The organism is Rhodococcus mengyinensis, from assembly GCF_048381435.1.
GTDB classification, from domain to species: domain Bacteria; phylum Actinomycetota; class Actinomycetes; order Mycobacteriales; family Mycobacteriaceae; genus Rhodococcus_F; species Rhodococcus_F opacus_D.
On the sequence record NZ_JBLWIT010000146.1, the window covers coordinates 1 to 46279 of the forward strand.

At 65.1% G+C, this 46279-nt stretch carries 48 protein-coding genes and 3 pseudogenes; 23 read left to right on the plus strand and 28 right to left on the minus strand.

The genetic code is table 11. The features are described from left to right. A partial coding sequence (locus tag ACNJ7E_RS37905; RefSeq protein WP_418342128.1) for a helix-turn-helix transcriptional regulator occupies positions 1 to 1095 on the minus strand: 1095 nt, incomplete at its 3' end. Between the two features lie 107 nt (positions 1096 to 1202). Between ACNJ7E_RS37905 and ACNJ7E_RS37910 the strand changes: the two genes are divergently transcribed. From ACNJ7E_RS37910 to ACNJ7E_RS37930, 5 genes are all read left to right on the plus strand, one after another. Beyond that, positions 1203 to 2222 (plus strand): methyltransferase, encoded by a 1020-nt coding sequence (locus tag ACNJ7E_RS37910; protein ID WP_418342127.1) that lies wholly within the window; start codon positions 1203 to 1205, stop codon positions 2220 to 2222. Between the two features lie 27 nt (positions 2223 to 2249). Then, positions 2250 to 3377, plus strand: a complete 1128-nt coding sequence (locus ACNJ7E_RS37915) for a flavin-containing monooxygenase (protein ID WP_072950264.1) — start codon at positions 2250 to 2252, stop codon at positions 3375 to 3377. Positions 3378 to 3670: 293 nt separating this feature from the next. Further along, positions 3671 to 3865, plus strand: coding sequence for a site-specific integrase (locus tag ACNJ7E_RS37920; RefSeq protein WP_307718331.1), 195 nt, complete (start codon positions 3671 to 3673; stop codon positions 3863 to 3865). A gap of 147 nt (positions 3866 to 4012) precedes the next feature. After that, positions 4013 to 4474, plus strand: coding sequence for a hypothetical protein (locus tag ACNJ7E_RS37925; protein WP_418342266.1), 462 nt, complete (start codon positions 4013 to 4015; stop codon positions 4472 to 4474). Continuing rightward, positions 4471 to 4824, plus strand: a complete 354-nt coding sequence (locus ACNJ7E_RS37930; protein ID WP_072950270.1) for a hypothetical protein — start codon at positions 4471 to 4473, stop codon at positions 4822 to 4824. The genes ACNJ7E_RS37925 and ACNJ7E_RS37930 overlap by 4 nt, the downstream gene beginning before the upstream one ends. A gap of 186 nt (positions 4825 to 5010) precedes the next feature. Here ACNJ7E_RS37930 and ACNJ7E_RS37935 read toward each other — a convergent pair. Both ACNJ7E_RS37935 and ACNJ7E_RS37940 read right to left on the minus strand, forming a co-directional pair. Further along, a pseudogene (locus ACNJ7E_RS37935) lies at positions 5011 to 5484 on the minus strand (calcium:cation antiporter); the annotation flags it as partial. 319 nt (positions 5485 to 5803) lie between these two features. Continuing rightward, positions 5804 to 6226 carry a pyridoxamine 5'-phosphate oxidase family protein gene (locus ACNJ7E_RS37940; protein WP_072950274.1) on the minus strand — a complete coding sequence of 141 codons (423 nt, stop codon included), beginning with the start codon at positions 6224 to 6226 and terminating at the stop codon, positions 5804 to 5806. Positions 6227 to 6823: 597 nt separating this feature from the next. On the opposite strand from ACNJ7E_RS37940, the gene ACNJ7E_RS37945 reads away from it, so the two are divergent. Continuing rightward, positions 6824 to 7354, plus strand: coding sequence for a universal stress protein (locus tag ACNJ7E_RS37945; protein WP_072950278.1), 531 nt, complete (start codon positions 6824 to 6826; stop codon positions 7352 to 7354). Positions 7355 to 7434: 80 nt separating this feature from the next. Here ACNJ7E_RS37945 and ACNJ7E_RS37950 read toward each other — a convergent pair whose 3' ends face one another. The 7 genes from ACNJ7E_RS37950 to ACNJ7E_RS37980 all read right to left on the minus strand — a co-directional run bounded on the left by ACNJ7E_RS37950 (position 7435) and on the right by ACNJ7E_RS37980 (position 14107). Then, entirely contained in the window at positions 7435 to 7692 is a 258-nt protein-coding gene (locus tag ACNJ7E_RS37950; protein WP_007298788.1) for a hypothetical protein, read from the minus strand. Between the two features lie 174 nt (positions 7693 to 7866). After that, on the minus strand, positions 7867 to 8055 hold the full coding sequence (locus tag ACNJ7E_RS37955) for a hypothetical protein (RefSeq protein WP_072950280.1): 189 nt from the start codon (positions 8053 to 8055) through the stop codon (positions 7867 to 7869). Positions 8056 to 8319: 264 nt separating this feature from the next. Continuing rightward, a complete protein-coding gene (locus tag ACNJ7E_RS37960) occupies positions 8320 to 8721 on the minus strand; it encodes a DUF5313 family protein (protein WP_072950283.1) in 402 nt (133 codons plus the stop codon). Next, complete coding sequence (locus ACNJ7E_RS37965) at positions 8718 to 10451, minus strand: SulP family inorganic anion transporter (RefSeq protein WP_072950286.1); 1734 nt, start codon at positions 10449 to 10451, stop codon at positions 8718 to 8720. The genes ACNJ7E_RS37960 and ACNJ7E_RS37965 overlap by 4 nt, the downstream gene beginning before the upstream one ends. Positions 10452 to 10758: 307 nt before the next feature. Beyond that, positions 10759 to 12672 (minus strand): phosphoenolpyruvate carboxykinase (GTP), encoded by a 1914-nt coding sequence (locus tag ACNJ7E_RS37970; protein WP_072950289.1) that lies wholly within the window; start codon positions 12670 to 12672, stop codon positions 10759 to 10761. Between the two features lie 58 nt (positions 12673 to 12730). Further along, positions 12731 to 13609 carry a hypothetical protein gene (locus tag ACNJ7E_RS37975; protein ID WP_072950291.1) on the minus strand — a complete coding sequence of 293 codons (879 nt, stop codon included), beginning with the start codon at positions 13607 to 13609 and terminating at the stop codon, positions 12731 to 12733. 132 nt (positions 13610 to 13741) lie between these two features. Further along, the gene (locus ACNJ7E_RS37980) at positions 13742 to 14107 is read right to left on the minus strand and encodes an ArsR/SmtB family transcription factor (RefSeq protein ID WP_007298794.1); all 366 of its coding nucleotides are present in this window, start codon (positions 14105 to 14107) and stop codon (positions 13742 to 13744) included. 304 nt (positions 14108 to 14411) lie between these two features. Here ACNJ7E_RS37980 and ACNJ7E_RS37985 point away from each other — a divergent pair, with 304 nt between their 5' ends. Further along, on the plus strand, positions 14412 to 15077 hold the full coding sequence (locus ACNJ7E_RS37985; RefSeq protein ID WP_279635376.1) for a DUF1275 family protein: 666 nt from the start codon (positions 14412 to 14414) through the stop codon (positions 15075 to 15077). A gap of 524 nt (positions 15078 to 15601) precedes the next feature. Beyond that, positions 15602 to 16999 carry an NAD-dependent malic enzyme gene (locus ACNJ7E_RS37990; RefSeq protein WP_418342258.1) on the plus strand — a complete coding sequence of 466 codons (1398 nt, stop codon included), beginning with the start codon at positions 15602 to 15604 and terminating at the stop codon, positions 16997 to 16999. A gap of 255 nt (positions 17000 to 17254) precedes the next feature. Here ACNJ7E_RS37990 and ACNJ7E_RS37995 read toward each other — a convergent pair whose 3' ends face one another. Beyond that, a complete protein-coding gene (locus tag ACNJ7E_RS37995; RefSeq protein WP_072950302.1) occupies positions 17255 to 17881 on the minus strand; it encodes a carbonic anhydrase in 627 nt (208 codons plus the stop codon). 3116 nt (positions 17882 to 20997) lie between these two features. Between ACNJ7E_RS37995 and ACNJ7E_RS38000 the strand changes: the two genes are divergently transcribed. Next, on the plus strand, positions 20998 to 21606 hold the full coding sequence (locus ACNJ7E_RS38000; RefSeq protein ID WP_174705588.1) for a hypothetical protein: 609 nt from the start codon (positions 20998 to 21000) through the stop codon (positions 21604 to 21606). After that, positions 21533 to 22249, plus strand: a complete 717-nt coding sequence (locus ACNJ7E_RS38005) for a DUF4238 domain-containing protein (protein WP_143051548.1) — start codon at positions 21533 to 21535, stop codon at positions 22247 to 22249. Before ACNJ7E_RS38000 ends, ACNJ7E_RS38005 begins: the two co-directional genes overlap by 74 nt. Before the next feature lie 83 nt (positions 22250 to 22332). Here ACNJ7E_RS38005 and ACNJ7E_RS38010 read toward each other — a convergent pair. Together ACNJ7E_RS38010 and ACNJ7E_RS38015 are read right to left on the minus strand one after the other, a co-directional pair. Continuing rightward, positions 22333 to 22529 (minus strand): annotated as a pseudogene (locus tag ACNJ7E_RS38010) (phosphatidylserine/phosphatidylglycerophosphate/cardiolipin synthase family protein); the annotation flags it as partial. An 873-nt stretch (positions 22530 to 23402) separates the two neighbouring features. Then, positions 23403 to 24521: a TauD/TfdA family dioxygenase gene (locus ACNJ7E_RS38015; RefSeq protein ID WP_418342259.1), complete on the minus strand. Its 1119-nt coding sequence runs from the start codon at positions 24519 to 24521 to the stop codon at positions 23403 to 23405. Positions 24522 to 24658: 137 nt separating this feature from the next. Between ACNJ7E_RS38015 and ACNJ7E_RS38020 the strand changes: the two genes are divergently transcribed. Next, complete coding sequence (locus tag ACNJ7E_RS38020; RefSeq protein ID WP_074933998.1) at positions 24659 to 25306, plus strand: TetR/AcrR family transcriptional regulator; 648 nt, start codon at positions 24659 to 24661, stop codon at positions 25304 to 25306. A gap of 606 nt (positions 25307 to 25912) precedes the next feature. Here the strand turns inward: ACNJ7E_RS38020 and fdhA are convergent. Then, the gene (fdhA, locus tag ACNJ7E_RS38025; RefSeq protein WP_418342267.1) at positions 25913 to 27133 is read right to left on the minus strand and encodes a formaldehyde dehydrogenase, glutathione-independent; all 1221 of its coding nucleotides are present in this window, start codon (positions 27131 to 27133) and stop codon (positions 25913 to 25915) included. A 20-nt stretch (positions 27134 to 27153) separates the two neighbouring features. Between fdhA and ACNJ7E_RS38030 the strand changes: the two genes are divergently transcribed. After that, positions 27154 to 28338, plus strand: coding sequence for an IS30 family transposase (locus ACNJ7E_RS38030; protein WP_418342260.1), 1185 nt, complete (start codon positions 27154 to 27156; stop codon positions 28336 to 28338). 101 nt (positions 28339 to 28439) lie between these two features. Here the strand turns inward: ACNJ7E_RS38030 and ACNJ7E_RS38035 are convergent, their stop codons facing one another. Beyond that, positions 28440 to 28664 carry a 2Fe-2S iron-sulfur cluster-binding protein gene (locus ACNJ7E_RS38035; protein ID WP_341866532.1) on the minus strand — a complete coding sequence of 75 codons (225 nt, stop codon included), beginning with the start codon at positions 28662 to 28664 and terminating at the stop codon, positions 28440 to 28442. Here ACNJ7E_RS38035 and ACNJ7E_RS38040 point away from each other — a divergent pair. Continuing rightward, on the plus strand, positions 28606 to 28980 hold the full coding sequence (locus ACNJ7E_RS38040) for a hypothetical protein (protein ID WP_174705586.1): 375 nt from the start codon (positions 28606 to 28608) through the stop codon (positions 28978 to 28980). The two genes, ACNJ7E_RS38035 and ACNJ7E_RS38040, sit on opposite strands and share 59 nt — an antisense overlap. 45 nt (positions 28981 to 29025) lie before the next feature. Further along, on the plus strand, positions 29026 to 30096 hold the full coding sequence (locus ACNJ7E_RS38045) for a PhnD/SsuA/transferrin family substrate-binding protein (RefSeq protein WP_244163966.1): 1071 nt from the start codon (positions 29026 to 29028) through the stop codon (positions 30094 to 30096). A gap of 432 nt (positions 30097 to 30528) precedes the next feature. On the opposite strand, the gene ACNJ7E_RS38050 is transcribed toward ACNJ7E_RS38045, so the two are convergent. From ACNJ7E_RS38050 to ACNJ7E_RS38075, 6 genes are all read right to left on the minus strand, one after another. Further along, positions 30529 to 31269: a hypothetical protein gene (locus tag ACNJ7E_RS38050; RefSeq protein ID WP_418342261.1), complete on the minus strand. Its 741-nt coding sequence runs from the start codon at positions 31267 to 31269 to the stop codon at positions 30529 to 30531. Beyond that, positions 31266 to 31709 carry a hypothetical protein gene (locus tag ACNJ7E_RS38055; protein ID WP_418342262.1) on the minus strand — a complete coding sequence of 148 codons (444 nt, stop codon included), beginning with the start codon at positions 31707 to 31709 and terminating at the stop codon, positions 31266 to 31268. Before ACNJ7E_RS38055 ends, ACNJ7E_RS38050 begins: the two co-directional genes overlap by 4 nt. Continuing rightward, positions 31706 to 31969, minus strand: coding sequence for a hypothetical protein (locus tag ACNJ7E_RS38060; protein ID WP_072950792.1), 264 nt, complete (start codon positions 31967 to 31969; stop codon positions 31706 to 31708). Before ACNJ7E_RS38060 ends, ACNJ7E_RS38055 begins: the two co-directional genes overlap by 4 nt. 86 nt (positions 31970 to 32055) lie before the next feature. Continuing rightward, positions 32056 to 32439, minus strand: a complete 384-nt coding sequence (locus ACNJ7E_RS38065; protein ID WP_072950789.1) for a hypothetical protein — start codon at positions 32437 to 32439, stop codon at positions 32056 to 32058. Next, positions 32436 to 32696 carry a hypothetical protein gene (locus tag ACNJ7E_RS38070; protein ID WP_143051546.1) on the minus strand — a complete coding sequence of 87 codons (261 nt, stop codon included), beginning with the start codon at positions 32694 to 32696 and terminating at the stop codon, positions 32436 to 32438. The genes ACNJ7E_RS38065 and ACNJ7E_RS38070 overlap by 4 nt, the downstream gene beginning before the upstream one ends. Positions 32697 to 32774: 78 nt before the next feature. Beyond that, positions 32775 to 32987, minus strand: a complete 213-nt coding sequence (locus tag ACNJ7E_RS38075) for a hypothetical protein (protein ID WP_072950783.1) — start codon at positions 32985 to 32987, stop codon at positions 32775 to 32777. A gap of 229 nt (positions 32988 to 33216) precedes the next feature. Between ACNJ7E_RS38075 and ACNJ7E_RS38080 the strand changes: the two genes are divergently transcribed. Both ACNJ7E_RS38080 and ACNJ7E_RS38085 read left to right on the plus strand, forming a co-directional pair. Next, positions 33217 to 34581 carry a hypothetical protein gene (locus tag ACNJ7E_RS38080; RefSeq protein WP_072950780.1) on the plus strand — a complete coding sequence of 455 codons (1365 nt, stop codon included), beginning with the start codon at positions 33217 to 33219 and terminating at the stop codon, positions 34579 to 34581. Positions 34582 to 34717: 136 nt separating this feature from the next. Further along, on the plus strand, positions 34718 to 35506 hold the full coding sequence (locus tag ACNJ7E_RS38085) for a hypothetical protein (RefSeq protein WP_072950778.1): 789 nt from the start codon (positions 34718 to 34720) through the stop codon (positions 35504 to 35506). On the opposite strand, the gene ACNJ7E_RS38090 is transcribed toward ACNJ7E_RS38085, so the two are convergent. After that, the gene (locus tag ACNJ7E_RS38090) at positions 35463 to 36854 is read right to left on the minus strand and encodes a hypothetical protein (protein ID WP_072950776.1); all 1392 of its coding nucleotides are present in this window, start codon (positions 36852 to 36854) and stop codon (positions 35463 to 35465) included. The two genes, ACNJ7E_RS38085 and ACNJ7E_RS38090, sit on opposite strands and share 44 nt — an antisense overlap. After that, on the minus strand, positions 36851 to 37669 hold the full coding sequence (locus ACNJ7E_RS38095; RefSeq protein ID WP_418342263.1) for a protein kinase domain-containing protein: 819 nt from the start codon (positions 37667 to 37669) through the stop codon (positions 36851 to 36853). The genes ACNJ7E_RS38090 and ACNJ7E_RS38095 overlap by 4 nt, the downstream gene beginning before the upstream one ends. Before the next feature lie 522 nt (positions 37670 to 38191). Between ACNJ7E_RS38095 and ACNJ7E_RS44045 the strand changes: the two are divergent. Then, a pseudogene (locus tag ACNJ7E_RS44045) lies at positions 38192 to 38309 on the plus strand (YciI family protein); the annotation flags it as partial. 57 nt (positions 38310 to 38366) lie between these two features. On the opposite strand, the gene ACNJ7E_RS38100 reads toward ACNJ7E_RS44045, so the two are convergent. Together ACNJ7E_RS38100 and ACNJ7E_RS38105 are read right to left on the minus strand one after the other, a co-directional pair. Then, positions 38367 to 38552, minus strand: coding sequence for a hypothetical protein (locus ACNJ7E_RS38100; RefSeq protein ID WP_072950772.1), 186 nt, complete (start codon positions 38550 to 38552; stop codon positions 38367 to 38369). A gap of 9 nt (positions 38553 to 38561) precedes the next feature. Continuing rightward, positions 38562 to 38870, minus strand: a complete 309-nt coding sequence (locus ACNJ7E_RS38105; RefSeq protein WP_174705587.1) for a hypothetical protein — start codon at positions 38868 to 38870, stop codon at positions 38562 to 38564. Between the two features lie 232 nt (positions 38871 to 39102). Here ACNJ7E_RS38105 and ACNJ7E_RS38110 point away from each other — a divergent pair, with 232 nt between their 5' ends. Then, positions 39103 to 39504 carry a helix-turn-helix domain-containing protein gene (locus ACNJ7E_RS38110; RefSeq protein ID WP_072950770.1) on the plus strand — a complete coding sequence of 134 codons (402 nt, stop codon included), beginning with the start codon at positions 39103 to 39105 and terminating at the stop codon, positions 39502 to 39504. Here ACNJ7E_RS38110 and ACNJ7E_RS38115 read toward each other — a convergent pair. After that, on the minus strand, positions 39501 to 39992 hold the full coding sequence (locus ACNJ7E_RS38115) for a hypothetical protein (RefSeq protein WP_072950768.1): 492 nt from the start codon (positions 39990 to 39992) through the stop codon (positions 39501 to 39503). The genes ACNJ7E_RS38110 and ACNJ7E_RS38115 overlap by 4 nt on opposite strands. Before the next feature lie 191 nt (positions 39993 to 40183). On the opposite strand from ACNJ7E_RS38115, the gene ACNJ7E_RS38120 reads away from it, so the two are divergent. Next, positions 40184 to 40870, plus strand: coding sequence for a helix-turn-helix transcriptional regulator (locus tag ACNJ7E_RS38120; protein WP_083396016.1), 687 nt, complete (start codon positions 40184 to 40186; stop codon positions 40868 to 40870). A 269-nt stretch (positions 40871 to 41139) separates the two neighbouring features. On the opposite strand, the gene ACNJ7E_RS38125 is transcribed toward ACNJ7E_RS38120, so the two are convergent. Next, on the minus strand, positions 41140 to 41643 hold the full coding sequence (locus ACNJ7E_RS38125) for a hypothetical protein (RefSeq protein WP_418342264.1): 504 nt from the start codon (positions 41641 to 41643) through the stop codon (positions 41140 to 41142). Positions 41644 to 41800: 157 nt separating this feature from the next. Beyond that, positions 41801 to 41965, minus strand: coding sequence for a hypothetical protein (locus ACNJ7E_RS38130; RefSeq protein WP_167372267.1), 165 nt, complete (start codon positions 41963 to 41965; stop codon positions 41801 to 41803). Positions 41966 to 42654: 689 nt separating this feature from the next. On the opposite strand from ACNJ7E_RS38130, the gene ACNJ7E_RS38135 reads away from it, so the two are divergent. The 4 genes from ACNJ7E_RS38135 (at position 42655) to ACNJ7E_RS38150 (ending at position 45757) form a co-directional block, all read left to right on the plus strand. After that, complete coding sequence (locus ACNJ7E_RS38135) at positions 42655 to 44316, plus strand: SIR2 family protein (protein ID WP_418342265.1); 1662 nt, start codon at positions 42655 to 42657, stop codon at positions 44314 to 44316. 65 nt (positions 44317 to 44381) lie between these two features. Continuing rightward, on the plus strand, positions 44382 to 45155 hold the full coding sequence (locus ACNJ7E_RS38140; protein WP_143051544.1) for a DUF5677 domain-containing protein: 774 nt from the start codon (positions 44382 to 44384) through the stop codon (positions 45153 to 45155). 94 nt (positions 45156 to 45249) lie between these two features. Continuing rightward, on the plus strand, positions 45250 to 45372 hold the full coding sequence (locus ACNJ7E_RS38145; protein WP_244163965.1) for a DUF6308 family protein: 123 nt from the start codon (positions 45250 to 45252) through the stop codon (positions 45370 to 45372). After that, a complete protein-coding gene (locus ACNJ7E_RS38150; RefSeq protein ID WP_167372265.1) occupies positions 45347 to 45757 on the plus strand; it encodes a hypothetical protein in 411 nt (136 codons plus the stop codon). Before ACNJ7E_RS38145 ends, ACNJ7E_RS38150 begins: the two co-directional genes overlap by 26 nt. The last annotated feature ends 522 nt before the right edge of the window (positions 45758 to 46279 follow it).

Genomic DNA, 46279 nt, shown 5'->3' on the forward strand with positions numbered 1-46279 from the left:
TGGCGGGGATGCCGCAAGCTCCCAGCGTGGCGCGTAGTGCTCGAGGAATATCTGCCCCACCAGTTCCCCGCGGCTGCGCACCCCGGTCTTGTCGAAGATCGACTTCATGTGGTCTTGAATTGTGTAGACGGATAACGACATTGCGTGCGCCATCTCCCTTGTCGATCGCCCTTGGACGCACAGCGCAGTGAGATGGCATTCGCGTTGGGACAGTCCGTAGGCCATGGCAATGACGGGCGCGATCTCATGCGGCGTCGCGGGTTGGATGATGACGGCAGTGCGTCCGTCTTCGACGCCGGAAAGCCTGGTCCCGTACAGCAACAGCCAGGCGCCGGATCGCGTGCGTACCCGCGAGCGCGCGGCAAGTTCCAGCGGATCGGTGCCCGGTTCGATCGCCCGCGCCCTGGCCGCGATGGCCTGCACGACCTTCGATTCGAACGGCGTCGACGGCGCCGGGACCTCGACAATTTCGTCGATCCAGCGTTCCGCGGCGGGTGAGACCGATTCCGGGTCGCCCGCGGCGTCGAAGACCACCACGCCGGGGCCGTAGTCCACGGTCGTCACGGCGACCTCGACCTCGTGGAGCATCGAACGTCGCAGACCGGTAGCGAGCGCGGGCGCCAGCGCGGCGATTGCGCGGACGTGCTCGGCGGTGTACCACGGCGCGCCCGCATCGCGCAGGAATGCCGCTGCACCCCAATAGACCCCGTCCGACACCAGGGAGACCCGCAGCTCGTCGCCGATTCCGTACGCCTCGTGCGAACGGTGCCGTGCACTGCGGGACAAATCTCCGTGGGTATCCAGACTGAGTGCACCCGCCAGGCGGCCACTGTGCGCAAGAAACGCCCACTTGTCGACGTCCTCGACCTCGTATTCGTAGTGCGCCAACCAGGATCCGGAACACCCAACGTTCCGGTTCACGCTGCCGGTGAACAGGATGGTGCCCGGGTCGACGGTGTGCCAGCAGCAGCGGTCATGTGGGATCACCGTGCGCAGGGCCTCGCTCATTCGCGCGCTGTACCCCACCCAGTCCAGCTGGTCGGCGACGGCACGCGAGATTTGATCGCGGACGCGTGGCAGCAAGCTCTGCGCCATGTCCGAAGTGTATCGCAGCAGGTTAGGGCTGCCTACCCCAGAAATCTGGGTGAATTCCCCAGGATTCAGGGATATGACGCAGAACCGACAACAACGACGCTGGTTTCATGACGATGACAGCCCATACCTCCGCCGAAACCGACCACGACCTGCCTAACCCGGAGCCGATCATGCAGCTGGCGTCCGGGTTCATGGCCGCCAAACACCTCTTCGCCGCCAGCGAACTCGGTTTGTTCGAGGCGTTGGGCGAGGGCCCCACCGACCTGCGTGGCCTGGCCGCCCGCACCGGGCTTACTGCCCGAGCCACCCGGATCAGCGCCGACGCCATGGTCGCGCTGGGTATGCTCGAACGCCGAGGCGAACAGTACGTCAATACCGAGACGGCGGCCGCGTTCCTCGCCGGCGGATCGCCCGCCGACCTGCGTCCGCTGCTGCGGTTCTGGGACAAGATCAGCTTCCCGGCGTGGGAAGATCTGGCCGACGCACTAGCCCGCGGGCCGAAACACCAGATCTTCGACCTCGAAGCCGCCCTGCAACCCATCGCCTCGATCGGTATCGAGGCGTTTTCGGCCGGCCCCTCGCTCGCCCTGCCGGACACGGTCGATCTGTCCGGCAATCGTCGACTCCTCGACATCGGCGGCGGCACCGGCTCCTGGTCCATCGCGGTGGCGCGCCACTGCCCGCAACTGAGCGCGACCGTGTTCGAGCTGCCGGCGGTTGCCCAGACCGCGCAGGACCGCATCGCGTCGGTCGGGCTGGAGGGGCGAATCGACGTATGCGCCGGCGACGCAGGGGCCGACCCGCTGCCCGCCGGATACGACGCCTTCCTGGTCGCGAACCTGGCGCATTACTGGTCACCGGAGCAGAATCGTGCGCTGCTACACCGCATTCGCGACGTCGCCGCACCCGGCGCCACGCTGCTGATTGCCGAGTTCTGGACCGACCCCACCCACACCCAGCCGGTCGCGGCCGCCCTGATGGCGGGCGAATTCGCGGTCCACCTCGAACACGGCGACGTCTACAGCGTCGACGAAGGCATCGCCTGGCTGCAGGACACTGGCTGGCGCTACCGCGACCATCGCTCGCTCACCGGCACGATGAGCGTCATTGTCGCCGAAACCGCATGAAACAAGACAACACCCAAGGAGCACACGATGAGCGAGCATCAAGTCGCAATCGTCGGTGCCGGCACCTCCGGGGTCGCGGCGGCGGTGGCCCTCGCCGACCGTGGCATCAACCCGTTGCTGATCGACCGAGCCGACCAAGTCGGTTCGTCGTGGCACTCTCGTTATGACCGGCTGCGACTGAACACCGGCAGGCAATTCTCCCATCTGCCGAACCGCCCCTACAAGCAGGGCACACCGACCTTTCCCACGCGGGAACAGGTGATCGAGCATCTCGAGCGGCACGCACGCGCGGACGGGATCGAACTGCGCCTGGGCTGCCCGGTGGAACGGCTCGACCGAACTGACGGGCGCTGGCGGTTGACCACCGCTGCCGGTTCGGTCGACGCTGCCGAGGTGGTGGTCGCGACCGGCTTCGATCATGAGCCCTTCGTCCCGGACTGGCCCGGACGCGGGGACTGGCGGGGTGCACTGGTTCATTCCTCGCAGTACCGGAATCCCTCGCCGTACAACGGGAAACGGGTCCTCGTGGTGGGAGCGGGCTGCTCGGGCATGGAAATTGCCTACGACCTCGCCACCGGAGGCGCGGCAAAGGTCTGGCTTTCGGCTCGCACGCCGCCGAACATCATGCTCCGCCAGGGACCTGGTGGCATACCGGGAGACTTCATCGCAACGCCGCTCTACCATGCCCCGGTCCCTATCGCGGACGCAATCGCTCGGTTCGGCCGGAAGAGGAGCATCGGCGACCTGCGCGAGTTCGGATTACCGATCCCCGACGAGGGGATCTTCGCCCGCAGCGCCCGCCTCGGCGTGGCACCGGCGATCGTCGACAAGGAGCTCATCGCCGCGATCCGAGACAGGTCCATCGAGGTCGTTCGCGGAGTCGAGTCACTCGACGCGGACAGCGTGTGGCTGGTGGACGGGATGCGAATCGACCCGGAGGCGATGGTCTGCGCGACGGGGTTCCGCCAAGAACTCGAAAAGCTGGTCGGGCACCTCGGCGTACTGGACGAGCGAGGTTGGCCGCACGCCACCGGTGAAAAGCCGGCCGCCGAGAGGTTGCGTTTCATCGGGTTCGTGCCCAGGCCGTCGCAGATCGGGTTCGCGGCGAAGCAGGCTCGCCGCGCGGCCCGAGCGATCGCGCGGGAACTGCGGTGAGCGTCGGCGGTAGGATTCTCTCGCCCTGCCCCGGCGCTCGAACAATGGCGGGTCTGCGCGGAGATGGCCGACCGGTCAGATCCCCCCACACAAACGGTCGATATCTTTAGTCGCTCCGCTGCTGTCTTTCACGTAGCCCACGTGATGTTTCGGTGGCCCATGCTGCGTCAAGGACGGGCTACCGTCGCTGTCGTCCATGACGAAGACGGTGGGAGATGTGATGCGAGTGATGCGAGTATTGGATCCGTCGAGTGACGCGGTGTCATTTACTCTGCTCGACGAAAAACGGTGTCGTGGCGCCGGCTGAACGCTATCTGCGGTACCTGGCCGATATCGAGCGGTCGCCGAACACGATCAAGGCTCATGCTCATGACCTCAAAGACTGGTTCACCTTCCTGGGTGAGATCGAGTGTGATTGGCAGACAGTAAGACTAGAAGAATCGGAGCGTTCATCCGATGGTTGCGGCGACCTCCGCTACACACTCTGAGCTCGTCCACGAGTTGCAGATCCATCAAGTCAGACTCGGCGGGACTCGGGTCCGCCCATTGTCGGGTTGCGCCGACGTGGTGGTCGGTGCCTCGTCATCGCCACCTTGCCGACCCAACACTTTGAAAGTACATTGAAAGTTATGTCTGTGGGTGAGGTGCCGTTCTCGGATATCCAGAACAAGGGGAAGGCGACACTGTCGGAATGGCAGCGGTCGGGAGCGCGGCCGCTGCGGGTGACGCGCCGCGACGATGAGGATCTGGTGTTGATGACGGCGGCGCGGGCGGATCAGGAACGCGAGGTGCTCGCGGCGGCGACGGCGATGGTCGACGCCCTGCTGCACTCGGATGACCGTGATCTGGTGCGCAAGGTCGTCGCGGCGGCGTTCCCGTGGGTGAGCTACCTCTCGGGTGAGGAGGTCGCCGACTTCGTCGACGAGCTGATCGCGTCGCTGCGGGCGGGTTCGTCGCTGGATAATCCGGCTCCGCCGGCCCGCACGATCGCGACGTGGCGCCACACGGCGGAGGTGTATGCGGATCCGGAGTTGGCTCGGATCCTGTCGACGCCGTCCGAGGGTAACTTCGGTGCTGTGCCGGTGCCGGAGCTGTGAGTCCGAAGCGGGGCGAGCGAGTCGCGCCGCCGGTGGCCGGAGAGTTGTGGGACCTGCGGTTCGCAACGAGCGATGCGGCAAAGGGGTGGGACGAGCTGTGCCGGCAGGCGCCGGCGAACACATTGGTGGCGTACGAGGGGATGCGACGCCGCGCGGTCGCGCAGGAGTCGACCACACGCCATCACCGGTTGAAGGGCAAGCTCGCGACCGGGGTGCACAACGGTGTTGAGATGGAGCAGTGGCAGTACGAGGTCACCGCAGGTGGCCGAATCTGGTACGTGATGGACATCGAGCACCGCACCTTGTGGCTGAAGTACGCTGGCACAGGACATCCCAAACAGACCGAATAGTGTTGCCGGAGACGAAAATGGCCCGAACCCCCAACGCCACCTTCAGCAAGGTCACGCTCAGCCCGGCCATCGCGGCCGTCGGTTGTCGGGGACTCTGTCCGATCTCGATGGGCGGGTCCTCCGTGACGGCCGGGGGGCACCGCAGCGAAAGCAATTTGGGTCGAAGGGAATTCGGTCCTGGGTTGGGCTGCTGGTGAACGTGGGCAGCACCAGGGCAAGGGTGATGAGCGAGACGATGGTTGCGAGGGCGGCGCCGGTACCCTTGGCGTTGAACAGCGCAACCCCATGGCGCCCTGCGCCGGCGAGCAGGGAGAGCCCGACGATGCCGTTGAGGGCGATCATCACGGCGGCGAAGACGGTGTCTCGTGCGAGGGACGCCGTCGGGGGGCCACCGGAGATCATCAGGACCACGATCAGCCCCACCTGGATGACCGTGACCGCGATGGCGAGGATCAGGGACCCGAACGGCTCGCCGACCCGGCGGGCGACCACGTCGGCATGATGGACCGCCGCCAGGACCGCGCCGATCAGCGCCAGCGCCACCGCGAGCACCAGCACGGGTCCGAGGTCGCGTCCCCAGGTGACGGCGAGCACCGCCATCGCGACCGATGGACTCACAAGGGGCCACGTAGTGATGGCCGACCGCCGACGAAGCGCCATGGTTCGACTGTGCCAGCACCTTTCGGGTCCTGTTTACTGAAATGACGATTCCCAGGGATCTGTGACCGAAATCCGTTAGGTCGACAACAGCTACCGACTCTTTCGACTGCGGACCGGGGAGGTGCGCCGGGATGTGCTGTAGAACGGCATCCCGTGGTGACGGCACGAGCGGTGTGCGCAGGGGCCGACTCGGAGGTCAGGGGGTGCGCCCGAATGCCCTGATGGTGCTTGCTGATTCAGCGCGCCCCAGCGGGGCGACCGGTACCCCTTGCCAGTCTGATCAATCCGGTTCGGGTTTCCGGCGTCTGGTCCCACACCATCATCGGTTGTCACCGTGACGCCGCATCAGCGTGACGCGTCGGCCCGACACGTATTCCATGTCGATGATGAGATGCCGGTCCCCGGGATGAATCGACCACGGGACCGCGTTCCGGTCGTGGAATCTGGCCACGGAATCGGCGAAGGACACGTACGTGGCGTGGCCCATGGCAGTGACACTCCACCCGATTCGGGTGATCAGATCGATGTCTCCCGCTTCGAAGGCGAGAAACTCCCCGTCGAACCGTGCGAACGACTCGTCGTCGGTGGGGATGACGACTTCGCCCCCGACGGCGGCGAAGGTCACCGGACGCAGCGCCGGCGCCGCGTTCTCGGTGAAGACCATTCGACCGACCGGAACCGACCGCAGCAAGTGAATGCACTCGGCTGCGGAGAGCACCGAATCCGGTGCTGTCGTGGTCATGGCGGTGTCCTCCCTCGACGTGCCCGACCACTTCAACACTCACCTCACCGCGGGTGGTGGAACAGAGGACAAGGTCACCCGCTAGGCCGGTCCCCGAACTCACGAGGAAACACACCCACCTTGACGGGCACCGTTGTCGGACCGCGGGAGCGTGTGCGCCGTCGTACCGGCCTGCCTGGTCGCCACCACGGTCGGCGCGCCCGGCGTCTTAATCGATGACGTCGAATTGCCAGGCATTGCCGGCAATATCGCTGGTCCGGGGCAGAGTCGCTTCGCCGGTGTTCGGTGGATTGCGCGTGCGGGCAGCGCCGGGGGTGCCTGCGGATCGTCGACGCGATGATCGGTCACCGGCGGGGCTCGTCGTCGCCGTGGGCGAGGGCCGCTCCTGATCGGGTGGCGCCTTGGTGGGTTTCGTGACCGGGCCCGTGTGTGCACGACGTTCCGCGGTGATCCGGCTGATCGTGGGTGTCGGGTGCTGTTGTGGGTACACCACCTTCAGCACCGTGGGAGTCGAGGACCGTACCGCCGATCGAGCACCGGACGTACCTCTGCCGGTGCGGCGAGCGCGCTGGGCGCCGCGGCGGTGAGGAGGAGCAGGTGATCGAGAAGAAGCCTTCCGACCGGGACGGCGTGCGGGACTGGCGGAAACCGGTGCGGGTGGACGGGCCCGCAGCCGCGACCGCGCCGGTGTGCCATCTGGTGGTGGGGTTCGACCGGTATCCCGCCAGCCATCGGGCGCTGTCCTTCGCCATGGGCCTCGGGGTCCCGCTCCGTGCGTATCTGCATGTCGCCCACGTCGTCGACCTCGACGATTTTCCGGTCGAGCCGGACCGGGACGATTGGGAACGGCGCATCGTCGAGACGGTCGAGCGGGACCGGACGGAGGCGTGCACCATGCTCGCAGCGCTGCCCGGGAACTGGAGTTACTACTCCCATGAGGGCAACCCGGCGCACCTGTTGGCGTCGATCGCCGACGCGAATGACGCCCTGATGATCATCATCGGCAGCTCACGGGGAGGGCTGGTGTCCGTCCTCGAGCGGGTGGTGGGGGAGTCGGTGTCCTCGCATCTGATCCACCATGGCCGCCGTCCGGTGGTCCTGGTCCCCGAACACATCGGCGGGCGCTGAGTGAGATGCCACAGCGAGGTCCGGTCACTCGCGCCGCGACTCGGACGCCGCGAGTCCGTCCCGTTGTGGCCGGGATGGGGTCATCCGTGGGCGAGGCGGCGTACGGCGCCGCGGAGGGTGTGTTCGATCTGGGGCAGGTCGACGTCCTCGGGGGCGGTGGCGGTGTTCTGGGTGGGGTTCCAGCTGATTCGGCGGTCGATCCCGGTGGCCGCGGCGGCGAGTTCGGTGCTCCACTCGCTCAGGGTCGGTTCGGGGTTGTCGACGCCCTCCCACTCGAGAATCCAGAGGGCGAGTGAGTTCCACTGCAGATCGGCGGCGTGGATGGTGCGGGTCGTCATCGGGTGGGTCCTGTTTCTGTGTCGAGGTTGGCGGGTCGCTGCGGTCGGTGATCTCGACGAGCATGGGTGGTGGTTCCGTTCCGGTGTCGCCCCGTCGGCGACGCCCGGGGGGCGAGGGTCGGGCACGGTGATGCGAGGGAGAAGGCTATCGGCCCGAGTTTCAGGCGTGCGGACTTATTCGCGTTCCGGCGCTCCCACGGATCGGCGGCTCAGCCGTTCGGTGATCTGGTCCGGTTCCACCAGCTCGAAGTAGCGCGGGTCGGGATTGGTTCGCGCCGCGACGATGTCGCCGTAGTTGATCATCCGGGTCGCAGCACCGAGATGGATTCTCTCGTGGGTGCCGACGTATCGGAAATGTGGCATGACGTTCCTCCCTCGCGGGCGTGGCCGGTGATCGGGCGCACCGCCGGACGGATATGGGGCGCCACCACCCACAATGCGTGCCGATCCAGCCTGGCTGGTTTCGCCGAGCCCCGGTTCCGCGTCGCTCGATCCGGGAGGCGCGCATACCCCGCCCAGTTCATCGTCCATTCCATTTTTTCTACTTACGAAGATTAGCAATTAATCGTTTGGTAGTGAACTGGGGTGGACCCCAGGATCTGGGGTGCGCCCCGGTTGTTTGCGGGTTCAGGGGGCGGATCGGTAGCGGGATTCGTAGGAGGCCTGCTCCTGGTCGAGTCGGCGTTGTTTGGTGGCGTTGAGGAGGCGGGGGTCGAGGCCGTGACTGACCAGGCGGTGGCGGAGGTAGATGTTCTTCAGGGCGAGGAGGAAGTACACGAACGGCAGGAACAGCAGCAGCACCATCCCGGTACGGATGATCCAGGGGCCGGGGATGAGCAGGAGCCCGACCAGGATCGGGATCAGCGGGATCAGGCAGCGGGTGGCGTAGCGGCGGGTGGCGCCGGGCCCGGTGGTGTCGCCCACGACCCAGCCGTGGAACTCGGCGGGCAGGGTCCTGCCCAGGACGTAGCCGAGGCGTTGCCGCGCGGTGGGCGTGGGGGTGGGAGTGGCTGCGGGGTTCTCGGTCATCGGTCCTCGTTCGTGGTGGGGGTGTAGTGGTGTTCGGGTAGGACGAGCATGCGGGCGTAGGCGATGGCAAGCGGGGTGGTGTCGAAGAGGTGCCGGTCTTCGCTGTCGGTGGTGGTGAACACCCCGAGCGCGGTCAGGGGGCGGAGGTGTTCGGGTTTGGCTCCGGAGATCAGGACGGTGATGTGCCGGTGCTCGAGCTTGGTGATGACGTCCTTGAGGACGATCGCGCCGGTGGCGTCGATGGCGGTGATCCGCGACATCCGCAGGATCACCACCTTGACGTCGGAGACGTCGGCGAGTTCGAGTAGGAACCGGTGCGCGGCGGCGAAGAACAGGGCGCCGTCGATCCGGTACGCGACGATGTGCTCGCGGAGCAGGTCGTGTTCCTCGGCGAGGTGGTCGTCGGTTTCGAGCGGGACCTGTTCGAGGCGGGCGGATTTCGCGACCGCGCGGAGCGCGAGGACGGCGGCGAACCCGACCCCGACGGCGACCGCGGTGACCAGGTCGAAGACGACGGTGACCAGGAAGGTGGCGACCATGACGATCGTGTCGGCGCGGGTGGCTCGGGTGATGGCCAGGATCGAGGCGGTCTCGACCATCCGCACCGTGGTCGCCAGCAGCACCCCCGCCAGGGCGGCGAGCGGGATCTGCGCGACGAGCCCGGCCGCCGAATACACGATCGCCGCGAGGATGAGCGCGTGGGTGAGGGCGGCGAGCCGGGTGCGGGCGCCGGAGCGCACGTTGACGGCGGTGCGGGCGATCGCCCCGGTCGCCGGGACACCGCCGAACAGCGGGGCGGCGATGTTCGCGAGCCCCTGCCCGAACAGTTCCCGGTCCGGGTTGTGGCGGGCTCCCACGGCCATCGAGTCGGCGGCGGTCGCCGACAGCAGTGACTCGAGTGCCGCCAGCGCGCCGACCGCGAGGGCGGGGGCGATCAGTGAGGTCAGCTCGCCGAGGTGCAGGAAACTCAGGGTGGGTGCGGCGAACCCGGCCGGAATGGTGCCGATCCGGGCGATGTCGAGGTGAAAGAGTTGCGCGATCAGGGTGGTGGCGGCGACCGCAATCAGGGAGAAGGGGACGCGGGGGAGGTAGCGGCCGCCGAGGAGGATGACCGCGGCCACCGCCAGTGCGGTCGCCGGGGTCAGCAGGGAGGGGTCCTGGGCGAACTGGCGGACGGCGTCGGCGGCGCTCTGCCACACCTTCTCCCCGGCGGCGCCGGTGATGCCCAGCGCGGCGGGAAACTGCTGCAACGCGATGACGACGGCGATGCCGGCGGTGAATCCCTCGATCACCGGGGCCGGCATGTACCGCACGGCCCGGCCCACCCCGGCGAACGCGAGGACGACCAGCACCATTCCGGCGATCAGCCCGACCGCGAGGACCCCGGTCGGCCCGTACTGACCGACGATCGGCACCAGCACCACGGTCATCGCCCCGGTCGGGCCCGACACCTGGAACCGGGACCCGCCGAACACGGCCGCCACCGCCCCGGCAATGACGGCGGTGGTCAGGCCGGCGGCGGCGCCGAGACCGGAACTGATCCCGAACCCCAACGCCAGCGGCAGCGCCACCAGCGCGACGATCAGCCCGGCGAGCAAATCTGCGCCCGGGGCACCAGCCGCGGGTTTCCACTCACCCCAGCGCGGCAGCAGCGCGGCCACCGACCGCGCCGCCCGCACGAGGGTGCTCTCGGCCGCGTCGGCCGGGCCGGTGGTGGTGGGTTCGGTCATCGACGTTCCTCGGTAGTGACGGCCAGCAGGCCATCTCCTCTATAGTTGCTAATGTTAGCAAGTAACCATCATGGAAAGTTGAGTGATGCGGGTAACCCCGATCACCGTCCTGCGGGGGGGGGGCGGATTCTGCATTGCACCGACTGCGGACGGTGGTGCCGGGTGTCGGCGCTGCGGGCCGGCGACGACCGCTGCCCCGGGTGTGGGCACCGGACGCTGGTCTCGGCCGGGACCGGACGGCCTCACCGCTCGGAACCCGGCACGGTCTCGAACTGATCCGTGCTGCCCGAGCGTTGCGCGTCCCGGGTCAGAACCGCGGTCGTGACCAGCGCGAATCCTTCTCACCGGAGGTGGCGTGAGTTCCCCTGCGGTGGAGGGCGTCGCCGAGTTCGAGCTCGGCCAGGCGGAGCTTGAGGGCCCCGAGTTCTTGGCGCAGGACGTCGGGCAGCGTGTTGCCGCCGATCCTCGCGTACCACTCGTCGATCAACCGGGTCTCGGCTACCCATTCGGTCGTGTCGACCTTCAGGGCGGCGGCGATCTTGGTGTGATCGAACTTCAGGCCCGTCAGGTCGAGGGCGCCCGGGGTGGGCACCAGGCCGATCGGGGTCGCCTCGGCGTCGGCGGTGCCCTCGATCCGCCGCAGCGCCCACTCGAGGATCCGGGAGTTCTCCCCGAAGCCTGGCCAGAGGAATTCGTCGTCATCGCCGCGGCGGAACCAGTTGACGTAGAAGATCTTCGGCAGCAACTCGGCGTTCGTCCGGGTGCCGATGTCGAGCCAGTGCTGGAAGTAGTCCCCGACGTGGTAGCCGAGGAACGGCAGCATCGCCATCGGGTCGCGGCGCACGACGCCGACCTGCCCGGCCGCGGCGGCGGTGGTTTCCGACGACAGGGTCGAAGCCAGGAACACCCCGTGCTGCCAGCTGCGCGATTCGGTGACCAGTGGGATGGTGGTGGCGCGGCGGCCGCCGAAGAGGATCGCCGAGATCGGCACCCCGGCCGGATCGTCCCATTCGGGGGCAACGGTCGGGCACTGGGTGATCGGGGTGCAATACCGCGAGTTCGGGTGCGCGGCAGGCTCTCCGGAGGCCGGGGTCCAGTCCCGCCGTTTCCAGTCCGTCAGATGCGCCGGCGGCGTGTCCGTCAGCCCTTCCCACCAGATGTCGCCGTCGTCGGTGAGGGCGACGTTGGTGAAGATCGAGTTGCCCCGCTCGATGGTGGCCATCGCGTGCGGGTTGGTGTGGACGCCGGTGCCGGGGGCGACGCCGAAGAACCCGGCCTCCGGGTTGACCGCATAGAGCCGGCCGTCGTCACCGAACCGCAGCCAGGCGATGTCGTCGCCGATGGTCTCGGCGGTCCACCCGTCGAGGGTGGGGTCGAGCATGGCCAGGTTGGTCTTGCCGCAGGCCGACGGGAACGCCGCCGCGATGTAGTGCACTCGCTGCTCGGGTGAGGTGAGTTTGAGGATGAGCATGTGCTCGGCGAGCCAGCCCTCGTCCTTGCCCATCTTCGACGCGATCCGCAGCGCGTAGCACTTCTTGCCGAGCAGGGCGTTGCCGCCGTAGCCGGAGCCGTAACTCCAGATGGTGCGCTCCTCGGGGAAGTGGGAGATGTATTTGGTGTGATCGCACGGCCACGGCACGTCCACCTGACCCGGGTACAGCGGGGCGCCGACCGAGTGCAGGCATCGGACGAATTCGGTGCCCGCGGTGAGCCTGTCCCAGACCGGGGTGCCGGAGCGGGTCATGATCTGCATCGACACCGCCACGTACTCCGAATCGGTGATCTGGACCCCGAACTTCGGCTCGGCCGCATCGAGGGGTCCCATGCAGAACGCGATGACGTACATCGTGCGCCCGGCCATCGCGCCGCGGTAATGCTCGGTCATCACCGTCTTCATGTCGACCGGGTCCATCCAGTTGTTCGTCGGACCCGCGTCCGCCTGGAACCGGGAGCAGATGAAGGTGCGGTCCTCGACCCGGGCAACGTCCTCGGGGTCGGAGGCGCACCAGAAGGAGTTCGGTTTGCGCTCCAGTCGCACGAAGGTGCCCTTGTCCACCAATTGTGTGGTCAGCCGGTCCCACTCGCCGGCGCTGCCGTCGCACCACACCACCTCGTCCGGTGCCGTGAGGTCGGCGATCTCGTCGACCCAGGACACGACGGCGGGATGCGCGGTCGGGGCAGTGCCGGCGCCGGCAGCGCCGGGGGCGGTGGGGGTGCTCACGGGTGTTCTCCTCACAAGAATCCGACAGAATGTGCTGCGTGCGGTGCGGTGCGTTCGATCACCGATGTGGATCGCGATACGGGACGGGATGGCCGAGGGCCCGGCTCACGTGGCGGGCGACCGCGGACACCAGCAGCCGGTCACCGAGAGACGGCAGCATCCGATCGGCGGGGGTGATCAGCGCCAACGCCCGCACACATGCGGCCACCACCTCGACCGTCACGGTCCGCACCTCGTGTCCACACAGCGCGGCGAGCAGCCCCGGCAGCACCAGCGCACCATAGGCGAAGCCGTCGGCCGGGACCGTCACCGTGCGACCGACTGCCGCACCGTCGGGGGCGCAGCCGGCGAGATCGACCAGGACATCGTTGTGGTCCATCACCCGGCGCAGCGGGAACGCCTCGGCATCACGCTCATGCCAGCTGCTCAGATCCCCGACCCCGGAGGCGATCAACACTGGAGCCAGCAACGGCGCCCACGACGCGCCGGTGATCACGACCCGGCCGGCGCGCGGCGGCACGCCGCGGCGGCGCAGGGTGGTGATCGCCGCGGCCGCCACCGCCGCCGTCAGCACGTCCAGTTCGGTGAGGACCACGGGCCCGCCGCGCCCGGTCACCGCACGCGCTACCGCCGCGGACTCCCGGTGCCCCACCCCGACCACGAACACCGCGGACACCCCCGTCGGGAGTCCCAGGATGCGCTCGGTCAGCACGTGCGGGTCGCCCGTGGTCACCGGAAGGCGCAGCGCGCGCATCGGGGTGTTCGCCCGGATGAGTGCCGCATAGTCCTCCATCGCGACCCACGGCGGCCGGGTCCGCGCCGACCCGGCCGTGCGCGAGCCGGTGGTGGACACCGCGACGACGGCCACGCTGATTCCCGTCAAGACCGGACCGCCGTCGGACGGACCACTGGCACCACCGTCGTGATTGTTCGTCACCGCCCACTTCTCTTTTCTCGTTTTCCGGTCGAGAGCGACATCTCCCACGCCACCCGATCGCACAATGTACGCACTTAAGAAAATTCGCAACCAACCCATGCAATGGGGGATTCCTGCCTTGGTGAGCCCCCGTCAGCCCCCGGTTTCACCCACCAAGGCAGGAGATTCGGAAACGTCCTCGAGCACCTCGGCCTGCCCGGCCACCACCCCCGTCAAGATCCCCCGCGCCACCCGCAGGAGTTCGGCGATGCGGGGGGAGGTCAGCGCGTAGGACACCGACAGGCCCTCACGGCGGGCGGTGACCAGACCGGCGCGCCGGAGGATCGATAGCTGCTGGGACAGGTTCGCCGGCTCGATTCCCACCTCGGGCAACATCTCGGACACGGCGTGTTCGCGTTCGCTGAGAAGCTCGAGGACCCGGATGCGCGCCGGGTGCCCCAACGTTTTGAAGAAGTCCGCCTTCATCTGATACAGCGGTTGGCGCGAGTTCGCGGTCATGGCTCCTCCTGTCGTCCGGGTCGAGCCAGCGGCGGCGAGGTGCGTGTCGCGCTCGCCGCGTCGCCGGGTCTGCGGCCTCGCCTGCAACCTCCAACTCCGGCAGGTTGCATTACTTGCGAATCTTAGCAATTTGCTAGAATTCGCGCTGCAGAGCCCCTTCCGGCCCCGCATCCCGAAACCCGGGCGCCCGTAAAACGGTCGCGGCAGGCGCCTCGCCACCGAGGGGAGAGGACCGGACCGACCGCGCTGGTCCACGATCCCCACCCTGCCCGATGCCGGCAACCTACCGGTGGTGAGAGAGCCGATGAGCACAACCGATGCAGAGATGACAGCGCGACCGCGGTCACGGCGACCGGTGGAGACGATCGTCGCGATGCACCTCGGATTCGTCGACGCCTTCGGGTTCGTCCTGCTCGGCGGGTTCTTCGTCTCCTCGATCGAAGCCACCACTACCCGAGCCGGCGTCGCCCTCGGCAGCAGTTCGTGGTTCGTCGTGGGCCTGACCGGGGCCATCCTTGCCGGGTTCGTCGTCGGTGTCGTCCTGGCCGCGGTGGTCGGGCAGAAGTGGCCACGCCAGCCGGTACCACGGGTACTGCTGCTCGCGGCGGGCCTCCTCGCGGCGGCCGGCGGCCTCCACGCGGTCACCACCACCGCACCCCTGATCGGATTCGCCCTCGCCCTGGCCATGGGAGCCGAAGCCACCCTGCTCGAGACCGGCGGCCTGCTCGCCGACGCGGCGCGGTCCCTGACCGATCGACTCTTCGGCCGGGGACCCCATCGATGGGTTCGATACCTACAGCTCTGGGCTGCGGTCGCGGTGGGGGCGGCCGCCGGCGCGGCGACATACCGGGTGCTCGGGTTCGGCGCCCTCTGGATCGCCGCGGGCGCCGCCACCCTCGCCGCCTACGCCTTCAGAAACAACCCCACCGACCCGACCGACACCGCCGGCCCGTGTGGGCTGGAAAGGTAGGTGCCCCACCACCGATCGGCCAGCGCGGGGGTCGATCGGCCGATCCGGAGCAGACCCGCGAAGTCGCCCACAGGTCCCCCGCAGACCGCCGCCCGGCCGCGCAAGGCCGCGGTGTCACCGCGCGCCAGCGAGGCCCAGCACGACCCCTCGATGGGCCACCGCGCCCACCAGTGCCGGCGACAACGCCGGGGAGACAGCTATGCCAGGTCCCGGCGGAGCACGGCCCCGGACCCGCGGACACTTTCGCCGTGGCGTGTTCCCGGACGAGGGGTTAACTCGCGGTAACCAATCACCGTGTTCTGTGTTCGCGCCTGGTGGTTGGTCGCCGGTGTGTCTTCCATCCTGCTCCGCGGCCCGGGGACGCGGGGCAGCGTTTCGGGCGCGGAATCAGCCGAACTCCTCTTGTCCGGATCGGCGCTGGCCGCGCAGACTGAAGATGTTGCGGCGGAAGCGCCGGCCGTGCGGGCCGATCGGGTCACGCCCCCTGTGGGCGCCTGCTGCTCGTCACTCGATCAGGAGTTCCCATGCCCAGTCCCAGCCCCGGCTATTCGATCACCGTCCGCGTCCACGCACCGGTCGGCGTCGGCACCACGTCCACGTTGGCGGCAGCCATCGCGTCGGTGAAGGGCGCGATGACGGCGCTCGATGTGGCCGAGAGCCACCCCGACCACATGGTCATCGACCTCACCTGCGACGCCTCGGACGTCGCGCACGCCGACCAGATCGCGACCGCCATCGCCGAGGTGCCCGGGGTGACCGTCGGCAAGGTCAGCGACCGCACCTTCCTGCTGCATCTGGGCGGCAAACTCGAGGTGAACCCGACGGTTCTGCTGACACACCGCGACGACCTCTCCCGCGCCTACACCCCCGGCGTCGCCCGGGTGTGCACCGCGATCGCCGAACACCCCGAGGACGTGCGCCGGTTGACGATCAAACGCAACACCGTCGCCGTGGTCACCGACGGGTCCGCAGTCCTGGGATTGGGCAACATCGGTGCCGCGGCGTCGATCCCGGTGATGGAGGGCAAGGCGGCACTGTTCAAACAATTCGGTGGTGTGGACGCCTGGCCGGTGTGCCTGGACACCCAGGACCCGGATGCCATCGTCGAGATCGTCCGCGCCCTGGCACCCGTCTACGGCGGGATCAACCTCGAAGACATCTCCGCGCCACGGTGTTTCGAGATCGAGGCCCGGCTCCGCGACATGTTGGACATTCCGGTGTTCCACGACGACCAGCACGGCACCGCGATCGTGGTCCTGGCCGCCCTGACCAACGCGCTGCGCGTGGTCGGCAAGACGCTCGACCGGGCTCGGATCGTGGTCTCGGGTGTCGGCGCCGCCGGGCACGCCGTCATCCGGTTGCTCGTCGCCCAGGGCGGCACGAACATCATCGGTTGCGGGCGGAAGGGAATTCTGTCCCCGGACGACACCGCCGACGAATTTCGTACCTGGATCGCCGAGCACACCAATCCGGAGGCTCGGACGGGATCACTGCGGGACGCGCTGGTCGGGGCGGACGTGTTCATCGGGGTCTCCGCGCCGAACATTCTCACGGGTAAGGACATCGCGGCGATGGCCGACGACTCGATCGTGTTCGCACTCGCCAATCCGGTCCCGGAGGTCGATCCCGTCGTCGCCGGTGAACATGCCGCCGTGGTGGCCACCGGCCGGTCCGACTTTCCGAACCAGATCAACAACGTCCTCGCCTTCCCCGGGGTGTTCCGCGGTCTGCTCGACGCGCACGCGGTCGACATCACCGACGAGATGCTGATCGCCGCGGCCGGCGCGATCGCCGACAGGGTGTCGCCGCCGGAGCTCAATGCCACCTACATCGTGCCGAGCGTGTTCGACGCCACTGTCGCGCCGGCGGTCGCGGCGGCGGTCCGTCAGGTGGCCGAGAGGGGGCCACAGCCGCAGAAGTGAGCTACTCGATCGTCGTCGTGCGTGCGCCCGGGCGATCACCGCAGCGGGCACGAGGTGTCCCGATGCGTCGGCACGTGGGAATCGATCGAGTCGCAATGCTCGCCGGCCTGGCGAGGACCTTCCGGGTCTCCTTCGCGGTGACCTCGGGGGCCGCGGAGATCGGCCGGTTCGCGATCTGCCCGTGCGTTCCGTTCACCGCGTCAGGTCTCCGGATGGACCGGTGGATCAGCGGATCAGCGGGCTCGGTGTGTCGCGTCAGTCGCGGAGCTCGCCGATGTCTCCGACCCCTCCCTGCAGGTGCATCCGGCCGTCGGACAGTTTGTAGGTGACGCCGGCAATAGCGCAGGCACCACTTCCGACGCGATCGGCGATGATGCGCGAACGCTGCATCAGGAGAGCCCCGGTCTCCACGACGTGGCGGCCTTCGAGTTCGTCGACGGTGGTGAGGCCCTCTTTGCGACCCACCATGATCGACGGCGCCACCCGTTCGACGATGCTGCGGATGAAGCCGTCCGGAACCTTGCCCTTGTCCAGCGCGTCCAGCGTGGACTTCACGGCGCCGCAACCGTCATGACCCAGCACGACGATCAAGGGCGCGTCGAGGATCTGCACCGCGTATTCGATGGAACCGAGCACGGCGTCGTCGAGGACGTGGCCGGCCGTGCGGACGACGAACATGTCACCGAGTCCCTGGTCGAAGATGATTTCCGCGGCGACACGTGAGTCTCCGCATCCGAACACCACCGCGGTGAGGTGTTGCTCGGCGTCGAGCTGCGCGCGGTCGGCGATTCCCTGACCGGGGTGGATCGAGACTCCGCTGACGAAGCGCTCGTTACCCTGGCGGAGGGTTTTCCACGCGGCAACCGGGTTGGAGTGGGGCATGCGGTTATCGTGCACCCGCCCTGTTGCGGCTGCTCGGCGGGAACATTACGGCGACGGAAACTCCGGTTCGCGCCTCGCCGACGGGACGTGTGAGGAGAAGTGACGGGCGACGCCTCGTGCCGATCAGCCGGTGCGAGTCGGAGGCCTGGAATCTCCCGCGGCGTCGTGAGGGTGTGTGACCGCCCGACACATCCTGATGAGCGAGATCATGCTGCAGCAAACGCCCGTCGTCGGTGGCGCCCACTGGGGGGATGGGTGCAGTGGCGGGCGTCGAGCCAGACCGACATCCTGCGTGCTTCCGGCGGGCCACCATCGACGGGGGAGACAGCCCTCGATAGGCCTCGCGAGTCTCGTGTCCCGACCGAACCGCTGATCCGCAACCCGAGGGCATACCCCGGCGCGCGAATCACGGCCCAGCAGGAAGCCATGAACGCGATGATGTGGATTGGGGCGGCGCCCTCCTGGTGGTTGACGGCGCGGTCAGCCTGCTGACAGGGCCCATCACCTAGCGGGTCCTCCGACGTCCGGACAACCCCGAGCAGGAACCGCCCCGTGTCGACGAGGTCACCTCGAGCAGGGCCACCACACCGATGTCCTGCGGCCACCCGGCCTCGTCCGGCCACAGATTTATCACATCCTGGCGGCCAACCTCTCGATGAGCCTCACCCGATCCGTGCCGGATCGTCCACCCCGGAAAACGACATCGCCCGCCCGCCGTCTCCCCACCCCCGCGACCAGATCACCCGGCCGCCGTACCGCCACCGTCCGGGAACCCGCCGGGCCGTCGAGTCGTCACGCTCGATCGTCCACCTGGCGTTCGCGCACCCGCGCATAGCCACTGGTATCCGAGTCGGCGAACGGTCCTCGCACCTGATCCACCACGGCCGCCGCCCGGTGGTCCTCGTCCCCCCACACACACACCAACACCGCGCCACCAGCAGCCGGTCGCTGAGTTGAGACGACCGACAGTCGGTCGCCGAGTCAGCCGGTGCCCTTGTGTCACCGCGTCTTCCGGAGCACATGCGCGTGAGGGGGCGCCCCGGCAGCGGTATCCGTCGGAGGCCTGCTCCTGGTCGCGTCGGCGTCGCTTGTGGAGACCGAGCAGGTGGGGGTCGAGGCGGTGGCCGACGAGCCGCTGCGGAGGTAGATGTTCTCTCGGGGCGAAACAGGGAGTACGCGAAGGGCCGGAACAGCAGCAGCACCATGCCGATTAGGATGAACCGGCGGACACCAGATTCCAAAACCCGTGAGCCTGACAGGAACTCGAACATCGTAACGGTAAACCGCGGTAACCAACCAATTGGGCGAACGGTGGTAGGTCCCGGCAGTCGGACTGAGGCGCAAGCCTCCATGCATGGGAGGAATCGCCTGTTGCGAGGAGGGCGGCGGAGCACCTGCCGATTGCTGATCGTCTCGGCACCTGGCGAAACCTCTACTGCGGCGGTCTGACCGCACACTTCGACGAGATCGGTACGCTGGAGTGGTGCCCGCTTTCTCGGCACTGGCCGCGTTGCCGTTCCACCGTGCTCCCCACCATCCCGCTCGTCCGCGTTTGGGGATGCGACCCGGTGAGGATCGAAACATGTCGCCAGCGCGGCATCCTGGCAATCGATATGCTCCCGCCCTGCAACGAGCCGAACACCCACCCGCCCACACCACCGTTCACACGCCGGAGAACCGATGCTGCCGTGCTTCGTGCCCCAGACGGTGCCTCCCACGTATCACCGCCGCCCAGCGCTCTAGAATGTGACGGTGGTCATCGTTTTCGAGGTGTTGCTGGTTCTCGCGGCTGTGCTCATCACGTGGTTCTCCCTGTACGTCGTCTACCGCTTGATCGACGGCGAATCGAACCGCCGATACCGGTAACCCTGCAGGGGTCGCCCGCACACGCATGATTGGGCGAGCGTCGACTCGATCGAGCGGGCCAAGGGCTGGCTGAGTTCGGCTAATCCAACCTGCGTACCCACGTCAGACATCCTGAAGCGTCGGGCAGCCGACGGGATCAACGAAGTCGACGCCATCGTTGAAGCGCACAGTCGCTTCGCGGTCGCGCCGATGCTCACGGATGAACCGGCCGGGATCTCCGCTGAGGCTTTCTCGCCGACCCGGGAAGCGAAGCCCACCCCACGTGCCTGACGTGACCGAAGACGATGTTGCGGTCGAGTAGATCAAGGCAGTGGGGGAGGGAATGGGTCGGCGACGTACATCTGTCGGTGTGCTGTCCCGGCGCGGGCACAGTATCGACATTGCGGGCAGGCCGGGACATTCGGTGAAGGAACGCCCAGTTCTTGATCGACGCGGTCCTCAGCGTCGATCATCAGTGATGCCGTGCTCGGGGAAGGGAAGGCTGTGGATCGCGGTCCGGATGGTTGGTGGTTAGCCTTCGCCGGACGTTCGTCGAGCGGTTGGTGCGGGTGACGATGAGCCCGTCATCGGTGGTGAACGGGAAGTTCGGTAGATCGCCGAGGTGGGTGTTGAAGGTGGCGGCGAGGACTACTGGGGAGCGCAACAACGACCGCGTTTCGACCGATGTTCATGGCCATCGAAGGTCGGCCGAATCGTGCTGCGGCCAACCGGCGGCCCGGATCGATGTCGGGGACCCCTCGACCCTGTAGCAGTGAGAAGAAACGCCACGGCATCCCCATCGGTATCCCGCGGGGCATCAACCGAGGGGAGCCTCCGCCGGCAGGTCCTGGTCATCGGCAAGCTCTACGGTGAACTTTCAGCGAAGGTGCCGGTCGCAGGGCCAGGCGGACGCTTCCGTGCGGACGAGTGCGCAGCCGCGGGCAGTATCGACGTTGCGTGTCACACCGGTTGGGCAGACCTGACTTTCGATACCCTCCGGATGTGGAGCTGCCTCGATCGGCCCCTCAGCGACCGGCTTGACGCCGCCAGGGTCTCTCCCGGAGGCGCTCGGCGAATGCCGTCGGCAGGTCACCGTGGTCGCCCAGCTGATTATCGGTGCGGAGGACTCTCGAACTCCAGACGGTTCGTCCGCTGGCGGTTGAGCATCGGACGCAGCTCAACCCATACCAACGGCGACATCTCAAACGGTGACCCGTTGCACCCGGTTCCTCACTTACCCCACCGGCGACGTCACAGGCATCGACCGACTCATGCTCGAGCGCTACCTGGACGACCTGGCCAACGATGCGGTAGAAGACCATCGGCGTTTGATGCGGGTCCCGGTGCAGATCCGGAACCCGCAGGAGTCGGAACAGGGGTCACCGGCATATAACTCGGTGTGCATTGCCGCCGTGAAAGGTCGCAACGTCCCTCAGCGGCGCGCTGCGGTCTTTGACGACGCGCACGTCGACCCGGTCGAAACGATGGTCAGGGGCGATGATTTCGGTGGTGGCGCAGGTGAACGCGTGCTGCGGGTTGTGGGAGGTCATCACGACGGCCATCCCGTCCGCGAGGGCCGCTTGCCGATCCGCCACGGCTCGCCCAGCGGCATCGCCACCTCCGCGCCGACGATGCCCATGACGTCGTGCTGCACAAGGCGCCGGCGGCGGCACAGTCGCTGGCCGCGGTCCCGATCGGCCTTCGGCCATGAGGCCGAGGACCTCGCGTTCACGGGTCGACAGCGTGTCGATAGGGCGGCTGTCGCGGTGCGGCCTGGCGACCATCCGGCTCACCACGCTGGGGTCGATGGCCGAGCCGCCCGCGGCGACGCGGTTGAGGGTGTCGATGAACTCGTCGATGTCGGAGACCCGGTACCGTGAGCGAACACTCGCCCTCATCACCGGCCCGGACTCGGCGAAACGCGAGTACCTGAAGCAATCAGGCCTGAGTTCCGAGGACATCGAGGAGTCGATGCGCAAACGGCAGGCCGACCCGCAACATGAGGCGCTCGATCTGATGATCAAAGACGTCCGCAATGTTGCAGCGACAGGACTCTATGACCGCGAGTGGGCGGTTTGTCGCACTGCGACACCGATCGTCACCTGTGATGACCCGGTTGTTCTTCTGGCTGGACCTCCCTTCACCCGAGATATCAACGCGGGCGTTGGGCTCAGCGCCGTGGCGTTGTATCCCCTGAACCCGCATCAATTACTTGTGATGCTCCGTCCAGGACTTCACCACCGCACTCCGTATCGTCTCGACGAAGCCGAGACGCACAGCGTCAACGTCGAGATCGTCGCGGCCGCGACACAGACGACCTTCGAACGACCCGGTGACGAGATCGCTGTCAAGATCAGCGTTCCGCAGTGGCCGGTGCGTGAGGTGGTCGACGAGGAAGCCATCGCGAACCTCAGCGCCACAGCGGCGTTGAAGAAGTTTCTGAACTCGGTGGTACCAGGTACCCGATGGACTGACCTCGGCGTCGCACCGGATTGGCCCGTGCCGCGTTGGTACGGAAACTAGAGAAGGGCCGATCCATTAAATTGGTCGCTGGCCCTTCGGGTCCCTATCCGGTGTGAGTCGAACTGACGCAGTAAGTTTCACACAAGCGTGACCAGAGAGACCACATGCGCGCGCACCGCCGCCCGAGATGCGTTCACGACGAGGAGGTCGCCGGCCCGCAGCGGAAGCGGCGTCGGCGCGTCCTCGCCCAGGTAAGCGATCGCGGCATGGCGCGGCCTCCTCACTCGAATGGCGCGGGTGATGTGCGGCCAGGGACCGGCCCGTGAAATGTCGTCCCCATACGTTGAACGGTAGCGCGGGCGTGATGGGCTGTGCCGCTACTGGCTCGGGCCCGGCTCGTACGGTGCAGCCCATGAAGACAATTGCATCTCGGATCTCGCGAAAAGCGGTGATCAACTGTGGATATGACACGTCCCCTCTATGACATCGAACGCCGCATCTTCGACCCCGACCGCAAACTGTTCACGGTCACGCCGCAAAGCGCACGCACACAACGAACTCCCCCATTCCCCTCGAGGGTGGGGGCTTCGTCGTTCCAGGAGGTCCTCTAACGGAAGGACTGGGCCTGTACCGGAGTGTGCGCGGATTCGTTCTGGTCGCTGAACGAGGATCAGACGATTTTCAGCTGCTCGCGACATCGCGCGCAGCTTTAGAACTACCGCACGACAGACGGCGCCGTGCCGATTTCGGGCTCGTGCCTTCTGCAGATCGACCTGACCTCCGTGGACTCCAACAAAGCCGGAGACGGCCCCGGACTGCCGATGCGCCTCACGCCCGACGGCGACGCATCGGCAGTGACGAGGTTCTCGGCTACTCGAGCAGCGGCATTGTGACGCAATCCTTCGTCGGAGCCCGAAGTGGCACAAACGAGGTCACGGCCGACACATCAATCGACAGCCGCGCGATCACGGTCGCAATGCTGACTGAAGAACAACACCCACTGAAGAACAACACCCACCCGCGGCCGCCCGCTGCAGGATCGTCATCCGGTGCTAGGCGTTCGGCTTGCGGGCAGCCGAGGTGTTAATCGGGTGCGTGCCTGTCGAAACCTCACCTGGGTCCACTGCCATCGCGCACGTGCGCGGCCTCGCCGAAGGCGTTCCGCTCGATCGGACACCCCGTGTGACACTCGAGTCTCCCCTGGCGGTTGGCGTTACCCGATCCGCACGTTGCGACCAGCTGATTGATCGAAATGCCACTCTCCGGACAGGTACTCGGGAGCAAAGTACTCGGGGTAGAGCCGTGAGTACCGGGGATGGACGTTCATCCCCGGGACGTGTTTGTAGGCGGAGTCAGCGGCGGACGCCACAAACCACTTGCGAGCGAGTACGCGTTGCGTACCGTAGACGTCGTCCTCGAAGGCAGTCCGGGAGTGAATTACCTGGGGATTTCGGATTAGTACCCCCTGGCCCGGATGCATCATGTGCACAAAGGTTGATGATGGCGCGAAAGGCTGCGCGACCCTCACAAGCAACTCTCGAGCTTGGTTCAGGGCGGGGAGATCCTTTCGCCAGCTGATTTGGTACTCGCCCGAACCGATGCGGAAGAACGTCTGTGGATGTCCATGGTCATTGACATAGAGGACTGGTGACGCGACGCGGATCGCGCCCTTGCCCCGCGGGCGGACAGCAACGATTGCGTCCGGGGTGAACAGGGCGCGAAAAGCCCTCGCGTCAGAGTTAGCTAGGGCTATGGCGAGTCGGATGAACTGCTGGAAGCAGGTGTATCCACCCCATGCCGGTGCAGAGTCGAGTACGAGCATCGCGGCTGAGACTGCACCCGCATAGCCGAGCCCGTCGTTGTGCGCGGCGAACAACTCCTTGCTTTCAGCGACTTCCCGGTACTTGTCGACCTCGAGAGGAATCGGAAGGTTGTAGATCTTCAAGGTGCCGTCGCTGGGACCGAATCTCATGCGAGCTTGTGGGTGTTGCTCCATCGGGTGGTCAACAGCGTGTGCGAGCGGCAATCTGCCATTCAGTTGTTCGGCGAGCGCGAAAAGTTGATGTCGATCGGTCTTCTTCGACCGCTCCCCGGCGTAGGCGAAGTGTGCGACTCCATTCGGTCCGAAGAAGTCATCTTCGATTTGCCTGCGTTCTTCTCGCGTGGGCGAGTCTGGGTTATCGATCCACACCGGCGTAAGCGGACGGGGCTCCTGCATCAGGACGTCTGGGATGGTGAGTTTCGCAGCATCCGGAAACTGGGTGCGCGCACTCTCGAGAAATTCCTCGCTCTGTTCCAAAAAAGCCTTCAGTCGAATCCGATCGCCTGTCATGGCGGTCTCCTCTTCATCCGGGGAAACCCCAGTCTGAATCACTATCCGACTGGGGTCAATACCCGACTCGGATTGTGACCCGAGTGAGATAGGCATCCGAGTCGGATGGCACTGAGTATGAGGACTATGGTTTGCGCATGACTCCGAAGTTAGAGGACCGTGCGGCGGCGGCGCGAGCGCGTGCAGCTGAGACCAAGAATCAGCGGACCAAGATGAAGATCTTCGGAAGCGCTGTGCGGCAGGCTTCGTCTCGCCGGAAGCAGCCGATCACGGTAGCTTCGATCTGCAAAGAAGCTGGTGTCAGCTCGACCACCTTCTACTATCACTTCGAGCGCGGCATCAACGACGTGTTCAGTGAGCTACTTCTGCGCTCTGTCAGACATGTGGAACACCGAATCCGCGAAGATGTTCAGCGGGAAAATCCAGACGCAAACTATCGAGTTGTGATCACGATTTACCGGCTTGTCGAGGAACTCTTTCGATATCCGAACATGTTCGAGTTGGAGTCAGTTCCCAGAGAATGGGTGCAGAGGCTTGCTGAGCCGCTTGCGGAAGCGATCGGCGGTGGGCTAGATGACCGCGATGCCTCCGCGAATCACCCGGCATTGATCATCGCGGAGTATCACGTCAATGCGATCATCGGCCTGATCAGGCGTGATTTTACGCCGAGTTTTGACTTCATGACAAAACTTGTTATCTCGCAGGTGATTCCAGTCATCGGTCTAGCTGAATTTGAGTTCTCCGACAGATGGCACAATTTGGTTCACAGCATGCCGCGTTTCTGAACGTCGCTCACAAACCGTAGTCGCGGGTGGGTGGAGGCGGTGCCGCATCGTTGACCACGGCGGTGGCCAGGAATCGACCCTGCGGTTACATCGGCTCAGCCCTCCCTGACTCCGGCTGGGCCGCGAAGGACCTGACACCTACCTTCCAGACCCGCTACGCAGCGGAGAGCAGCGTCGGCGAGCCAACCTCATGGGGTGAGTCGCCTCGACGGCACTCCGAAGAAGTCATGGATCTGCATCCGAACCGCGATGGGATAACGCAGGATTCGTGGGCTGCATGCCAAGCTACGCAGACGATCTACGTAGACCCTCCTCGTTACGCCGAACGTAACCATGATGTCCTCATCTGAACCACCGCCGAAAGGAGCCCACCGCTGGAAGAACTGCACAAGGAGATCGTCTTCGCGGGTACTCTGATCAGGTTCTTTGGACCGATTCATAGTTGCTCCTTCTCGACCGGGGTGGGCTGCTGGCCGTGCATTGAGGGTGAGCGCCCGTCAGGGAGGGAGCCGGAGGTGCGACCCAACTCGATGACGACCGAGAACTCCGCATGTGTCGACCTTCGACGTGTGGAGAGGCTGCGACGTTGGTCAGATGAATCCTGTCTCAGGCGGAGATGAGTCCGTGGGGATCGATCACGAACTTCTTCGAGGCGCCGCTGTCGAATTCGGCGTAGCCGGCCGGTGCCTCGTCGAGGGAGATGACGGTGGCGTTGACGGCCTGGGCGATGCGTGCCCGGTCGCGCAGGATCGCGTGCATCAGTTCGCGGTGGTACTTCATAACCGGGCACTGTCCGGTGGCGAACGAGAGGGACTTCGCCCAGCCGGTGCCGAGGCTGAGCGACAGGGCTCCCTTGCGGGCGGCGTCGTCAACTCCGCCCGGGTCGTCGGTGACGTACAGGCCGGGAATGCCGATTCCGCCGCCGGCGGCGGTGATGTCCATCAGGGAGTTCAGGACGGTCGCCGGTGCCTCGTGGCCGGCGTGGTCGCCGTGCCCGCGGGCCTCGAATCCGACGGCGTCGACGGCGCAGTCGACCTCGGGGACGCCGAGGATCTGCTCGATCTGCTCAGCCGGGTCGCCCTGGGACACGTCCACGGTCTCGCACCCGAAGGAGCGGGCCTGCTCGAGTCGGCTCGGGTTCATGTCGGCGACGATGACGGCGGCCGCCCCGAGGAGCTGAGCTCCCACCGCGGCGGCGAGACCGACCGGGCCGGCGCCGGCGATGTAGACGGTGGAGCCGGGCCGCACGCCGGCGGTGACGGCGCCGTGGTACCCGGTGGGGAAGATGTCCGAGAGCATCGTCAGGTCGAGGATCTTCTCGAGTGCCTGGTCGCGGTCGGGGAACTTGAGCAGGTTGAAGTCCGCGTACGGGACCATCACATATTCGGCCTGACCGCCGACCCAGCCGCCCATGTCGACGTAGCCGTAGGCGGATCCGGGACGATCGGGGTTGACGTTGAGGCAGATACCGGTCTGCCCGATCTTGCAGTTGCGGCAGCGGCCACAGGCGATGTTGAACGGCACCGAACAGACGTCGCCGACGGAAAGGAATTCGACGTCGCGGCCGAGTTCGACGATCTCGCCGGTGATCTCGTGGCCGAGAACCAATCCTTCGGGGGCGGTGGTGCGTCCGCGGACCATGTGCTGGTCACTGCCGCAGATGTTGGTGGTGACCACCTTGAGGATGGCGCCGTGCTCGCACTTGCGTCCGATGTTGGCGGGATGAACTCCCGGTCCGTTCACCAGTTCCAGTTTGGGGAACGGGATCTCATTGACTTGGACCTCACCGGGTCCGACGTAGGGCGGATTCCACTGATCGAGGCGAATCCTTTCCCGAGAGGATTACGATGCCCAGGTATGCGTGGAACAAGTCACCACAGGAAGACAAGCGCCGCTACTTCGAGCTGATCAGACAAGGCCACTCAGGATCGAAGGCGGCAGCGACGGTCGGCGTGTCGCTGAGCTGTGGGTCGCTGTGGTTCATCGACGCTGGCAGTATGTCTTATGTCGAGAGTCCGATCAGTAGCCGTTACTTGAGCCAAGACGACCGTATCGAGATCGCCGACGGGCTGGCCCGTGAGGAGTCGGTCAAGACGATCGCGGAACGCATCGGCAAAAGCTTCCAGTCGGTGTACAAGGAGATCGCACGCAATCGAAAATCCGATGGTCGCTACCAACCGTGGTACGCCCACAACCAGGCACACCAGCGTCGACGACGCCCGAAAGTGCGTGTGTTCACCCACGATGACACGCTGCGTCGGCTCGTCGCCGCTAAGCTCGGCAAGCGCTGGTCACCGGCACAGATCAGCCGGTGGCTGCGGCGACGTTACCCACGCCGCACGGCGTGGCACGTGTGCGTTGAGACGATCTATGAAGCGGTGTACCGCGGACTGGTCTTGGCTGCGACTGGCGGGTCTTTGCGCACCGGCCGGACTTATCGCCGGCGCCGTGGCCGCGGACGATCCCGGGACGGTTCGCTCAAGCAGTCAACGAATATGACGCCCATCGCGCAACGGCCAGCCCACGTGGAATCACGTCGTCGGGTAGGGCATATCGAGGGCGACCTCATCATCGGCGCCGGCCAGAGATCGGCGATCGCGACACTCGTCGAGCGCAAGACGCGATTGACCATCCTGGTCGCGATCCGTGGTGGCCACTCCGCGCAAGTCGCCGGGGATGCTCTCATCGAGCGCTTCACGCAGATGCCCGTCTCCCTGCGTCGGTCGCTTACCTGGGACCAGGGCAACGAGATGTTTCACCACGAGCGTATCGCGGACGCCACCGGCCTGAAGATCTACTTCGCCGATCCCCACTCGCCGTGGCAGCGGGGATCAAACGAAAACACGAATGGACTTCTGCGGCAGTATTTCCCGAAGGGAACTGACCTAAGCGGCTGGACCCAAGACCAGCTCGACGAGGTCGCCACCGAACTCAACGACCGTCCGAGGCTATGCCTGAATGACCTCACTCCGAACCAGGCTGTGCGACGATGGTGGCCCCTGCACGATTACCCGATGATTCGCCACGACTAGTGGAATCCGCCTAGGTTACTGCTCTGTTCGACGCCATCGCTGGCCTCCTCGACGCTGGGGGTGGTTTTCGGGGATGTGATGTGTTCTCGTAGGGTCGGCGGTCAGGCGTCGACGACGAGGGGGGTTCGTGGTTTCGAGCAGCACAGGAGGATCTTGTTCTGGGCGATCTCCTTGGGGCGGATGCCGCCGTTGTGTTGCATGTCGACTTCTCCGGAGACGAGGGTGACCTTGCAGGTTCCGCACAGGCCCTGACCACAGGAGGAGGGCATGTTCAGTCCAGCCTTGGTTGCGGCGTCGAGGACGGGGGTGTCCGAGGAGCAGTGGATTGTCGTGGCACTCTTGGTGAACTCGACATCGAAGCCGGTCGCGTTCTCGCCGCCGCCGCTGACCCGCATCAAGATGCATGGCCTACTGCAGCAACTGGTCGCCAAACACCGGCCTGCGGTGCTGCTGGTCACCCACGACGTGGACGAGGCGATCCTGCTCGCCAACCGCGTGATCGTGCTGACCGACGGTGAAATCTCCCTGTCCTCGGAGGTCGGAATCCCGCAACCCCGCTCTCGCGAGACACCCGAATTCGGAACGCTGCGTCGGCGGCTACTGACAGAACTCGGCGTCGGCGACGAGCCCGACGCACGATGACGCGAGTCCCGCCCACCACGAATCGCTTCAAGAAAAGGATTGAATATGCTGTCTTCCACACGTTCCCGGTGGCTCATGCTGCCCGTGTTGGCCGCGAGTCTGGTTGTCTCCGGGTGCGGACTGTCCGGCTCGAGTGAGCAGGAGGCGCTGGCCGAGGCCACCATCGCGAACGGCGGTGGCGACATTCCCGAGGGAACCAAGCTGGTCGTCGCCGAGCAGGATGCCAGCCGCTCGCGGCCCCTGAAGCTGTCGGGCGCGGCCGAGAGCCTACCGTACGAGCTCGAGTTCGCCGACTTCAGCGGAGGACCGGCGGTCATCGAGGCACTGCGTTCGGGCGCCGCGGACATCGGTTCGATCGGTGAGGCCCCGATTCCGATCGCCGTGGCGAACGGCATCACCGACATCGTCGCGGTCGGCCTCGAAGCCAATCCGGGCAGCAGCGGCGGGTACTTCCTGGTGGCACGGCCGGGAAGTGACGTCAAGACCGTCGCGGACCTGAAGGGGCGAAAGGTGGCATACCCACCGGGGACCGGGCGCCACATGGTCACGGCCGGACTGCTGGCCAAAGCCGGGCTGAATCCGAAGACCGACATCGAGGCCGTCGAGTTGGCAGGTTCGGAGGTCGCGCCGACGTTCTCCTCTGGCGCGGTGGATGCAGCGATGCTCGCAGGTGCCCAGTACTACAAGGTGGGCGAGCCGCCCGTCCTCGGAGACGGAACCGGAATCAACACCGGAATCAACACGTTGATCGTGCGACGCGAAGTTCTCGAGGATCCGGCCAAGGCGGCGGCGATCGGCGACTTCGTGGGCCGGAACGTCGCCGCGAACAACTGGATCGAATCACATCCCGACGAATGGGTCGAGGAGTACTACGTCGGCACGCAGGGTTTGACGACTGAACAGGGACGCGAACTACACGACACGGTCGGTACCGGCAAGTTCTACCCGATCGACGACAAGTCGATCGTTCTGTTCCAGACCGTCGCGGACGGACTGTTCAATACCGGCACGATCGCCACTCGCGTGAATGTCGGCCCCTATGTCGACGGTCGCTACAACGACATAGTCGTTGCCCAGAACGCGGCGGACGGCGTTGCGCCGACACCGCTGCCCTGACAGTTCCCATCGAAGGAGTTCACATGACGCAGGCCGCTTCTCGACTCGCTGTGATCGCGCTGTCCGGTTCCACCGGCGTGTAGGTCCGCGGCGTCGACCTCACCCGCGAGCTGGTCACAACAATCCGTGAAACGAACCAGGGGAGATGCACATGTCCAACACTGCAGACATCGAGGAGAGTCGGCCCCGTTGGTGATCGTGCCTTGCGGAGCATCCCGCGGCTGCCCGCGAGCGGAGTCAGGGCGTGTGGATCTCTTTCTTTGGGACCTTCTTGGTGGCGATGTCGTAGGAGTCGGGCGGCGGTGGTACTGATCACCGCGGACGCGAAAGCACTTGGAAGTCCCTCCAAACTGGCCCCACTCGTCGCGGTTCCTCGCTTGAGGCTTCAGAGCGCCCTGCTACGTAAATCCAAGATGCGAGGCGAAATTGCACTCATCGCTGTGCGTCCACGACGCCGCAGAATTGTGCCATTTCACCGCGGCATTCGGGGTCGGGCGGAAGCTTGGGCCAAGGCGCGTACGCGACATCGGTCCGGTCGTCCGTGGCAGTGGGATCGCTGTCTGTCGGTGCCAGGGTGAGTCCGAGTAGGGGAGCGACGGGGCCGTGGGCGTAGAACCACCACACTAATGTCACTTCACACGTGCGCCGTGGCGCGAGGGCGGCGCAGGACGCTCCGGGAATCGGGAGCGCGGGGTGGCCGAATTCGGTGACAAGTTCGTCATCGTGCGAGGGAACCAAGGCGATCGGGGATCCATCAGCGTCGCTGGCCACGCGCAACCTATCCGAATGACGCCCGATGTTGGAGACCGTCAGCCACACCACGTATTCGGGATTCGAAGCGGTGATCGAGGGCAGGGAGATCGCCTCGCCCCCGGCAGTGACCTGCACAGTGGCATACACGATGTGGCCGGGACTGATCTGTCCGGTGTCGTCGTCTCTGTGCTGAACGTCGAGTTGACCCCACGCGAGCGGTTGCAGATGCGGGCGCACGGGAGCCGCGGCCACCTGACGGTCTCGGTCGAGAGCGGGAAGCATGAACGTCGTGACGATCAGTACGACACCAACGATCCCGGCGCCGCCGAGGACGTAGCGCCACCGCCACATGAGTCCGATGACCGCTATCAGGCCGGTGCCGATCAGGCCCACGATCCAGATGACGAGCGGGGCGATCATGGTGCGCGCCGTCTATTGCGGTGTCTGGGGGTCCGGCGGAAGATTCGCTGTATCACCAGCCGCACGTTGTTGGGCTCGTCCGAGTCGGGTGTCCCGCTGGAACCGTCTGACTCGATGACCTTGCCCTCTACGTCCCGGGGAACTCGCAGATCGGGAATGTCGGCCTGGAGGCCATCGTCGCGGATATGCCCCTCCGTCGGGGTAAAGCTGGGGTCGAGTGCGGCGACCATCGGAGCAAGGCGGCCATACGTGCCGGCGCGGAACTCGTCGATCATCTGTTGTCCGAGGGGTGAGGCTGTCGCGGTCAAGTGGTTCATCGATTCGTGCAGATCGCGCATCTGGCGAGCCAAGTCCTCGGGATCTCGAGGCGAAGCCGGTTGGATCCATCGGCTCGTATAGGCGCAGCGCGAATCACGTCCGGGTGTGTCGTTGTGGGTCATTGGACGAGCCTTCCGATCAGGCGACTGGTGCGGATCGCGACTCTCTCGGCCATCCGGCGCTGTGCCCGGGGAATCGACGGGGGCAGAGCCTCGACGGCGCGCACGCAACTGCCGATCGCTCCCAGGGCCGCGTGTTCCTTCGCGATCTGCGTTCGCACCTGCTGAACGGCCCGGGCCACTTCGGCCTCGACCCGCGCGATATCGCGGTTGGTGCGTCGGTCCGCCGAGTTCTGGCGGCGCCTCTCCAGGTCTCCACCCATCAGGTTTCTCCTTCTGTTTCGGATGAGTCCGCCCGTCAGGCGAGGACGGTGTGCCTCACGAAGGGTGCGGCACACCGCCTCGCCATCTAGGCGCGTTCGATGGCCTCGCTCGCCGAGTTCATCACCCGCTGGATCCTCGCGCTGCTTCCCGGAAACAGCTCGGCAACCAGCTGATCGGCGAGGGGGCCACTCTGTGCGAGCACATTCGACACTTCCTCGGCGAGGTGGGCGGCACCGAGTAGTCCCTCCTTCTCCACCGCGAACGCGCCGCGGACCTTGACGACTCCGACGACCGCTCGACCCTCCGCCTTCTGCGCATCGAGAAATGTGTTTGCTGCGATCTCGTTCGCCCGGTGCGTCGTCGCCCGCTCCAGCCGTCCTGCCGCGGTGAACGGCAGGGCAGGACGAGGTCGGTCGTACCCCGCCGGGCTCGTCGAGGACGCCCGCTCAGGGAGATTCGGTCTGCTCATGTGCCTGTTCCTCTCGGTCGGGACTCGAACGTGAACTGCTTCTCGGCCTGCAAGACTCGCTGATAGTCGAAGACCCGCGCGGCGTGTCGCTCACGCACCTGCTCGATGATCGGCAGGTACCGATCTCGTTGAGCAACTGCATCATCGAATCGGCGAGTGTCGAGTTCGATCCGCGCCTTTCCGGTTTCCGCTTCGAGCTGGCGGGACTGCGCGTGAACCAGGCCCGTGATTGCGGAGATCTTGCGGTTACTGCTCATCGTGTGCGTCCTTCCGCTGGAGAGATCGGTGTTCGGGGCGAGGAGCCTCGACCCGAACACCGGTCTCTGCTCGCCTGGTTACTTGTTGCCGCTCCCGCCGTTACGGACGCCCTTCGCGCGGGTCTCCCCACGCATCCTCGACGCGTCATTGTTGGCGCGGTCGCGCATCATCGCCTTGCCCTCACGTTTCGAGTCGGCGATGTTGCCGGTGTTCTGCACCGGAGCGGTGGCCATGTTCACCACGATCCCAGCTGCGGTGCCGGCGGCCTTCGCTTTGTCCTTCCATCCCATCTGGTCACCATTCCCTCGGTTCGGGGGGCTGGCTTGTTGCCGTATCCCTCTGTGAGAGAAACGTTACGGAGTACTCAAGTGCGCGAATAGGACAATGAATGTCGCGGCATGACCGGAATATGTTGTCGCGCCCAGGCAGTAAAAAGTTGTCTTCTGCGCGACAGTTCTTAATCTTGCCGCGGGCCGCTGGTGGTGTCAGTGTGTTGGGGTCGGGAGAGATGAGGGGGTAATGGAAAACGATCTGAGGACTCTCTATAACGAGAAGTTGAAGGAGCTCCAGTTGAGTTCTCGTCAGCTCGCAGAGCGGCTCGGCGGTCGATATGACTACGAGACCGTCAAGCGCCGGCTGAAGTCCGGTGGGCTTCCGGTCAACGAGATAGCGCACTTCGTTGAGGCGTTGAAGATCGACCCGGACGCCCTGCTCAGGGCACTTCTTCCTGATTTGCCGGACGCACATTCCACCGTCACCGAATGGAAGAACCTAAAAATGCAGGTCGTGCAACTCGAGGATGAGCTGAAGGTCCGCCGTTCCGGAGCCGTTGATCACTTGGGGTTGGCCGCGGACATCACCGCGTCCGGACGATGGGCGGTCGGGATTCTTCCGAACCGGTCGGGCCCGAGCGCTGACGCCGAGGTTCTGACCGGAACCAGGCTCGCGGTCACTCCTGTCCGACCGGACCTGATTCCACCTGGAGAGACCGTCCGATCGGCCCTTCTTCTCGAGTTCGGGGAGATCATCCGAGACCGTGCAGTGTTTCTCGCCGATCATGTCCGTCCGCGTCCGAAGCCGCCTATCCCTGTCGACGACAGTCAGGTCGTTTACCTCTCTATTCCCGGCTTCACTGCTGACCGGCCACCAGCCCAATCAGCGGTGCCGCTCCCGCGACTCGGAGTGAAGTCGGTCGCGGTCGTCGCGCTGACGCAAACCGCTTGGCGTGAGAATGTCACGGCCGTCGCCGCCCGCGCGCTGGGCTGGGGCGTCCAGAACACCTCCTCGATCGGCCGAGTCGCGACTCCTGTGAAGGACGGCGACCGCGACCTGTTCATCGAGTCGATGAACAAGGTGCGCAATGACGGACTGAACAGATACCTTCTGTCCCCACCAGATCACACCTTCATCCACCACGCCGGCCGCGAGGTGACCGGCGAATTCCCGGAACGGCACTCACTGGTCGAGCTGGCAGCGAGCGAGTTCCGCGACCAACTGCCGTTCATCGTTCTACTCCGTGAAAGCGACCGGATCATTGCACGCCAGGAGCGGATGTCGGTGCGCTACGACACTGGAGAGCCGCGTTTCCCGGCGACGACGTGGGAGAAGTGGCGAAACGAGCTGACCGACGCAGTCGAATCGTTGGACAGCAATCGCATGATGATTCTGGATGTGGACCTCCCGTGGGACAAGCAAGATGAGCTCGACGGGCCACCGGCCGACGTCGAGGTCAGAAACCGTGCGCAGTGGGGTCGCAGCGCGAAACTGGCTCAAAAGATCATCAACCAACTCTTCAGCCTCGGCACAGTCGGCAGCAGCCGGCCCGCGGACAACATGGACCCCGAGGCCGAGCGTGTACTGCGAGCCGCCCGGATGTACATCTGAGCGGAACGAATCCTTGGGTGACGACGGCGGCCTCCCCGCCGCCGTCGTCACCCCGTCTACGCGCCCATCCCCATGCCGGGATCGACTTTTGCATCTCTCCGACCACCGCGAAATCGTTGCGGCTAGGGTGGATCGCATGACTGTGTTGGCGACGGAGCGACCGGCCCGGTTCCGGGCGGAGGCCGACATGCTCATGCCATTGGCCCGAGCCAAAGCGGTCTTCAGCAAGGGCTGCACGGCCTTGTTCGAGGTTCCGTGTACCGCGGGAGTCCCGGACATCGTCCTTGTGCAGTTCGACAAGAAGGCGCTCGGTGACCGCGGCGGCAGACATCCTTTGACCGAGTTGGTCGACGTGCGCGTGCTAGCCGCGACCGCGCACGCGCGACATCCGATCACCACTTCATGGACCACTGACAGCCTGGCATCGGCCGCCGGTGTGACCGCCATACACCTAAAGAGATCCGTCCTTCCGCGGCTGGTCGATGGAGGCCACCTGGAGACGGATGGCAAGGACTGGCGGCCGACGTACCGGTTCCGTTCGCTTGCCCGGAAGGTCGTGACGATCGAGGCTAAGCTACGCGACTGGCGAGGAGCCATTGCCCAGGCTTCCAGGCACACTTCGGTCGCGGATGCGGCATGGGTGGCCATGGACGCGTCGAGCGTGCGCACCGCGGCGAACAATCACCAATGGTTCACGACGTATGGTGTCGGACTCGCTGCGGTGGCGATCGATGGCACGGTGTCCCCGATGATCAGACCGGCTGCCCCCCACACGCGGCCGGTCCACCGAGAACTCCTCGTCGAGCGCGCAGCCGCGCTCCATCAGGCAGGCCGTGTCTCGGGAGAACTGCCGCGTGTGTTCGGGCAAACCCTCGTCGCTACTACAGGAGCCGATCCCAGACTGATAGGTGTTGGGGCACACTGATACCGACCAACGGCTGATCAGCGGCCGCGCCCATCGCATCTCGAACCGTGCGCCGTACCGCGGCCGCTTGCGATCGTCCGGTTGCGGTGGCGACACCGGCGAGACGGCCCATCCAGTGCAGGTGGTGAAGGCGAGCCAACCCGTGGTCCCACTCGCCACCGGACAGTAGGGCTGGGCAGTACGGGCAGTCGCACGTGACGTATCCGGGTCGGGCGCTGAGCACGTCGTGCACATTGCGCTCAACCGGGTGCAGCAGTGTCGGCTCGAAGTAGCGGGGGATCGGTGGGTTGCCACCACCGCCGCCTTGGCTGTCTTCCTTGAAAGCATGACCTGATCCGAACGGGCCGGCCCCGAATCCCGCCGCACCGAAGCCAATCTGCAGCCACCCTGTCAAGCCGCTCTGGGGAAGCAGTAGAGCCCGTTCCTCGTCGGAAGCCAGTTGGGAGAGACGCTTGTAGCCGTCGAGAAGATCGTGATCCAGCGGTTGGTGGAGCGCCCGCAAGGTCGCCGGCCACTGGACTCGAATGTGCCAGAGATCGAATTGTTCCTGGTCGACGAGTTGTGCGAAGAGGACGTTACGCAGCGAACGGTTGCTCAGCCATTGGGCGGGCAGCGTCAGGTTCAGTGCCAGTCGCTCACCCGGGCCGAGTGCAGAGAGGGCGTCGTCGGCCTCCTCGAAGGCAGTGTCGAGGGACTTCTGCGCCGAGGTGGGGTCGAGCGCCCGACCGGACGACAGCAGCAGATTCGCGCCCGCGGTGCGTTGGGCGTCGAGCACATCGCCGATGTTCAACGGCCCGCCGGCGAGATAAGGAGATCGCCGCTTGGCGAGTGAGGAGACCTCGGGTACTCGGACGATCGTGGGGTCGAGCAAATAGCAGAGGGGATCGGCGAGACGAACCGATGCGGCGGCGCAACTGTCCAGCCAGTCAGTGTGAGCGGTCGCTGATCCAGCGGGCAGCCGTACGCTCGCCCCAACGCTGACTGCCCCGCTGGTGGCGGCGAGGACGGAGGCCAACAGGCGGGGGATACTGCCACGATTCTGGTGGGGACAGTGAACGATCATCAGAGGCCGGGTACCGCGCAGAGCCTGGTCCCGGGTGGCTATCCCCGGCACCGTCTGCGGCGAACCTGTGCCAGTGTCAGTCGTGCGGGGAAGGACTGCCGTTCCGGCGCCGGGTCCGCTCAGCACCAGAGACCCGTCCCCTCCGGGAAGTTCGGCGACGACCCGCGGACCGACGTCCTGCGTGAAGTGCGCGTCGATATCCGGCGAAACATAGTCTGAGACTTCGTCATCGAGGTCGGTCCAGTCGGCCGAGTCGGCGTCGTCGGTGTTCCATGGATCGGTCATTCAGCTGCCGCCAATCTGCGAAGGTTGCTCGTTGCGCTGCCGCGTTCGAATTCGGCCGGGCGTACCAGTAGGTCGAGAACGTTGTGAATATTTGAAGGAATGGTTTCCGGTAACGGGGTGGGTCCGAGGTCAATCTGTTTGAGCGCCTCGTCGTAGGTGTAGTGCTGGCCTGCTTCGTAGAACGGATGCTCGCCGGTGATCGCCGCCCGCACGGTCACCCCGACGGCGAAGAGGTCTGCGGCCTTTCTGGCCCGGCGGGCTTCGAGCTGCTCAGGTGCCATGTATGGGGCGGTCCCGATATGCCCGGGGTAGATCGTGACGGTCTTCTCGGTCGTGGACTTCGCCAGCCCGAGGTCCAAGATCACGGGAAGATCCCACCTGCCATCGCGCAGGGCAATGTTCTGCGGCTTGATGTCTCGGTGGACTGTGCCGTCGGCGCCATGGAGGTCTCGCAGACCAGTAAGAAGCCCCTGAAGCAAACCCAAGGCCTCCATGCTTGTCGGCCGACTCCGGGCGTCCAGCTTCTGTTGGAGGTCACCGCCCGGGATGTACTCGAAGGTCAATGCGGGGCGAGGCTGTCCGCCCAAGGACACAGCACCGGCCTGCACCAGTTTCACAACATGGGGGCTGTCGACGCGGGAGAGTCCGCTGACCTCGCGGGCGATACGTTCAGGTGGGTATCCGTCCTTGCAGATGATCTTCACTGCATGGTCGCCAACCTTCCAGGTGTCTCCGAACGCCCCTGCGCCGAGGAACGACACCGTGGGTACCCCTAACGCAGCCGCCACTTCGGCTGATTCGTAACGCGGAGACATGCAATAACCCCTTAGTAACTCGGCCCTCGAATGGGCGGCAGCAGATAAAGGATACATTCCCGGCGATCCGGCAAATGCCCTGCGGAATATATGTGTTTCGAGCGGGCACATGCACCGACCTGAAGGTTGCCTCCCATACGCCGATCTCCAGATCTCTGGCTGTGGGAGGCATCTGGAGTCCGGTAGAAAGGCATTTCCACTGGCGGGAGTGGATTACGACGGGTTGAGCGTCGGCACGTGGGCGACAAAGAGTGTGCAGGAGGCGTTCCGGTCCACCGCGGAGGATCTGGTCGCGGTGACGTTCCTGAGTCCGTGCAGGTCCCACCGAGGGCGGCGCGGGCGATCCTGCACGCCGAGTCGGAGACGCTGACGCGCTTCTGACGGCAGTGGCCCGGATCGGGACCTGGTGCGTCGAACCGGAGTCGCTGGCCCCGGGGCGGCCCGCCTGTGACCTGCCCTTCGGGAGCTGCTGGGATTGGGCGGGATGAAGGGCGACGAAGCTGATCGCCCGCAAACGCCCCAGTGATCGCAGGTTGGATGGTGATCGATGTCGACAGCCATGAGCGGGCGCTCGAGTTGTCCGCGGCTCAGGGTGCGGGTGGGGGGCGATCACGAGTGGCTCGAGTTGCGTCCGGTCCTGGGTGGATGTCATGACCGTGACGGTGATGGAGTGATGCACGGTGGATGGAGGCCCCTACTAGGGATCGGGATGGAGCTCGGTGATGCGGTCGTGGATCCAGGTTTCGAGGTTCTGGCCGGCTGTGCGGGCGGCGGCGTGGGCGCGGGTGTATTCGTCGTCGCTGAGTCGGATGGGGATGCGGTAGGCGGAGCCTGCGATGCGCTGACACCCCGAGCTTGCTCTCGAGGGCCGGGGCGGTGACACGCTATGAGGTCAGACTGCTGCTCCGGGGCCGCCGCCGCGTTGACGACGCTCGACGTCTCCACCTTGTCCGGGGTCCTCGACGCGCGTGGGTGGCGACGAGTCGGCATGGTTCGATCCCAGCATCTGCCACCGGGTTGCACACCGATCGGCTTCTGCGGGGATTGGGCGACGGCGAGGACCGCGGATCCGGTTACGGTAGGGCAGCAGCGCCACGTCGAGGCGGTCTAGATCTGCCGATCCCACCGCGTACGTCAGAAGGCGGATGATTCCCTCGGCGCCGGGATCGGTCACGTCGATGGCCACCGGGATTGCGCTCACGTGGCCCACGGTAGGGCCGATGCCCTGCGAGGCGCAGTTGGGCCGTGTCTCGCGCTGGGGAGGCTCCCTTTCCTGCTTGAGGTATACGCCCGCGAGCAGCGGTTACTGGCCGCTGAACACGCCTCCAAAGTCCTGGGAGCCGTCACGCGGTTGTCGCGCGGGTAAAACGGGCGTAGCGTCACCCCACGTCGGTGCGTATCATGTATGTTACGTTTAGTTGAGAGGGGCCGGTATGGATAGCCACAGCGTCTTTTGGGACGATCTTGCCGAGGATCTTGAAGATCCGGAGTTTCTGCGCGCGTTTCTGCTGGAGTCCATCAGGATCAAGACCGTTGATTCCATCATCAATGGGATCGACGATGCACGCGAAGCTGCCCATTTGAGTAAGGCGGCCCTGGCAAGGGCGGTCTCTGTCGAACCTGCAGCAGTTCGTCGGCTGCTGAGTGCCTCTTCGTCCAACCCGACGTTGGGTACGGTCTCGGAGTTGGCTGCTGCAGTGGGCTTCCGGTTGACTCTGGAACCCCTGAATGACCGGCAGGGTTCCGCCTTGTCCAAGGCTCTCGTCGACGGTGAGGTGCAAGATCAGGCCGAGCTGCGCGCTGCCATCGATGTGTTCGACGCGGCCACGTGTTAGTTGAGTGAGCGGGGATTCTTGGCGAAATACTCGTCACCTAGTTCGCGTACGGCAGCATAATCGTCTTCTGAGAATGTGGTTCGGAACGGCTTGCTCATCCCCGTGATGACCACAAGCAGTGGCTTGTCGTACCCCTCGGCGTCGTAATCGAGTCGACAGAATAGCCGGTGATGCGTGCGTCCAGGACCGTCGACTCGAACCTCGAACCAGCCGGTCATGCTGCCGTGCATGGCCTCCCAATACCCGCCGCCGGCGAACCGCTTAGGGGGTGTTTTCGCGACGGCGATCAAACATGCACTCATGGTCGCGCGAACCTTGGTAGGGAGTCCTTGGAGGTACTCGCGGCCTGGCGCCGAATCGGCTCCGATGTAGCGGCGGAAGTACACGATCTCATGGGGGTCGTCGGAGGACGGGCGGCTCTGGGCGGGGAGGTCGTCGCGAGTCTTCTTCGGTGTGCGGGCGCGGCGGGATCGCTTATCTGGTGACATTGCTCGACCGCACCTTCTCTTGTCGGGTAGCCATGGAGCGATCCGAGGCGCCCTTGGGGCTGGCGGGCTGTGGCCGAGGTTGAAACACGGGCGGCAATTCCTTCCCAATATGTTGTTGCACCCAATTTGGTATATGTACAGTTCAACAGACTATTCGCCCCACGGCAACCTTAAACGGGTATATTCCCAATATGGGAAGGGATGATCGTGCCGAGAGCTATTTCCGCAAGCGAATCAAGGCGGAAAGGATGGCAAGACGCTGGTCTCAGGAAGATCTCGCCAAGCGCCTTGCCGAGCGCGGTCTCACCGCACATCCGACGACCATCGCGAAGATCGAGGCGGGAACACGCGCGATCAAGTTGGACGAGGCAGCGGAGCTGGCCGCTCTGTTCGACATCTCGCTCGATGCCCTCCTGGGGCGTGGTGATGTCGAGGATGACCTAAAGCATGCGACCAAGACTCTCGCTGACACGGCTATGAACGCCCATGCAGTTCTGGTAAAGACAACGGAATCGATCGTCGAGGCTTACGAGCTCCTACGGCAACAGCTCGACTTCACCGGTATGGAGAAAGGGATCATCGAAGGTCGCCAGTTCGATATCTCCGGGCTGTCGCTCGAACATATTCGCGCTCTGATGATCTGGACTTCCCAAGACCTCTTGAGAGATGCGCTCTACAAGGCGTCGATGTCACTCTCGACGGTGGCTTGGGCGCATTACGCGACGCCGATTCAGGTGAGGGATGGCTGGGACGGAATCATGCAACGTGTGGAGCAGTTGCGGCGAGAGAACCCTGAGGATCCACTGCGATTGCGGCGCAGGATGGTCTTCGTCCAACAGAACCCCGACGAAGCGTCGGAGACAGAGGGCGAGCCGTAGATCCCCGCCATAGGTTGCGATGACGTCACACCCTCGGCGACCCGGGAATTCCTGTGAAAGATGCTGCACGGCCGAGGTTGCGGTCTCACTAGTGAGCCGATCGGCGTGACTGTGGACTTCCCCGAAGTCGGACATACCTCCGTAGTCCAGACCGGTTCTGTCTGGCGCGACAACGGATCGGGCGTTTCCCATGGGACGCGGGAGTTCGCGTCGGCAATCGCGGGTTCACTGCAGCAGGATCCGTGATCGACGAGGAGTCGAGAGGAGGACTATGGTTCAGCTGGCGTCGGGAATGTCCTGTTCTCCGAGCAGTTGGCGGATTGCTTTCGCGGCGTACACCTTGCGGTTGGCCAGGGAAATGTCCTGGAAGTCGATCTCGGCGCCCCTTGGGTTGCAGATCCTGAGTCCAGCAAGTGCTGTACCTCCCGACGCAGTCGGGCCCACAGGTCCTCGTCGAGGTAGCGAGCGAGGTTGAGCGCAGAGGTGTCCGCCCATTCCTCATACGGGATCTCGGTGGTCAGGGCTCGCACCGCGAGGCTGATCACCTCCCCACGCAGCGCCGAAGTTGCCGCCAAAACCTGGGCCGGGTCCACCGAGGGCACTTCCGTCGGTCGCGCCAGAACATCGACGATCGCAGACATACCGAACCGCACCCGGTAGTCATCGACGAACCTGGTGGCTTCCTCGGTGGCACTCGCCGCGCAGATCGCCCCCCCGAACAACGTGTAGTAGACCACCTCATCCCACCCGTGAATACGCCAGGTTGCTGCCACTGGGCGAGATGATTTCCTCGGTAATCAGGTGCGCAGCCGCCGCGGACTGTCCCCCGGAGCCTGCACGATGACGTCGAGGTTGTGCAGGACCTGGCACCGCGCGCGAGACGCCGGCAGGCGTCGTCACCGATGCATTCGCGGTCAGCGAATCGTGCGCTCATTCCCCCGCCTGCACCTGGTGCGTCAGGTCAGCGCGCACGTCGGCATCCTTGACGTCACGAACGGGGATGCAGAACGCGAAATAGCGGTCAAAGTATTCGCTGTCGTGGACGCGGCGCGGCGCAGTGTGCGGTAGGGGATACACGCCGGTCGGTCGTGTCATGTGAGGGAGCAACATCACAAGAAGCCGGTAGATCTCGGTCAGGAGACACGCACCGCGTGCGGTGACGCCTCCGGCTCATCCGTGCATCATCAGTGATCCGGCGATAGCCGTGTGTTGTGAGGGCGCCATAGAGGCGACTCATCGGCTGGGCGCGCCCTGAGCGTGTTTCACTGTCGGGCTCGTTCGGCTCTCTCGGAGATGAGGGGACGTGTCGTTTCCCGAGGTCAGAGCCTGCGATGCCGGACCTTCATGCCGGATGCGTGGAAGGGTGTCAGCGAGTTCCTCGAAGATGGCTGGCCATCCGTGGCGAGAGGCAGGTAAGCCGGCCGCGATCGCGGTGGCAGCTGTCGGGACAACAACCGACACACATCGCCCGACATCAGCTGCCCGCCAACCCCGTCTGTGCCAAACTTCGTGAACTGTTAGGTCCAGCTATGGCCAGCGTGGGTGCATGGACTTGCCGACGGCGATGAGTTGTTATCCCTATCCCTTGTCCAAACCAAGCGCCTGCAATAGTGAATCGGTAGCTTCGAGATTTGGAGAGTTCTTTGACACAGCCGTCACCTTCGAACGCCCTGACACCGCACGTGATGCTGGCGGTTTCGATGTACTCACAGCCTGGCGTGTACGCCGTCCTGATCGGCTCGGGCGTTTCGACGGGCGCTGGCATCCCCACGGGGTGGGGCGTGGTGAAAGATCTCGTCAAACGTATAGCGATTGCTTCGAATCCGGGTTCACCCGATTCGGTCAGTGCTGCGGAAGAGGACCCGGAAGCTTGGTGGGCCGCCAACGCGGACGGTGAGCTCGGTTACTCGTCACTCCTAAAGTCGTTGGCGCCGACGCCGGCCAACAGACAGGGTCTCCTCGCTGGATACTTCGAACCCTCAGGCACCGACGGGACCAGGATTCCCAGCGCCGCACACGAAGCCCTCGCGCGGCTCGTGAAGCGGGGAACGGTTCGGGTCATCCTCACAACCAACTTCGATCGACTTACCGAGCAAGCACTCGAAGCAGAAGGGATCGCGCCTCAGGTGATTTCCCGGCCCGAGGCGGTGAAGGGGATGGCGCCCCTCGCCCACGCGAGAGCGACGGTGATCAAACTGCACGGCGATTACGCGGATCTGGAAACACGCAACACCCCAGAGGAGCTGGAGCAATACCCCGCCGAGTGGAACAACCTACTTGACCAGGTCTTCGACCAGTATGGACTGCTCATCTCAGGGTGGTCCGCCGATTGGGACACGGCCCTCGTCGCTGCCTTCGACCGTGCGCAGTCGCGGCGCTACCCGCTCTACTGGGACCGCAGATCAAGCAAGGGCACAACCTCAGGGCGGTTATTGAGCTTGCGGGCCGGCCACGTTGTCGAGGCGGCCGACGCAGACGAACTCTTCACGAACCTCGAGACCAGCATCGAGGCGCTGGAAAGGCTCGCTGAACCTCCACTGACTACTGCGATGGCGATTGCTCGACTCAAGAGGTACCTCCCGGACCCCGTTCACCGGATCGATCTTTATGACCTTCTGATGGACGCAACTGACCGAGTCGTTCGTGAGATCGGGGACCAACCTATCAGTGATCCGAACTGCACTTGGGAACTCGTTGACGAGACTTATACAGCATTCTTGCGGTCGTCGATTCCGTTGCTGCGGTTGCTCACAACCGGAGTGTGGCACGACCATGAAGGTGAGCACTCAGGACTGTGGTGCGAAGTCCTGCAACGACTCCTATCCGCGGGGAATGCACCAATTCCTAACGGCTCGTTCAACCAACATCTGCGGGATGCCCGCTTCTACCCAGCGCTGTTGGCGCTCCAAGCGATGGGTGTGGTTTCTGTCGCGAGAAACCGAGACGCAGACTTGATTCGTCTGCTGCTGGAGGTTGAGATGCGTGATCCATATCGGAACGACCTGTCGGTCCCGGCCGTCCACGCACTTCATGTGAATGCTCGATTGGATGGCGAAGTCGTCAACGCTCTCCCACGGTTCGGGGGAACTCGTTGGAATTTTCCGGGCAGCCACATGCTGAAAGAAGACCTTCGAGAGGTGCTGCAAGAGTTCTTTCCGGACTACCAAGGTTATGCGTCAGCTGTTCACGGATATGAGTACAGAGTCGGCCTCGTTCAAGAAGCGACCAAAGCTGAAGGCGCCTACAGGGCTATGAGCGGTGAGTACGTTGGGGAGCGAGAATGGAAAGCCGATGGCAGCCTGACGGCAGAACAAGAGTTCCGCAAGAGCGCAGCTAAGGGGGCGAGAGACTGGCCGTGGACCGGCCTCCTCGGGGACCTCAAGAATCTTGAGGAGACGCTCCTGCGTCATCGCGAAGTAGTCTCGAAGTACAAGCGGTGGGGATAGCAATTCCGAGTGGCCCCCGGGGCCGGTTCTCAACCTGGTGACCGTCAATCGTCACAATGGGCTCCATGGTCTCCCTTGATGTGAAGCTCATTCCGGAGGAATCACGGTGGATGGCTGCGGCCGAGGAATGTCTACAGCTATTCGAGACTCCTCCGGCGAGAGTCCTGGTCGCAGAAGAGGACAACCACTGCTTCCGCGTGTGCTATCCGATCGCACGGCATGCACTGAACCAGGTCGAGGCCTGCCTGACGCTCATCAGGACTGGCCTGGTGTATCCGGCCGTCGCCAACGTGCGGGTTGCGTTCGAGCACGCACTGGTCGCTCAATGGGTCCTGCTCACGGATCAGGGTGAACGCGCATTCGTGGCCGCGACCCGGCGGAGCAGCGCCGCGTTTGTCAAGGACTTTGCGCAGTATGCGAAGATCCCGGACGATCTTCTCGCCGGTGCGGATGATCCTTCGCGCGACGGAGGGAATTTTCCCAACATGCAATCCCTTTGCGACAGATTCGACGGCAAGACTAAGAAGATCTACACGGTGTACAGGTCGTTGTCTGGCGCAGTACACCCGTCAGCATCCACGCTGGCTCGCCACCTGGAATGGGATGCTGCGACCGACAACTTCAGACTGAGACCCAAGGGATCGACGGAGTTGCCGACGGACCTGGCGATGGCGCTCGGCTGGTCGGCAGTCATGGCGTCGTATGTCATCGAGACCCTGAAGCAGGAGAAGTCGCGAGTGAAGGAAGTCGAGAGGATTGCGCGTCGCGGCGGACTCCCTATGGATCTCAGGTCGGATGATACACAGCCGCATTTCCAGCGGAGGTCGTCCGGCCTTTGAACAGGGGGCCGAACTTCGGCCTGATAGTCCTCGCATCTGAACCCGGTCTGGGAGGCGCTGCGGGCCGACGGCGGGGCGTTGCACCGCCGGTTGCTTGTCGATTCGGGAGGAGGCCGGCCTTCCGGAGGAGGTCTCGGCGCTGCGGGTGTTCGATGTGATCGCGTGGATGGACGGCAAGAACGGCGGCCTGGGTGAGCGCTTTGACCTGGGGAGATGACACGTCCCTGGGTGATCGGTCGTCGGTGAGGCTGATGATGGGTGGTGTGGACGAGGTGACACCCGTGGGCTCGGCGAGGGGTTGGCGGATTTCGCTGGGGGTGTGCGCGGGTCTGCTGGTGGGGTTCTTTTGCTATGTGCCGGCGGTGATCTTGTGGCAGCACTTTTTCGAGGTTCCGCGACCTCGGGTGTATCCGCACGGGTCGTTCACGTCGTTCGGGCTGGATCCGCCGCCGGTCGGGTATTGGGTGAGCTGGGCGGGACCGGCGGTGCTGGTGACGGTTCCGTGGCGCGCTGCCCGGCAGTTCGCCGTTCCGTTTGTGCCGATCGCCGCGTTGGCGGCGTGGTTCGTGATCGGGATGGACCTGTTCTTCACCCCGGACTGAGCGTGGCTCGATGGTCCGCCGGGTGGGGTGTATGTGGAGGGCCGGGAGGATCGGCCCTGGCTGGACTCCGTGACGTGGACCGCCGCACCCCGCACCCCGCAAGCCGCGGCCCGCATCCGGTTTCCGGGGTGCGGGCCGCGCCTGTGTGAGAGGTGTGATGGGGTTGTGACCTGGTGTGATGGCATGTCCCCGGTTTGTGATGCGGGGTCGCCGGCGACCTGTGGGGGCGGAGTGCCGGAGAGGTGTCGGGGAGGGGCCGGTGCCGGGGGCGCGTGGGTGTCCGTTTCGCCCGTTTTGGAGGACATTTGAAAGTTGTTGACTTGCAATATGTTTGAGTAACCAATTGTGTAATAACTATTTACAAGTGTTGTGCACAAATATGAGATTGTAAGGTACGTAATATGTTGTAGATCAATAGTTTTGGGTGTTGCGATGTTTTCGACTGTGCGAGTTGCGTGGAGGGTGGGTGGTATGCTTTGGGTATGACATGGAGCGGTGCGGGGAGGGTGGGTGTGCGGCGGG

Bases quoted from the DNA above. Each gene is read 5' to 3' on its own strand.
- ACNJ7E_RS37910 (WP_418342127.1), top strand. From the start codon at position 1,203: ATGACGATGACAGCCCATACCTCCGCCGAAACCGACCACGACCTGCCT.
- ACNJ7E_RS37915 (WP_072950264.1), top strand. From the start codon at position 2,250: ATGAGCGAGCATCAAGTCGCAATCGTCGGTGCCGGCACCTCCGGGGTC.
- ACNJ7E_RS37940 (WP_072950274.1), bottom strand. From the start codon at position 6,226: ATGACCACGACAGCACCGGATTCGGTGCTCTCCGCAGCCGAGTGCATT.
- ACNJ7E_RS37950 (WP_007298788.1), bottom strand. From the start codon at position 7,692: ATGACGACCCGCACCATCCACGCCGCCGATCTGCAGTGGAACTCACTC.
- ACNJ7E_RS37955 (WP_072950280.1), bottom strand. From the start codon at position 8,055: ATGCCACATTTCCGATACGTCGGCACCCACGAGAGAATCCATCTCGGT.
- ACNJ7E_RS37960 (WP_072950283.1), bottom strand. From the start codon at position 8,721: ATGACCGAGAACCCCGCAGCCACTCCCACCCCCACGCCCACCGCGCGG.
- ACNJ7E_RS37965 (WP_072950286.1), bottom strand. From the start codon at position 10,451: ATGACCGAACCCACCACCACCGGCCCGGCCGACGCGGCCGAGAGCACC.
- ACNJ7E_RS37980 (WP_007298794.1), bottom strand. From the start codon at position 14,107: ATGACCGCGAACTCGCGCCAACCGCTGTATCAGATGAAGGCGGACTTC.
- ACNJ7E_RS37985 (WP_279635376.1), top strand. From the start codon at position 14,412: ATGAGCACAACCGATGCAGAGATGACAGCGCGACCGCGGTCACGGCGA.
- ACNJ7E_RS37990 (WP_418342258.1), top strand. From the start codon at position 15,602: ATGCCCAGTCCCAGCCCCGGCTATTCGATCACCGTCCGCGTCCACGCA.
- ACNJ7E_RS37995 (WP_072950302.1), bottom strand. From the start codon at position 17,881: ATGCCCCACTCCAACCCGGTTGCCGCGTGGAAAACCCTCCGCCAGGGT.
- ACNJ7E_RS38000 (WP_174705588.1), top strand. From the start codon at position 20,998: ATGCTCGAGCGCTACCTGGACGACCTGGCCAACGATGCGGTAGAAGAC.
- ACNJ7E_RS38005 (WP_143051548.1), top strand. From the start codon at position 21,533: ATGGCCGAGCCGCCCGCGGCGACGCGGTTGAGGGTGTCGATGAACTCG.
- ACNJ7E_RS38015 (WP_418342259.1), bottom strand. From the start codon at position 24,521: ATGACAGGCGATCGGATTCGACTGAAGGCTTTTTTGGAACAGAGCGAG.
- ACNJ7E_RS38020 (WP_074933998.1), top strand. From the start codon at position 24,659: ATGACTCCGAAGTTAGAGGACCGTGCGGCGGCGGCGCGAGCGCGTGCA.
- ACNJ7E_RS38030 (WP_418342260.1), top strand. From the start codon at position 27,154: ATGCCCAGGTATGCGTGGAACAAGTCACCACAGGAAGACAAGCGCCGC.
- ACNJ7E_RS38040 (WP_174705586.1), top strand. From the start codon at position 28,606: ATGTTCAGTCCAGCCTTGGTTGCGGCGTCGAGGACGGGGGTGTCCGAG.
- ACNJ7E_RS38045 (WP_244163966.1), top strand. From the start codon at position 29,026: ATGCTGTCTTCCACACGTTCCCGGTGGCTCATGCTGCCCGTGTTGGCC.
- ACNJ7E_RS38050 (WP_418342261.1), bottom strand. From the start codon at position 31,269: ATGATCGCCCCGCTCGTCATCTGGATCGTGGGCCTGATCGGCACCGGC.
- ACNJ7E_RS38055 (WP_418342262.1), bottom strand. From the start codon at position 31,709: ATGACCCACAACGACACACCCGGACGTGATTCGCGCTGCGCCTATACG.
- ACNJ7E_RS38060 (WP_072950792.1), bottom strand. From the start codon at position 31,969: ATGGGTGGAGACCTGGAGAGGCGCCGCCAGAACTCGGCGGACCGACGC.
- ACNJ7E_RS38065 (WP_072950789.1), bottom strand. From the start codon at position 32,439: ATGAGCAGACCGAATCTCCCTGAGCGGGCGTCCTCGACGAGCCCGGCG.
- ACNJ7E_RS38070 (WP_143051546.1), bottom strand. From the start codon at position 32,696: ATGAGCAGTAACCGCAAGATCTCCGCAATCACGGGCCTGGTTCACGCG.
- ACNJ7E_RS38075 (WP_072950783.1), bottom strand. From the start codon at position 32,987: ATGGGATGGAAGGACAAAGCGAAGGCCGCCGGCACCGCAGCTGGGATC.
- ACNJ7E_RS38080 (WP_072950780.1), top strand. From the start codon at position 33,217: ATGGAAAACGATCTGAGGACTCTCTATAACGAGAAGTTGAAGGAGCTC.
- ACNJ7E_RS38085 (WP_072950778.1), top strand. From the start codon at position 34,718: ATGACTGTGTTGGCGACGGAGCGACCGGCCCGGTTCCGGGCGGAGGCC.
- ACNJ7E_RS38090 (WP_072950776.1), bottom strand. From the start codon at position 36,854: ATGACCGATCCATGGAACACCGACGACGCCGACTCGGCCGACTGGACC.
- ACNJ7E_RS38095 (WP_418342263.1), bottom strand. From the start codon at position 37,669: ATGTCTCCGCGTTACGAATCAGCCGAAGTGGCGGCTGCGTTAGGGGTA.
- ACNJ7E_RS38110 (WP_072950770.1), top strand. From the start codon at position 39,103: ATGGATAGCCACAGCGTCTTTTGGGACGATCTTGCCGAGGATCTTGAA.
- ACNJ7E_RS38115 (WP_072950768.1), bottom strand. From the start codon at position 39,992: ATGTCACCAGATAAGCGATCCCGCCGCGCCCGCACACCGAAGAAGACT.
- ACNJ7E_RS38120 (WP_083396016.1), top strand. From the start codon at position 40,184: ATGGGAAGGGATGATCGTGCCGAGAGCTATTTCCGCAAGCGAATCAAG.
- ACNJ7E_RS38130 (WP_167372267.1), bottom strand. From the start codon at position 41,965: ATGACACGACCGACCGGCGTGTATCCCCTACCGCACACTGCGCCGCGC.
- ACNJ7E_RS38140 (WP_143051544.1), top strand. From the start codon at position 44,382: ATGGTCTCCCTTGATGTGAAGCTCATTCCGGAGGAATCACGGTGGATG.